Origin of the sequence: Clostridium sp., assembly GCF_016650035.1 — a bacterium.
GTDB lineage: Bacteria > Bacillota > Clostridia > Clostridiales > Clostridiaceae > Clostridium_AD.
In genome coordinates this window covers 1-53,351 of record NZ_JAENWM010000016.1, presented here as the reverse complement: position 1 = coordinate 53,351, position 53,351 = coordinate 1, and the positions used below count along the sequence as shown (strand labels likewise).

The window sequence follows — 53,351 nt, the reverse complement described above, 5'->3', positions numbered from 1 at the left end:
TATAGGAATTACTTTGGAACAGATGGAAAAACAACATATAACTGAAGTTATTAAAGAAGTTAAAGGTAATATGAGCCTTGCTGCTAAAATATTAGATATTGCAAGAAGTTCCCTGTATAGAAAAATAGAAAAGTATAATATTGATTGTCCCGAAACAGAACACTGTTCTAAAATGCAACAGTAGAAAGCTGACAAAGTGATCTATATTGGGACAATAACAAATCCGTTTTAAAATAATTTATTTAATGTGAGTTAAACGCACTAGAATGAACACTTTTAATAAATCACATTTAGTTTTAACTTGGCATCAATCTTGCTCTGTATATATACATGTAGTACAAAATGTATGGAGGAGGAATTATTATGTATGGTTATAATGGTAAAATATTAAGAATTAATTTAAAAGATAGAACGGTTAAGGTTGAAGCACTTGACTTAGAAATGGCTAAAAAATTTATTGGTGGTAGAGGACTCGGAACAAAAATATTTATGGATGAAGTAGATCCTATGGTTGATCCATTAAGTCCTGAAAATAAACTTATAATTATAACAGGACCGTTAACAGGTACTCCTGTACCAACTGGTGGAAGATATATGGTAGTTACAAAATCACCACAATCAGGAACAATTGCTTGTTCAAATTCAGGTGGCCACTGGGGAGCTGAATTTAAAGCTACAGGTTATGACATAATTATACTTGAAGGCAAAGCAGATTCACCAGTTTACTTAACAATAATTGACGATAAGGTAGAAATAAAGGATGCAAGCAGTCTTTGGGGAAAACTTGTTACAGAAACTACTGATCTTATAAAAAAAGAAATGCCAGATAAATCAAAAGTTATGACTATTGGACCAGCAGGTGAAAGGTTATCTAAAATGGGTTCCATAATGAATGAGTATGACAGAGCAGCAGGTCGTTCTGGCGTTGGAGCAGTTATGGGTTCAAAAAACCTCAAAGCTATTGCGGTTAAAGGAAGTTTAAAACCACAAATAGCAGATACTGAAAAGCTAAAAGAGGTTTCAAAAGTTTGGATGAAGAACATAAAAGAGAATGGGGTTACAGGGGCAGGTCTTCCAACATACGGAACTGCAGTCCTTGTAAATATACTAAATGAAAACGGTGTACACCCAACTAATAATTTCCAGCAGTCTTATTTTGAAAAAGCCGATGACATTAGTGGAGAGACAATGACTAAAGATATCTTAGTTAGAAAAAATCCTTGTTATAGATGTCCAATCGCTTGTGGTAGATATGTAAAAATACCAGATATGGGTATAGAAGTTGGAGGACCAGAATATGAAACGCTTTGGTCTTTTGGTTCGGATTGTGGAATAGCTGATATGAATGCAATATGCAAGGCAAACTACTTCTGTAATGAATATGGTATGGATACAATTTCTGTAGGCGCAACCATTGCGGCTGGAATGGAACTTTACCAAAAGGGATATATTAAAGAAGAAGAACTTGAAGGGACTCCACTAGAATTTGGGAATGTACAGGGAATGCTAGATTGGACAATAAAAATAGGAAAATCAGAAGGACTCGGAGCAAAAATGGCGGAGGGTTCATACAGACTTTGTGATTCATATGGCGCTGCGGAACTTTCAATGACAGTTAAGAAACTTGAAATTCCTGCTTATGATCCAAGAGGTATACAGGGTCAAGGGCTTTCATACGCAACATCCAACAGGGGTGGGTGCCATGTAAGAGGATATATGATATCTCCAGAAATATTAGGACTTCCACAAAAATTAGATAGATTTTCACTTGAGGGAAAGGCTACTTGGACTAAGATTTTCCAAGATTTAACTGCAACTATAGATTCTCTTGGATTATGTTTGTTTACATCATTTGCTATGGGAGCTCCTGATTATGCTGATTTGTATAATGCAGTATGTGGTACAGATCACACCGCGGACTCCATACTTGAAGCGGGAGACAGAATTTGGAATATTGAAAGACAATTTAATTTAGCTGCTGGAATAGATGCATCTCAGGATACATTGCCAAAAAGATTACTCGAGGAGCCAATTCCAGAAGGACCTTCTAAAGGTAATGTACACAGATTAGCGGAACTTCTTCCAGAGTATTATCTGGAGCGAGGCTGGGATGAAAGTGGTAATCCAACTAAGGAAAAATTAGAAGCATTGGGATTATAATACCAAAGCTCTGATTGAGAGGTGAGAATGTGAAAATTACAGTGAAATTATTTGCTACCTTTAGAGAGGGTAGAGATAAAATTCAGGTTTTGGAACTGGATTCGGGTAAAACTCCAGAAGATGTTATTGCTATTTTAAGGATAGAAAAGTCCGAGGTTGCTATTTTACTTGTAAATGGTCGCGATGGGCAATTTGACAAGCCACTTATAGAGTCTGATCTAATAGCACTGTTCCCACCAGTTGGTGGTGGCTAATTTGGAGTATGTTGAGAAGACCTTAGAGATGAGAGGCATGAAAAGGATAGAGATAGTAGATTATTTTATTAGTATTGGTGGCGAAGCTGTTGATGGTGAAAAATTCACTTCACAAGGGTGGCAGGCTGAAATATCTAAGGAAAAGTTAGTTATATTAGGCTCGCTTAAAATTCCAGCTACAATAGTTATATTGCGATGTAGAAAAGATATTTCAGAGCAAATGCTGGCTGCCTTTCGTTTGAAGTTTTTAACAGCTGGTGGGTAAAAGAATATTATTTCAGAGAAAAATAAGGGAATCAGCGTTAAATTAGCTGGTTCCCTTATTTTTATTAGTTTCACAGGAATTATCATATTCAGTAAGTGTAGTTATGGTTGGGTGACTGCCACATAAATCGCAGTTTGTGGACTTCATGCGGCGTGGAACTGGACTCAAGGGAATGTTTTTGGCTTTGAGGTAAGTGGACAAGAGGTAGCATCAGGTAGCTTAATGAATTTAAAGTTAACAGGTGCAGAATGGTTTACAGGGAGAGCATTTGGGTCTGAAGCTGGCATGGCAGCAGCCATAGTTCTTTCTATAGGAATTATTGTTGTATATTTTATTTTAAATTAAATGAATTAAATTTATGTTTATGACTTAAACTACATTCGAAAGCAATTCAATAAAAAGGAGAGGAATAATTGAAAAATAAATTAAAATATCTTTTATACTTTGTAGCTGCATTTTTTATTGTTTTAGCCTATAAAGAAAATGTTATGGGTATTGAAATACAAAATTCTACGAGGGCAATTAAAGACTTTAATACATCTATAAAAGATGTTAATCAGGAAAAGAAAGTAATCTATTTAACTTTTGATGACGGTCCTAGCATACTTACAGATAAAGTTTTGGACATCTTAAAAGAAAATGATGTTAAAGCCACTTTTTTTATTATTGGGAATCAAATTAATGGTTTTGAGGAAGTGATAAAGAGAACTCATAATGATGGACATAGTATTGGCTTGCATACCTATACGCATAAATTTAAACGTATTTATTCGAGTAGAGATATGTTTATTAAGGAAATGCTAGATTGTCGTAATGAAATATATAGATTAACTGGAATTTCACCTAATATAATTAGGTTTCCTGGAGGAAGTAGCAAGCGCCTGACTAATTCTTATCTGAATACATTGCATAGTTATAATTTTAAAATATATGATTGGAATATGGTAACTTCAGATGGAATAAATTCAAATACATCTCCAAATCGAATATATAGAGATGCTACAGAAGGCAATGAAAAACTATCCCCAATTATATTACTTTTACATTGTGACTATATGCATAAAAATTCATGCAAAGCATTGCCTAATATAATCAAATATTATAAAGAAAAAGGTTATGAATTCAAAATTATTTCTGAGGATACACCAGAACTTTACTTTCCAATAAAAAAATAAAAAAAGGAGTTATAACTATGAATATAATTATAGAGAAAAAACTACCATCAATTTTTTTTTAATATCAATAATAATATTTAAAAGCATTTAGGTATTTCTTTATAAAATCTACATAAAAGTATGGTATTATAAAGCTATAGAAAAAAATATCAACAAATCTATATTTTTTAAATTGACCCCTCCCCCCTATAGGGATGGGTATAAAACTTATATATTATAGAAAACATACAAAAGGAGGGATTAAATTGAATAAAGATCAAGAACAAGCAATGAGGTCTCTTAAGACATCTAAGGGACAAATTGATGGGATAATCAAGATGATGGAAGACGGTAGATATTGTATTGATGTATCGAATCAAATAATTGCAGCACAATCTCTACTTAAAAAAGCAAATATGTTAATTTTGAAACAGCATCTTAATCATTGCGTAAAAGATGCATTTATTAATAATACAGGTGAGGATAAAGTTGATGAGATAATTGATTTGCTTGCTAAATTAATTGGCAATAAATAATTGGAGGAATGTATTATGGGAAATAAAACACTTAAAATAGAAGGAATGACATGTGCAGCATGTGCTAAGGCTATAGAAAGAGTTTCAAAAAAGCTGCCAGGAGTTGAGGAAGCAAACGTAAATTTTGCTACCGAAAAATTAAATATAAATTATGATGAATCAAAAATTAAATTAGAAGATATACAAAGTGCAGTTGAAAAAGCTGGGTACAAAATATTAGTCCCAACAACCACTAAAACATTAAAACTAGAGGGAATGACTTGTGCGGCATGTGCAAAGAATATAGAAAGAGTAACTAAAAAACTACCCGGAGTAGTAGAATCAAATGTAAATTTTGCCACTGAAAAATTAACTATATCTTTTGAATCAGCATTAGTTCGAACGGCAGATATAAAGAAGGTAATTGAGAAATCAGGATATAAGGCTGTAGAGGATGTTAGTAATGTAGACCTTGATAAAGTAAAAAAAGAAAAAGATATAAAGGCTCTATGGAATAGGTTTTTAATATCTGCAATTTTTGGAGTCCCACTTTTACTAGTTGCTATGATACCTATGATTATTAGTTTGCCTGAAGCTATTAACCCAATGATGCATATGAAGGTTTATGCTCTTCTACAATTAGCACTTGTTCTACCGATATTGTATACAGGGAGAAAATATTATATAGTTGGATTTAAATCATTATTTAGATTAAGTCCCAATATGGATTCATTAATATCAATTGGAACATCAGCAGCATTTCTGTATAGTTTATTTGCTGTAACTAAAATCCTTGCAGGTGAAAATGGTTATGAAATGTATTTTGAGTCTGCAGGTGTAATACTTACACTTATAACGCTTGGTAAATATTTGGAATCAGTAACTAAAGGAAAAACATCTGAGGCAATCAAAAAACTTATGGGTCTTGCTCCAAAAACAGCTAGAATAACTCGCGATAATATAGAAATAGAGATTCCAATAGATGAAGTAGAAGTTGGAGATATAGTAGTAGTGAGGCCAGGCGAGAAAATGCCAGTAGATGGTGAAGTTGTAGATGGAACTACATCCGTAGATGAGTCAATGCTAACAGGTGAGAGTATGCCAGTGGAAAAAAGTATTGGACATAATATAATTGGCGCAAGTATAAATAAAAATGGATCTATCAAGTATAAAGTAACTAAAGTTGGAAAAGATACGGCACTGTCACAAATAATAACTTTAGTTGAAAATGCTCAAGGTTCAAAAGCTCCGATAGCTGCAATGGCGGATATTATATCAAGTTATTTTGTACCAGTGGTTATAGGTCTTGCCTTAGTTTCCTCATTAGCTTGGTTTATATCTGGAGAAACGGGAGTGTTTTCGTTAACAATATTCATTTCTGTACTTGTAATAGCCTGCCCTTGTGCTCTAGGACTTGCTACACCTACAGCAATAATGGTGGGAACAGGAAAAGGTGCGGAATATGGAGTACTTATAAAAAGTGGTGTAGCACTTGAAACTGCACATAAAATTCAAACTATAGTATTTGATAAGACGGGAACGCTCACTGAAGGAAAACCAAAGGTAACTGATATAGTTACTGCAGAAGGCATTACTGATTCATTTTTACTTCAAGTAGCAGCCTCAGCTGAAAAAGGATCTGAACATCCATTAGGTGAAGCTATAGTTAAGGATGCAGAAGAAAAATCAATAGAATTTAAGAAGGTAGATAAATTTAAAGCTATACCTGGTTATGGAATAGAAGTTAGTATAGAAGGTAATAAAATATTACTTGGTAATAAAAAACTTATGATAGAAAGAGAAATCTCTTTAGATAATTTAGAGGAAGTTTCAAACAGACTTGCAGAAGAAGGTAAAACTCCAATGTATATCGCTATAGAAAATAAGTTAAGCGGAATAATTGCAGTTGCAGACACGGTTAAAGAAAATAGTAAAAAGGCTATAGAAAGACTTCATAGTATGGGAATAGAAGTTGCCATGATAACTGGTGATAACAAGAGGACAGCAACAGCTATTGCAGAGCAGGTTGGCATTGATAGAATACTAGCTGAAGTTTTGCCTGAGGACAAGGCAAATGAGGTTAAAAAACTTCAAGCGGAAGGTAAAAAAGTTGCAATGGTTGGAGATGGAATTAATGATGCACCTGCACTAGCGCAAGCTGATATAGGTATAGCTATAGGATCAGGTACAGACGTTGCAATGGAATCTGCAGATATAGTTCTTATGAGAAGCGATTTAATGGATGTACCTACAGCGCTACAATTAAGTAAGAAAACTATAACAAATATAAAGCAAAATTTGTTTTGGGCATTTGGATACAATGCACTGGGAATACCAGTTGCAATGGGAGTACTACATTTATTTGGAGGACCACTTCTAAATCCAATTATTGCAGCTCTTGCAATGAGTTTTAGTTCTGTTTCTGTTTTAACAAATGCATTGAGATTAAAGGGGTTTAAGCCGGTAAAGTAGAACGTTTTTAATGAAAATCTAAGAAGCTCAAGTATTATTTGAAAATAGTACTTGGGCTTTTATGTGGTTTATTTGGATAAAAAGTAATCGTAGGCTTTGTTTAGTAATTCAAATGTGTTATAATAAAAAAGCAATTAAATACATGGAGAGATGTCCGAGTGGCCGAAGGTACCTGCCTCGAAAACAGGCGAACGGGTTATTCCGTTCCGGGAGTTCGAATCTCCCTCTCTCCGCCAAAGTTAAAGAACTCGCTGTGAGGTGAGTTCTTTATTACGTTAATTTATAAGGGGGATTTGAACCCGTGAGGGCGCATGGCGTTAAGAAAATGTGATGTTATCACATTTTTAGCTATACGCACAGAGACAGGACCCGGACCGGGTGTCGACGTAATTGATGCGTAGCAGCAATCGAATCCCCCTCTCTCCGCCAATATTAAGGGCTCTAGCAAAACTGCTAGAGCCCTTTTAATATGTAAAAAATATGATATTTCGTTGAATGATAACATTAATTTTTTTATAGTAATTATGTCTGTAAAATTGTTTGATTTAGTCTATATTGTTGGTTATCAAAAGCTTCTTTAAACATATTTCGATTAATTCTGTATTCTTAGGGATTAAGTTATATAGTTGATATAAAAAAGCAAAAAATTATAAGTAAACTTTTGCTTTTAGTTTAACATATTTCATACATAGAAGAGAAAATATCTAAATAGTATTTATATTATCACAAAGCAATTTAATATCATGATCAATAGCATATTTATTGCCCCATTTGCACATTTCTTCAAGCGTACTTTGCAAACCCCTTCCATATTCCGTTATAGAATATTCAACTTTTGGCGGCACTACTGGATATACTTTCCTTGTTAGCAAATTGTCACGTTCCATCTCTCGGAGTTGAGTTGTAAGCATTTTTGGGGTAATATCAGGAATCAATTTTTTAAGTTCAGAATATCTTTTAGTACCCATATTTAAATACCAAAGAATTCTAATTTTCCATTTACCACCGATTAAATCCATAGTTAGTTCCATTGAACAACTGTATTTATCATTCAAAACTGACATTTTATAACCTCCATATTTTCAAAATTACATGGTATCCTTTTGTATACTATATGATAAAAAAGTGCGTACTTGTGATTTATGATTGTTGTAGTATAATCATATCATACAACATGTAAAAAAACAATATCACTTAATGGGTAATAAAGATTTCAAATTAAGATTTGGGTTATACTAAACAAGAGAAAAATAAAATTTGTTTTATAAGGAGATAATATAAATGGAAGCGATTTTTAACAGAAGAAGCATAAGAAAATATGAGGATAAGCCAGTTGAAAAGGAAAAGATTGAAAAACTTTTAAGAGCGGCAATGCAGGCACCATCAGCAGCAAACCAACAGCCTTGGGAATTTATAGTCGTTGAGGATAAGGAGAAGTTGAAAAAACTATCTGATGCAAGTCCGTATTCAAAAATGGTTGCAAATTCAGCAGTTACAATTGTGCTTTTATCAAGAAAAGAAGGAGTGACGTTCGCTCCTTGCATACCACAAGATATGGGAGCTGCTGCAGAAAATCTTCTTTTAGAAGCAGTGAATTTAGAACTCGGGGCAGTTTGGCTTGGAATTGCACCTGTCCAAGAAAGGATGAATTATATAAAGGAAATGTTTGGGTTGCCTGAAGGTATTGAAGCTTTTGCATTAATTCCGGTAGGATATCCGGATGGTCAGAAAAATGAATTTGTAGATAGATTTGATGCAACAAGAGTTCATTATGAAAATTGGAAATAAATTATAAATTGAGGAGTGGAATTTTATGATAAAGGTTATAGCGAAAAACTTTGCTAAAGAAAATAAAATTGAGAAAGTTTTAGAGTTAGCAAAGGTATTAGTGGAAACAACAGTAAAAGAGGACGGATGTATAAAGTATGAAATGTATCAGGATGAGAAAAATCCAAATATTTTAATCATGATAGAAGAGTGGGAAACAATTGAAGCCGCGAATAAACATATGTCTTCAGAGCATTTTAAAAAAATAGTTCCACAAATGAGTGAATGTATGGATCAAAAGCCTGAACTGAATATTTGCAAAAAGGTGATTTAAGATCCTATGAATCTTTGAGACAAAACAAGATTTGATTCAATTTAAATATTAATGAAGGAGTGGACAGGAATGGAAAATGAGGTGCTTAAATCAATAAAAAATAGAAGAAGCACAAGGAAGTATAAAGAGGAACAAATCAGTGAAGAAGAATTACAAACATTATTAGAGGCAGGTATACAAGCCCCCAGTGCAAACAACTCACAATCGTGGCATTTTACAGTAATACAAGATAGAGATATGATCAGCTTTATTAGTGATAAGTCAAAAGAAGTGATGCTCCAAAGCGATAATGAGAGCATAGTAAATATTGGTAGAAATCCAGTGAATCTATTATATAATGCTCCTACTGTCATTATTGTTTCGGGCAAAAAAGAGGTTGGTTCGTCTTTGGTTGATTGTTCAGCAGCAATTGAAAATATGCTGATAGCCGCCGAAAGTATAGGATTAGGAACTGTATGGGTAGGGCTCGTTAAGTTTTTCTTTACACTTAATGACGATGTTAAAAAATTAAAATTACCGGATGGATATGAGCCATTTTATGCTGTAGCAGTCGGTTATAAAGAAAATGATGGTGTTTTAGGGTCATCAAAACGAAATAGAGAAGTTATCAACTATATAAGATAATATATGTGTTTAATTCATAAGGAGCGATAATCATGCTGAATTTTAATTATTCAATACCAACCGAAATATTTTTTGGACGAGATAAAATAGATGTACTTGCAGAAAAGGTAAAGGGTTATGGGTCTAAAGTGCTGCTTGTTTACGGTGGAGGAAGCATAAAGAAAAATGGATTATATGATAAGATTACCGGTATTTTAAACACAAACGGTATCAGTTTTTGGGAACTAGCAGGCGTTGAACCTAACCCAAGAATATCAAGCGTAAGAAAAGGAATTGAAATATGCAGAGATAATAAAATAGAACTTATACTTGCTGTAGGCGGTGGAAGCTCAATTGACTGCGCAAAGGTTATAGGCGCAGGCTGTTACTATGATGGAGATGCATGGGACATTGTTGTTGATCCAAGAAAAATAGATAAAGTGCTTCCAATTGCAAGTATATTAACACTAGCTGCTACTGGTTCTGAAATGGATGCTGGGGCAGTTGTTACAAATTTAGATACTAGTGAAAAGCTAGCCACAGGACATAAAGACATGGCACCAAAGTTTTCAATACTTGATCCTTCTTATACATTTTCAGTACCTAAGAATCAAACAGCAGCAGGTACAGCAGATATAATGAGTCATGTTTTCGAAGTCTACTTTAGCAACACAAAAGAAGCATATTTACAGAATAGAATGGCAGAAGCACTTCTTAAAACCTGTATAAATTATGGTTCAAAAGCTATAGATGAACCTGAAAATTATGAAGCTAGGGCAAATTTAATGTGGTCTTCCAGCATTGCTATTAATGGCCTTTTAAGCTATGGAAAAGAAACCGAGTGGAGTGTTCATGCAATGGAACATGAATTAAGTGCATTCTATGATATTACTCATGGAGTTGGTCTTGCAATTTTAACACCACATTGGATGGAATACGCCTTAAATGATAATACAGTAAACAAATTTGTTGAATATGGAGCTAATGTTTGGGGACTTGATCCTATTGGTGATGGATATGAAATTGCTTATAATGCTATCAAAAAGACAAAAGAATATTTTGTATCCTTAGGAATTCCTTCTTCATTAAGAGAAGTTGGAATTGAGAAAGAGAAATTAGAAGAAATGGCAAAGCAAGCTACTGCACGTGGAAAGCTTGGAAGTTTCAAGCCTTTAGATGCACAGGATGTGTTAAATATATATAGAGCTGCGCTATAATGGAGGCAATATGAAAAGATTATTTGATAATACTATTTTAAGCAATATGAATCTAAAAAACAGATTTTTTAGATCAGCTACATGGGAAGACATGGCGGATAACCAAGGCCATATGACAGAAAAGCTATATAATGTATATGAAAATCTTGCGAAAGGCGGAGTAGGGACAATCATAACAGGCTATGCTTTTGTTACAGAAGATGAACAGCCCAATCCCGGAATGATGGGGATTTATAATGATTCATTTATTGAAGAATACAAAGGATTTACAGATAAAATCCATAAGTTTGATACAAACATAGTATTGCAAATTGCATATGGTGGTTCTCAAACTAACTTTAATGTAGGTGAGAGAATCATATTAGGACCGTCAGCCGTAGCTCATAGTATATATGGTGTTACTCCTAAGGAAGCTACAAAGGAAGAGATAAGATCTCTTATTGAAAGTTTTGCAGATGCTTCTCTCAGAGCTAAAAAATCAGGATTTGATGGAGTACAATTTCATGCTGCCCATGGATATATTTACAGTCAGTTTTTAAGCCCTCATTACAATAAAAGAACTGATGAGTATGGTGGAAATATTGAAAATAGAGCAAGAATTATTTTTGAAACTCTAGTAGCCGTACGAGAAAAAGTCGGGAATGATTTTCCTGTGCTAATTAAAATTAATTGCTCTGATTTTATAGAAGATGGTTTTTCTTTTGAAGACTGTAAATATGTATGCAAGAGATTAGAAGACCTTGGAATTGATGCTATAGAAATCAGTGGGGTTGTAGGAGCTAAAACAGAAGATAGAACCGTAAGAGAAAAAGGACTTAAATATTTAGAAAATGAATCATATTTTAGAAAGTATGCTGCAGAGATAGCGGAAGAAGTAAATGTGCCTGTCATTTTAGTTGGTGGTAATAGATCACTTAACTTAATGCAGGATATACTGGATAATACTAAAATTTCATATTTCTCACTATCTAGACCATTTTTGAGTGAATCCGATTTAATAAATAGATGGGCTGGAGAAGATAATACCAAGTCAAAATGTATTTCTTGTGGTAAATGCAGAGATATTCAGGGGAATTCATGTATATTTAACAGGAATAAGTGAATGGTTAAATTATAAAAGCATTAAGTTAAGCCGCACAATTTTGTGCGGCTTTTATTTATTAGGGAAAGTGACATCGTCTACATTTACAGTGCTTATAAAAAATACTATTCATGAATAACGTATGTTAATCATATATTTTAATAGATTAATATATACTGGAGGTTAATATGGTAATTACACCTGATACTCCTAATTTACCTTGTTTTGTAAAAAATAATGTTAGATATTATGAACTAGTTGCTGAACCAGTGATGAAAGAAATTTTACCAGGAATTTTTATGAATGTTTGGGGTTATAATGGCTGTACCCCTGGACCAACTATATTTGCTTTCCCAGGCGAAGAAGTTTGTATTAGGGTTTATAATAGGCTGCCTCAGCCCACAAGTGTTCATTGGCATGGATTAGATGTACTCAATAATATGGACGGAGTTCCAGATATAGAACCATCGCCAAAAATTAATCCCGGATGTTATTTTGATTATAGATTTAAGATAGTTAATCCTCCAGGAACACATATGTATCATTCACACTTTCATACGATATTACAGGACCTAATGGGGCTTGAAGGAGGCTTTATTATTTTGGACCCCGATGAAAAAGACATACAAAAGGATTTTTTTATTATGTTGAGTGGGTATGCTATTGATATTCAACCGTTCTTATTAGAAAAAGGAGTTTATAATACAAAGCCCTTTTCTATGGAAGAGAATTTCTTTATGATGAATGGAAGATGTTTTCCTTATACGACGCCTTTAGAAATAAATGAAGGAGATAATGTTAGGATAAGATTTGGTAATATAGGTCTTGATAATCATCCTATTCATTTCCATGGCCACCAATTTTCAGAAGCTGCAACAGATGGAAATACTATCCCAAAAGCCATCAGACTTCTTAAAAATACTATATTAATTTCATCAGGAACTACAAGGGATATTATATTTAAAGCAAACAATCCTGGTTATTGGCCACTTCACTGTCATATTCCTCATCATGTAAGTAATAATAAAACACTTCCTCTTGGAGGTATGACTACAGCAATAGTTTATAAAGGGTTTGATGCTGCTAAATATATGAAGAAAGCTACATGTTAAATTTACACCTCCGAGGTCATACCCATCAATTGTATATGGAAAATGAAAAATTCACGTTACTATCATAATCAATAAAAAAACAAATGGATACAAAGGTATAGTTCAACAAATGGTCAATTTTGTTTTTCAGGAAAGATCTCCTTTTTTATTGTTTTTTAGCACCGTATTTTATTAAAATATTTTTAATTTTTTTATTTTCACAATAATCCAAGGGAGTTAATCCTGTAGTATTTTTTGAATTTATATCAAACCCTATATTAATGAGAGCTATTAAAAATTCTTCGAAACGTTCATCATAACAGTTAATATAATCATCGTGGAGAAGTGTATTTTTATATTTGTCCCTTATATTAATATCTGCTCCATATTTCACAAGGAGAGTAAGAAGCTCCACAGAGTAATTAAGGCTACAGTGAAATATGGGAGTCTTACCGGATATGTTGACGGCATTAGCTTTAGCTCCTTTTTTAAGTATCATAGTTATTACATCTATTTGAGGGTTTCCTCTTGCACAAAGTTTATGAAGAGGAGTTTCCAAGAATTCACTGTGATGACTATTAATATCAGCACCGTTATTTATTAAAAGCTCAATTGTTTTAAAATAGTTATTTTCACTATTATTAATGGCATAATGAAGTATACTTTCAAGTTCAAAGTCAGAATTTAAATTCTTAGGTCCATTCAAATAATCCTTTATTTCATCTATCTTACCTTCTTCAATATACCTATAAATTGTGTTAGGTTCTGTAAAGAATATCTTACTGAATATTTTCATGTTGTTTACCTCCAGTTATTTAAAAATTTTTTATGCTTAAACATAAAAAAAACTAGCCGCTGATGTTAGATTTTTATCTTTATAATCAGTTTATCATATCATGGTTAAAATGTAACCTAAGTTCATACTTTATAGAATTCATAATATTTTAGAATACTTATGAAAAGGTGTTTTATGTGCAAAGATTTTAATCGTATTTTGATTTTATAAAAGCCCCTCCAAACTAAAAATGGAGGGGCTTTGCTATTAGTGGTATGGAATTAGCTATTGAAATTTACGGTAATTTTATTTATTTGTCTTGACATATAGTTTCCAGTGTTATATAGTTAGTTACATAAGCAACTAACCAATTGACAAAGTAATTATACTATATAATAATATTATGAATATGAAGGTGGTGTTTAAATGCAACTTAATACGAGTGGTGAAAAGCCCATTTTCCTGCAATTTGCGGAAGAACTTGAAAATAATATACTCAAAGGTATATTTGAAGAAGAGACGCAAATTCCATCTACTACTGAGGTAGCGATTAAGTTTAAAATAAATCCAGCCACTGCAAACCGCGGTGTAAACCTGCTCGTGGATGAGGACATCATATACAAAAAGCGTGGTATTGGAATGTTTGTGAGTACTGGAGCCAGGGATAAAATAATAACCAAACGAAAAAACGTTTTTTATGAAAGTTATATATTATCTCTTTTAGAGGAAGCTAAAAACTTAGACATCAGCAAAGGTGAAATTATTGCCTTAATAGAAAGGGGTTGCCATAATGAGCAGGATTGAAATTAAAAATATATCAAAACATTTCAACAAAACAATAGCATTAAAAAATGTCTCTTTGACTCTTGAGCCCAATAAAATATATGGACTTATGGGAAGGAACGGTGCTGGTAAAACTACACTTTTAAACATTATAACTAATAAAATTTTTCCGAGTTCTGGTCAGGTTCTAATTGATGGTGAAACCGCATTGGAAAATGATATTGCACAAGGGAAGATCTTCTGCATGAATGAAAAAAACATTTATCCAGAGTATATGAAGGTTAAGGAAGGTTTTAAATGGACAAAGGAATTTTATACGAGCTTTGATATGACATATGCTTATGAGCTTACTGCTAAGTTTAAGCTTGACGTAAATAAAAAAATTAAAAGTCTTTCAACTGGTTATAATTCAATTTTTAAATTGATACTTGCACTAGCTTCAGAAGCTTCTGTTATTTTATTCGATGAACCAGTATTAGGACTTGATGCAAACAACAGAGAGCTTTTTTACAGGGAGCTCATCAAAAATTATAGTGAGCAACCTAAAACTATTGTTGTATCTACACACTTGATTGACGAAATCGCGGACATTTTGGAAGAGATAATTATTATTAAGGATGGTGAAATCGCACTTGCAGAGCCCGTAGACAAAGTTTTGAAACTAGGATATACAGTATCCGGTGATGCCAAAAATGTTGAAGTGTACACAAAGGGCAAAAATATTATCAAGGAAGAAACAATGGGAAATTTTAAAACGACTACCATATATCAAAATCGCGATAGCAAAGATAATGAGGTTACTAAAGAATTAGGTCTTAAAATAGCATCTGTAGGGCTACAAGAGTTAATTATCGGTCTAACCAATTCTTAAGGAGGTACAATTATGAGTAATATTTTTAGAGCTACAAAGTATCAGCTAATGACGTTTAAAACAGCAAGTTTTATATGTCTTTCAGTTATAGCTTTTAATATTTTAATATCAATTACTGTCACCTATTTATTTCCAGGATCTGGTGTCCTTGCAGGAAGTAGTGACTTGGTAGCTTTTATATTCATATTCATTATTGGAATTGTTGCTTTCATGGCTAGTTTCAAATTTATGCTGGCAAATGCTGTCTCACGAAAGAGCTTATTTTGGGCCAATATTCTTTCTATGGCAATTGCATCTATAGCTTGGGCAGTAATAATTACACTAATACTTTCTATAATAAGCAGAATGAATATAAAGATTTTTGTCCTTTATACAATATTTTATAATAATTATAGCGTTATGGCTAGCGTTGTTTGGTTTATTACTGTATTTTACCTACTTATAGTAAGCGGTTGGTTTATAAGTATGGCTTATTATCGAAGCAGCAAACGAATGTCTTTTCTAATTTCCTTTGCACCTTTTGTTCTTTCAGGTCTACTTACAATTATAAATCAATCAACCAACGGAAAACTCTTTGAATCTATTATAAAATTCATTGTAGCAGCCATGGGATTTTCGGGAAGTATTCCCAATCCATATATTGCTTCATTTAGCATGTTGCTCTGTACTGTGATTATCTGTGGTTTTAATTATCTACTTATCCGAAAAGCGGAGATAAAGGCATAATTAATGTAGCTTTATTACCATCTCCCCGCCAATATGAAGGGCTCTAGCAGTTTATGCTAGAGTCCTTTAAGTAGAATTTCTTAATGGAAATGGATGATAATTATTTTTCGTATTGAAAACATCCAAGTTCTGTTCTTATAACATTCACATCATCAATTAGTGGTTGACCCTGTGCTTGCGTAAGGTTTGATGATTGAATAAATGCTTGCACTTGATTAGCAAAAGCCTTTAGTTTACCGCATGCAGGTGGTACATTTGGAGGAGTCTTGCTAAGGTCAGCTATAGCACCATCTAATTTAACAGTTAATGAGTTTTGTTCACCGTTATTTAATGGTAAACCTGGAATTAGAGTTTTAAGATCTTCAATTAATTGTATAATTATAGGCATTTTTACTCTCCTTTCAATAGAAAACATATTTATATAAATAAATTATTTTGATACTAGCTAGTATATGAAATAATAACAACAAGGTGAATTAAATTATTTTTTTAAGTAAGTTTCTAAAAGGAGTATCATACATGCAACATTTCGCCAGTAGTATGGTGTTTTCATCTAATATCTTTTCCATAAAAGGATATAAATGCTTAATATTTGAAAATACATAAATCTTTCCCACGAGTCCTTTCAGTTCAGCTTCTTTTGCAATTTCTTTAGCGGTTGGGCCAACAGTAATAAGTATATCCACCCCTTCTTTTGCAATCATAGCACCTACAAGACGAGCTGATGGAAATGTATAACTTCCCAGACCATTTATTTGACCAATGAGAGCAACTCTTTTTTTTTCATTGGCAATAGCATTCAGTGTTTGAAATGCAGCTTCTAATGAAGTAGGATTTGAATGCCAAGTATCGTCAAGAATTAAGCAACCATTTATTCCTGCTACTAATTGATGATGATGGGGAAGATTTTCATGATTTAGTAGCCCTTTTGCTGCTTCGTCTATATCCACACCTATCTGGTGGACAGCAGCAATAGCCCCTAAAGCATTATAAACTTGATGTTCACCATAGCCTGGTACAAATATTGGATACTTATTTTTGCCAAAGGATAAAATAAAATGCATACCATTTTTACCATATTTAATATTTGATGCTCGGAAATCTGAAGCATGGTAAATTCCAAAATATATTATAGTGCCTTTGAATTTTGTTAAATCTATTTTTTGAATTATTTGGTCATCACCATTAAGAATTAGGATTCCATTATCATAAAGTTCAGTGACCATTTCTAGTTTTGCTTGGATGTAGGCTTCTAATGTTTTACACCTATGAAGATGAGCTATTCCTATATTCATAATAACACCAATTTTAGGTCTGAAATATCTAAATGCATAGGTGAGATCTCCAGGGTCACCTACTGCAGTTTCAAATACCCCAACTTCAGTAGACTCGTCCATTGAAAGAAGATATCCCAAATGTGCTGTACGCCCATTAGCTGTGCTTATAGTTCCCTTAACATTAAAGCGTTGCGATAAAATACACTTAATCATGTCTTTTGTTGTTGTTTTTCCACAGGTACCAGTTACAGCAATAACAGGAATGTTAAATAGATTTCGATAATACTCAACAAAGTCCCAGTAAGCCACATTAATATCTTTAACTAAAATAATTGTACAATGAGTTTTAGACTTTATTTCCTCACTAATGGTATCTGTAATAATTGCCATGGAAATATTATCATGAATATAGTCAAAATTTATAAGAGATTTATTTTTAAAAAATATAAGAGTATTTGGCTGGGCCTCCCCTTTGAGGTAATAAATCACTTTGTTAATTAACAAGTTGTCAGATCCTTGAATTAATTCACCTTTTATAAATTTTCTTATTTCACTTATTTGGAAAGTTTTCAAGTATTCACCTCTTTTATAACTTCACTCTTAGCTCTAAGGATTTCAACATAAGAACCAATAAATGGCCTGTCTGTAATGTACCTTTTATTGGAAATAGCACCTGTGGGTTGTGCTAAAATTTAAAATTAAATTATTTATATACTATATATATAGTATATAAATGAGCTATACAAAACGTTACTACTAATAGGTTATTAAATCATTCTCTGCCATGTTGCAAAAAAAATAAAACTTCAGAAGGAGATTCAGACTCCTACTGAAGTTTTATTTGCATTATTAATTTTTATAACTTGCCAGGCGCCAATCGGGTGCAACCTACATAGGTTACTGTATACGACGTGCTGTTACATATCTCTTTTGATAATAATCTCTTTGCAGGGAACGTTCTACAACACCTGTTGATGTTCCTGCATTGATAATCACATTGCCATTACCGGAATATATTCCTACTAGTGAAATCCTTTCTGAACCGGGAATTCTAGAAAAGAACACTAAATCACCTATTTGTAATTGTTCCTTAGAAACTAAACTTCCTAATTTAGCCTGTTCACTTGCATCTTTTGTTTTTAGGTCAATTTCATTTTTATTATAGATATAATACATAAATCCTGCACTGTTAAAGGTAAGTGTACTTTCATTATAAGAACTACCATAATTTACCTTTCCAATTAAACCCTCTGCCATAGTAGCAATTTTATTTCCTTCATTGACTGTAGGTGTAGAGCTTGATATTACACGGCGTGCTGTTACATAATTATTTTCATAAAAATATGTTGACATATAACGTTTTACAACACCAATTGAAGAGCTTGCATTGATAATAACATTGTTGTTGCCAGCATAAATTCCAACTAGCCTAATTTCTCCGTTACTTGAATCGTTTGAAAAGAAAACAAGATCACCCTTTTGTAATTGATCTTTAGGAACATACTGCCCTAAATTAGCCTGCTGGCTTAAACTTTGAGTTCCTAAATCAATACCAGTCTTCTTGTAAACATAGTAATCAAATCCAGTATTATTAAAAGTTAGTGTATTTTCATTGTAAGTACCATACTGTACTTTTCCAATTAAACTTTCTGCTACATTAACGATTTCTTCCCCTGGAGAAGGATTAGCTGAAGGCATATAACTTGGAATTAGGCGGCGAGACATTTTATAATAATCACGATAGTATGCTTTACTATCTAAGTCTGAAATCACCACATTGTTTATACTATCAGCCATGTGAATGATTTTATTATCCCCGATATATATCCCGTCATGTGTAACTGGGTATGCATCATCAGGGCTTGAATCGAAAAATACTAAATCTCCTTTTTGCAACTGATCTTTAGGTACATATTCCCCGAGGTCAGCTTGAAACTGAGTATTTCTGGTATTCATATCTATACCATTCTGTAGGAATACATAATAAATAAAACCACTACATCCAAATTCATAAGGGGCGGTAGGTTTATACTCGTAGTGATTATAGGTAGCTTGTCCTATTAGACTCATGGCAGTATTCACAATATCATCTGCCTTTTGATCAATAGCAACTTGATTTTCGTTAACAGGTGTAGTGATTGCAGCCTGTGCTGTAGTATACCAAGCAGGGTTAATGTTGATGTAAGTAATTAGCATTAGTGCAATCACCAAAACAGAAATTTTTTTCATAAATAACCTCCAAATATTATTTAGACGTAATTAAAGTGATTTTCAATTACATCTGTATAAAAATTGTAACATGGGATAAACCCTTATTCAATTCATAATTATTGGTAATAATGAGAAATATTGAAATGAAACTGTTTCCCAGTATTTCACTAGTTTCCGTAATCTTTCTAAGAACCATAAAAAAAATGTATTTTATCTTTATCAAAATTATGTATCACTGCATATAATGTACTAGGTTCATGGGGGTATTGTATTCTATACCCTGGAAAGAACCTAAGGGGTGATGTTTTTGATTTTGATAGGAATGCTGCACCATCGTAAAGATCCTCGAACTGTACAAAAATCCTATGCTTACGCAGCAGTTGCAATGGCAGAAGGAGCAGAACTCTTATATTTTTCTCCAAGATCAGTAAACTTTGATGAGAGGAAAATTAGTGGTTACATTTATAAAGATGGTATTTGGCAAGAAACTGAAAGTTCTTTTCCGGATGTAATATATAATACAGGAAGTCCAGAAAAGTTAGCAAAATCTAGCGAAATAATAAATGCATTAAGAAAAGAAATTCCTTTTACTACAAATTCAATAGGAAATAAGATGAGGGTTCAACGAAGACTAGAGAAATATGATGAATTCACTAAGTATCTCATTCCTTCTGAATATATCCACTCTACAAAAGCTTTTTTTAGGATTTTAAGGATATACGGCAAAATTATATTTAAACCAGTAAATGGCCATAAAGGTCAGGGAGTAAACTTCATAGAAACGGTTAACGAAAAATATCATGTATTAATTGGACCTGAAAAGCGCATTTTCAGCTTTGAGCAAATGCGGGATTTTGTTTTGGACAGAATACGAGAAGATCTGTATCTAGCTCAACCCTATATTAATTGCAAAACTAAGGATGGAATTTCCTATGACCTTAGACTTCATGTTCAAAAAAATGGAGAGGGTAAATGGGTAATTACTGCTACCTATCCGCGTTTTGGTTGCAGTGGAAGTGTTGTATCAAATATAAATAGCGGAGGTTCCACCAACTATCTTGTACCTTTTTTACAACAAGAATTTGGTGAAGAGTATTATGATATTAAGCGATATTTAGAAGTTTTTTCCCTACAACTTTCAGAACACATGGATAAGATTCAGCAGGAAACATTTTCAGAAACTATTGACGAATTAGGAATTGATGTGGGGCTTGATGACATGCGTAAAATATGGCTTTACGAAATTAATTGGCGACCAGGATGTCCACCTACCTTTTATTTGGAATTAGATGTAGTTATAAATACAATAAGGTATGCCATGTTTTTGGTAAAGGAAAAAGAAAATAAACAATTGTTAGAAAATCTCAAATCTGAATAGAGGTGAAACACATGCTATTAAATGGTGAAAAACCCATTATTGCAATTACAGGCAGTGCTGGCAAAACTACAGTTAAGACTCTTTTAGCTGCTATATTAAGAGAGAACTGGGTTGTATTTGAATCTAATACCTATAATAATACAACTGAAAAAACCAAAGAACATGCAAAGAGAATTAGTTTCATACATCGAGCTGCTGTGCTTGAATACGGTATGGCATACCCAGGAGTTATTACAGAACATTGTAACATTCTGCGCCCAAATATAGGAATTATCACGGGCATTGGCCTTGCTCATATTGGTAATTTTGAGGGCAGTATCGAAAAACTTGCTGCTGCTAAATCTGAACTTTTAAAAGGTGTGCATCCTTCCGGCTTATTTTTTATTAATGCTGATGATGAAAATTCTAAACTTATTCCTATTAATACTTTTACCGGAAAGCTCTTCACTGTTGGAATTGACGTGGATTCAGATTATCGTGGAACAAACGTAGAATATACCCTTGATGGAATGACTTTTAATGTGAATTTAGATGGGGAAGTTCATTCATTTGTTTGTCCTATGCTAGGAAAACACAATGTGTATAATTCTCTATTTGCTATAGGTGTAGCACATCAACTAGGATTTTCTCTAATTGATATGCAAAATGGACTTAAAAATGCTAAAATTCCGGAGCATAGATTAAATATTCATAGATTGCAAAATGGAATAACTGTTATCGACGATACTGTTCATGCTCATCCACCTGCTATGAAAGCTGCATTAGATGTGTTAGCAGCCATAGGAAAGAAAAAGAAAATAGCTATTCTAGGGAGCATGCCTGAATTAGGTGATAAAATTGATGAATATCACAAAGAACTTGGGATGTATGTTGCAACTAAAGGTATTGACTTCCTTTATACCTATGGGAATATTTCTATAAATATAGGAATTGGAGCAGTAGCATCAGGTTTTTCAGCAGATAAACTTAGTCATAAGACTCCATTATATAGAAAAGTAATGCATCGTGAGTTAGTAAATATGATAGAACCCGGAACAACAATTCTAGTAAAAGGTGCTAGTCGTTTGAATATGTATGAAACCGTATGTTTTCTATGTGACTATTACAAAATATACTAATGAATAACTATATATATGTAAAGGAGTTATTTATATGAAGACAATTGTATTTATAGGAACTCAAAAATCAGGATCTAGTCGTGAGGCAATTAAGGCAGCAGATGAACTAGGATACTATACTGTACTTCTAACCGATAAGAAAAACCTCCTTAAGCAACGTACGGAGTTCCCAGATGTACACCTCATGCTTCTATGCGATTTAGATAATATTGAAGAAATTAGAAAAGCTATAAGAAGTCTGGTTGTAAAAGCACTTGATCTTTTGGCAATTGCTAGTTTTGTAGATGTTCATTGTTACACTGCAGCTTTACTGTCTGAAGAATTTGGACTAAATCATTTTACTACAGATGCTATTAGAACAATGCTGAATAAAATTTCTTCTAGAGAGGTTCTTTCTGGTACTACTTATGCTCCTGCTTTTGTGATGTTATCTGAAGGATTAATACCTTCTAAAATTGAAGTTAGAAAATATCTACCATTCATTATGAAATCGCCTAAATCCACAGGTTCAAAAGATGTTTTAAAAATCACTAGTTATAAAGAATTCAATCACAACAGTAAGAAGATGTTTGGAAAATATCCAGAAGAACCAATATTAATTGAAGAATATTTAGATGGGCCTCAATATTTAGTGGAAACTATTGTTAATGAGGAGAATCTTAACATTATAGCAATTTTCAAACAAGAAATTACCTTTGGTGAAAGATTTATCATTACAGGATATGAACTTTTAATGCATCCAGAAGATGATTTTTATAATAAGCTAAAGAGTGCAGTGGAAACTATTATAAGTAAACATGGACTAAAATATGGACCTTGTCACTTAGAAATGCGACTGGTAAACCACACTTGGAAGCTTGTTGAAATCAACCCTAGAATCTCCGGTGGTGGAATGAATGATTTAATTAAAGCAGGTCTTGGAATAAACTTAGTAAAAGAAACCCTGAAAATGCTGATTGGACAGAAACCTAATTTTAAACCTAAATATACAAGTAATGTGTTTGCTCAATATGTGACTGTATCAGAATCAGGAATACTTGAAAGAGTTACTGGTAGAAATAAAGCTTTTAAATCCCCAGGAGTGAAAAAAGTTTATATAAAGCCAAGAAAAGGAGGTCTTCTTACACCTCCGCTATCCATGGGAAACAGATATGCATATGTTATAGCAATAGGTAATACTGCTGAAGAAGCGAAAGTCAATGCAAAATTTGCAGCTTCACAAATTTCTTTTAAACTTATATCAAATAATGAAAAGAAAGCAGTAGAAGATTTGATTGCCTTGCCACAGATGGAGGAAAAATAATTAAAAAATTAATTAAGGGTTACAGCAATGATTTATTCGTTGCTGTAACCCTTAATGATTTTAGATATAAAGAAAGCTAGCCAGTATCACTGAGAAAGTAGATAGCCTAACTCGAAAACAGGCGAACGGGTTATTTGTTCATAAATTATTCATAATAATCAACTATAATAAAAACATAGATAAATAATAAAACACTAAGAATATGTAGTGTTTTATTTACCTCGTGATATCCCTTGGGAATGGCAAAGGAAAAGGAAAAGGAGTTGTAATTTATGAATATAATTATTGAGAAAAATACTGCTGATTTTATTAGAAAACACTCTAAAGATAACTCAGTAACACTTTTTGTGAAGTCCGCAAGTGGGGGATGATGCGCGGTACAGAGCCCTACAGTTCAGTTGGGCAAACCTCCAATAGCAGATAATTATGATATGTATAAAGCTTACGATATAAGTGTATTCGTCAGGAAAGATACACGAATTAAGAACAAAAAGTTGCATATATTCCTGAGAAAATTTCTCTGGATGAAGGAACTGGAAGTGGATGGCATACAGATTAGCTTTTAGGTGTATTTATTCCATGAATTTGGCTTAAGCATTTCAAAGTATCCTTATAAATTTAGCAAGTATTGTTTAGCTGTTAGTTTTAAAATTTAAAACAAGGTCACAGTTTGTTAAATCACTGTTAGTAACAAATAACCGCAGTACCGGCATCATTGTTATGAAATTTCTGCATCTTATTTTACACAATATTCATATGGAAAGATTCGCTAAAATATTATATAATAGAGTGAATTAGTATGTTGTTTTCACATCTGACAAATTTAAAATAATATAGTAAAATAAATATAAAACAGAAAACTTGAAGTGATTTGTTTGCAAAGGAAGTATACAATGGGAAAAAATATAAAAAAACGATATCCTAGTTATTTTAAAGAATTTAAGTGTATAGCTGGAAAGTGTGAAGATAGCTGTTGTATTGGATGGGATATAGATATTGATAAGATAACCTTCAGACAGTATTATAAAGTTCAAGATAAAGAAATGAAAAAAATGTTTCAAAAAAATGTCCATAATAATGATAATTATCTAAATAGTGATGTAGATTATGGAAAAGTAAAATTAACAAGAGAAAAAAGGTGTGCTTTTTTAGATGAAGAAAATTATTGTGTTATTTATTCTAAGCTTGGGGAAGAATATCTTTCAAATGTTTGCACATCTTTTCCTAGAATAATCAATATAGTAGATGGAGTTTATGAAATGTCTCTTGACGTAGCATGTCCAGAAGCAGCAAGAATTATCTTACTAAAAGAAGAAGGAATTGAATTTGAAGAAGGTACTGAAAAACTGGAAAAACATATAGTATCAAGTGATATTGATACTAAATCTAAAAAATTCAATAATTCGCTGGTAAAATATTTTAAAGAAATTAGAGATATGAGTATTAAAATAATAAAAAATAGAAAACTTGACTTAAGTCAAAGATTTTATATATTAGGTGAATTTTTAAATACATTAGAAAAAAAATCTAAACAAAATTATAATAATGTACCTAAATTTATTAAAGAGTATAATATAAATTCAGTTAGTGTTACTTATGAAAAAAATCAAACAAATTATATTGCTCAGATGGATTTTTTTAAAAAGATGTTGGGGTTCTTAAATGTGTCTAAGGAGGTGGACAGTCTTTCTTTTAAGGAATATACTAGGCAAATTATAGTTGCATTCAAGCTTGAGGAAGAAGAGGAAATAAATGCAAAATTGTATATAAAAACATTTGAAGATTACACCGAGAAATTTATAAATAATAATAGCTATATTTTTGAAAATTACTTGGTGAATTTTATTTATAACAATATGTTTCCATTTTCTGAAACAGAATCTATATTTGATGGATATATTATGCTTTTGACAAGATACTCATTTATTAAATTTTATTTGGTTGGGAAATATCTATATAATAACGAGGATTCTAAAGAAGATATAGTTGGATTTATCCAAATTTTCTCAAAGATTATAGGACATCACAAAACTTATACAGTTGATGTACTAAATTATATTAAAGTAAATAAGTTAGATAATATGCAATTTGCTAAAATTCTTTTACCTAAATTCTAAAGGTATTTGACAATTATAATGGGGGTGATTATAATGAGTGATAATATATTCATAATAGGTGTATCTTGATAGTGAACTATTTGGAATTGAATGGAGGGTATTAAATGAGTTTTAAAATAAGTGATACTGTGACATGGGTCGGTAAAATTGATTGGGAGTTAAGATCATTCCATGGTGAAGAATACTCTACACATAAAGGTTCTTCATATAATTCATATTTAATTGAAGATGAGAAAACAGTACTAATGGATACTGTTTGGAGCCCGTTTTCTAAAGAATTTATAGCTAATCTAAAAAATGAAATTGATTTAAACAAAATTGATTATATAATAATGAATCATTCTGAAAGTGACCATAGTGGTGCACTTACAGATTTAATGAAGGAAATACCTAACACCCCAATTTATTGTACAAAAAGTGGTGTTAAAATAATAAAGGGTCATTATCATAAGGATTGGAATTTTGTAGAGGTGAAAACTGGAGATACGTTAGATTTAGGTAAGAATAAATTGACATTCATAGAGGCAAAAATGCTTCATTGGCCAGATACCATGTTTACATATATGTCAGGAGAAAATATTCTGTTTAGTAATGATGGTTTTGGTCAGCATTATGCCTCAGAGTTTATGTATAATGATAAAGTTGATCAGGCTGAATTATATCAAGAGGCAATAAAATATTATGCAAATATTTTAACTCCGTTTAGTAAATTCGCCGTACGGAAAATAGAGGAGATATTAAGTTTTAATTTACCAGTTGATATGATTTGTCCTAGTCATGGAATAATATGGAGGGATAATCCATTGCAAATAGTAAATAAATATATGGAATGGGCAAAAAATTATCAGGAAAATCAAATCACAATAATTTATGATACTATGTGGAATGGCACAAGAAGGATGGCTGAAGCCATATCAGAAGGTGTAAAGAGTTCAAATAGTGATATTAAAATAAAGATTTTTAATTCATCTAGAAGTGATAAAAATGATATTATTACAGAAGTTTTTAAATCAAAGATTGTTCTTGTTGGTTCATCAACAATAAATAAAGGAATATTATCTTCAACAGCTTCAATATTAGAAATGATTAAAGGACTTGAATTTAAAGGAAAGAGTGCAGCGGCCTTTGGTAGTTATGGATGGAGTGGGGAGTCTACAAAATTAATTACTGAAGAATTAAATAAAGCTGGTTTTGAAGTGGTAAATGAAGGAATAAGAGAAATGTGGAATCCAGATGAAGATGCGTTAAACAGATGTAGGGATTTTGGAAGAAATATTATAGAAAAGATCTAATTTTATCTTAAGGAGGTTTATTATGGGAAAATATGTGTGTACAGTATGTGGTTATATTTATGATCCAGCAGAAGGAGATAGTGATAGTGGAGTGGCTCCTGGAACAAAGTTCCAGGATATTGCTGAAGACTGGGTTTGTCCGCTATGTGGAGTTCCAAAATCAGATTTTGAAAAAGTAGAAGAATAATATATTAATAGAGGAGGTTAATTTTTATGAAAGGTTTTGTTGATAAGGATACATGTATAGGATGTGGAGTGTGTGCTGCTGTATGTCCTGAAATTTTTGAGATGAATGATGATGGATTGGCAGAAGCATCGGAAAATGAAATTGAAGAGAAGCTAATGGAAAGTGCCAAAGATGCTGAGCAGCAATGTCCTGTGAGTGCCATAACAATTAAGTAATCATTAGTATGCAACATGTCATAAGCTATAAATAGTGTAACCTTTTAAAACTGCCTATCGAGGTGATTAAAACATCTTGATAGGCAGTTTTATATTTATCCCATTGTAATTTTACCTATAGTATTTGTATGATATGGAATTATTTTAATGTAAAGTATTACTATATTTATATAATTGTGGTATTATGCATTTAAGGTAAATAAATTTCGGGAAGGGAGTAAGTTAATGGTTAAACATTCAAAAAAGAAAAAACTAAAGGCTAAATATCTAATAAGAAGGATAATGTGTGTTTTAGTATTAATAGTTTTATTAATGATAACAAGTTCTTTTATGAATAGGGAAAACAAATTTAATCAACTAGTGTTAAGCAAAACAGAAAATGGAACTATTGACTTTGAAGAAAACGAATTTTATAAAAAATATACTATAGATTGCACTGAAGCTATAACAAATTTCAAACCTAAAGAAGATATAGAGAAATTCCAAATTACATTAGATAAGTCTAAAATATCAAATATTGATATTAAAAATGGAACTAAAGTTAATTTAAGTGAAATTAACTTTGAAGAAGATAAAAATTTATTTATACTTGATTTTGTAAAGTTAACTGAGGATGAAAACTATGTACATTTAGCTTATGGAAATGATAAGAAGATATTGATTTTTATAAAAAAGAAACAAAATCCTTTTAAATATAAGGTTGTAGTAGACCCCGGACATGGAGGGGTTGATGTTGGTGCAAAATATGGTGATTTATTCGAGAAGGATCTAAATTTAAAAATTTCTGAATATATGGTGGATAATTTAAGATATAATGGTTGCAGAGTCATATTTACAAGAAATACAGATGTTGAATTGGACAAGCTAGTAACAAAAGATTTAAATAAAAGAGCTGATTTAGCAAATAACGAAAATGCGGATGTATTTGTTTCTGTGCATATTAATTCGAATACATCTAATGAGTATAAAGGCGTTTCAACTTATTACTATGATGATGTTAATTATAAGCAAAAGGATAAGGGTAAATTTGCAGGTGTTATTCAAGAGGAATTATTAAAGAGTGGTACATGGACTGATATGGGAATACATGGAGGGGGATTAGCAGTTTTAAGACTTACCAAAATGCCTAGTATACTTGTGGAATGTGGGTTCATCACTAATTATGAGGATAGAGGCAAGCTTTCTAGTGATAATACCTTAGTTGGTTTTGGCTTAAATATTTCTAATGGGATAATGAAATATTTAAGTGAAACGGATTAATCGAATTTCAGCCAAATCCGAATATAAAGTATTTTTATATTTTAGATCCAAATGGGTTGAAAATTCAGCTTGTGGAAGAGGAAGTAAATTTACAGTTACGCTTCCCGCAAGAAATGTATTAAATGAAAATAATCTATATGACAGGAAAGTGGGAAATAAAAAACAGTGTATACAAGTGGAACTTTCGGATGTTAATTTGTAATTCGAATTTATTAGTAGTAGAATTGGTTTCAGGAGAAAAAACGCAGGCTGCTAAGCCATGGTATATAAGTTGTGTAATACAATATTGTATATGGGGAGTGGGAAAGTTGAAAATAGGAATAGCATTAGGTGGGGGAGGAGCTAGAGGGTTTGTACATTTAGGGGTACTAACGGCTTTAGAAGAAAAAGGTATTATTCCGGATATTGTTTCTGGTGTTAGTGCTGGCGCCATTATTGGTGCATTTATTGCTTCAGGAAAGAAACCCAGTGAAATAATGGAGTTAATTAAAGATAATAAATTCATTGATTATGCTAAGTTAAGGTTGCCAACTACCGGTCTTTTCAGTTTAGATAATTTCCAAAAAAATATAGAAAGAGATTTACCAGCTAGGAGTTTTTCTGATTTAAAGCTCCCATTTTACGTTGCTGTGACTAACTTGTATAGTGGTAAGGTAGAATATTTAGATGAAGGCCCTTTAATTCCTGAAATACAGGCTTCATGCTCAATCCCAATGCTATTTTTGCCTGTTGAAATAAATGGGAATCTATATATAGATGGAGGATTATTAGATAATCTACCTTGTAAACCACTAATAGGTAAATGTGATAAGATAATTGCAATTAATATTTTAGCTTGTGGTAAAATAGATAAAATAGGAAATTTAAAAGAAATAGCTGTGCGAACATTTGAACTCAGTATAAGTATAAATAGAGAATTAGCGCAAAAGGAATGTGATATATTAATTGAACCTACTGGTCTAGAAAATTTCAATATATTGGATAATAGTAATTGTAAAGAAATGTTTAGAATAGGTTATGATTATTGCAGTAAAATAAGTGATTTAGAAAAACTACTAAGGGATTAGTTCTAAATGTATTATACTATAAATACGAAAGAGGTAACTTATGATTGATGAAAAGAATATTAAAACTTTAGGAACACATAGTGGTAAATTTCATGCAGACGATGTTATGGCTACCGCTATACTCAGATTACTATTAGGAGATATAAAGGTAACAAGAACAAGAGAAGAGGATATGCTTAAGAAGCTAGATTTTGTTTATGACATAGGTCTTGGAGAATTTGACCATCACCAATTAAATAAAGAAATAAGAGAAAATAATATTCCCTATGCTGCTTGTGGTTTAGTTTGGAGAGAGTTTGGGCCGCGTGTAATACAACAGTTTAATTCTGAGTTTGATGAAGATGATATAACGTCAATCTTTGATCATGTTGATAAAAATATATTGCAGGGAATTGATGCTACCGATAATGGCATAGATATAAACTCAGAAATTAGAGTAACAACAATAAGCGATATTATCCAAAGTTTTAATCCATCGTGGGATTCTACCTTTTCCAAAGATGAGGCATTTGAAGAAGCTGTTAGATATGCAACTGAGCTTATAAAAAGAATAATAGGTAGGCAGGTTTCTGTTATAAAAGCAAGGGTAATAGTAAATGAAGCTTTTGAAAATAGAGATATTAAAGAAATAATGGTTTTGAAAAACGGTTGTCCTTGGCTTCAACAGTTACTTAAAATAGATATAAATACTGAGGTGTTATTCGTTATTTCACCAGATGACAATAATACAGAGTATAAGATTCAAACTGTTAAAAAAACCCCGGACACTTTTGAAGCAAGAAAAGATATATTAGAATCCATTAGAGGAAAATCAAGTGAAGAAATAAATTCTATAATTAAAATAGATGACGCTATATTTTGTCACAAAGCAGGGTTTATAGCATCGGTTAAAAGTATGGAGAGTGCTCTAAAAATAGCGAAATTATCAATTTGAGCCATTAGAACAGCGTATTGTGATATTTAAATAATTCAAAGCAAAATTAAGGGCTCTAGTAAAACTGCTAGAGTCCTTTTATAATGGCTAATATGGAAATCTTAAATATAAATATTAACAAATGTTTATACTTTGTTAATAAAAAGTATAGAAATGTAATTTAAAATAGAATTATTAGTAACAATAAATTTAAAATCTTTTGGAGGTTAAAATGCTTAAATTATTTTTTATAATGGTTTCTATGGTAACAATAACTGCATTAGTTTTTTGGGTCATAGGTATAAGATATCTTAAAAATGATAAATATAATAAAAAAGGTATTAAATATATACTTGGGAGCACAAGTGTTACAGGAATATGTGTCATTTTAAGTGCTATACTTTTTATACCAATTTTCTTCCCAGTATAAAAAAAATCAAGTTCTTTAAAATAAAATAATTTTAATGAAGTGGGATTAAACACATCTGTTAATATAGATAAAACTCTGAGGGATGCCTTAGAGTTTTATCTTTATCAAATTCCAAAAGAAAGGCATTATTATTGTATCTTAAAGCAAGATATGCTAAAATTTAAATAACTAAATTTACTTTCAGATATATGTTGATAAAGCTACATGGAGACTAGTGCGTTATGTAAAGAATTTGGGAAGGAGTACTTTTAATGAATAAGAATATAAATGAAGAGCTTTCAAATATGTTTGTGATTTTTGGTGGAACTGGTGATCTTACAAAAAGAAAACTAATTCCAGCTATTTATAGTTTAATGTATGAGGAAAAATTACCTGAAAATTTTACAATAGTATCCATAGGAAGACGAGAAAAAACAAATGAGGAATATAGACTAGAAATGTATGAATATGCGAATAGATTCTCTAGGTTTCATTTGAATGATGAATTATGGCTTAAATTCAGTAAGAGAATTTTTTATAAAAAATTTGATTTCACTTCATATAATGATGAGTATAAGGAGTTAGATTCATATTTAGAATCAATGGAGACTAAATATTCAACTGGAAGCAAAAGATTATATTATTTAGCAGTTGCACCAGAATTTTTTGAAGGAATAATTAGAAAATTAAAAAACAATGGTATGGTTTGTAAAGCTAATGGTTGGCAAAGGATAATGATAGAAAAACCCTTTGGATCAAGTTTAGAAACAGCTAGAATTTTAAATCAGAATATATCTAAGCTTATACCTGAAAAAGATATATTTAGAATAGACCACTATCTAGGAAAAGAAATGATTCAAAATATATTAGCGATTAGATTTGGTAATTCATTATTTGAACCATTATGGAATGCAAATTATATTGATAATATTCAAATTACCGCTAGTGAACTTTTAGGTGTAGAGAACAGGGGTGCATATTATGAAAAGTCTGGTATTCTAAAAGATATGCTTCAAAATCATATATTACAAATATTAACTATGATTGCAATGGAACCACCAGTGGATTTTGAATCTGAATCTATTAGAGATGAAAAAGTTAAGGTGTTACGTTCATTAAGACATTTTACCACTGAATCTTTTAAGAAAAACATTGTCCGGGGTCAATACGGAAAAGGCGTGGTTAATGGAAAACAAGTGTTAGGATATAGGAGTGAAGAAAGAGTTTCAGAGGAGTCCAATACAGATACTTTTATAGCTTTAAAGACTTGTATTGATAATTTCCGTTTTGGAGGAGTACCTATATATATAAGAGCAGGAAAAAGAATGAATACTAAAAGTACTGAGATAGTTATTCAGTTTAAAAAGCTCCCTGGAATTAATTATTATAAGGAGTTTAATGGTATTTCTAAAAATCTTTTAGTTATAAAGATTCAGCCAGATGAGGGCTTTTTCTTCCAGATAAATGCTAAAAAACCTGGTAGTGATTTTAAAATGGAAAAAGTTGAATTAGATTATTGTCAAAGTTGTAGGAATTTAAATGATTCACCTGAGGCTTATGAGAGGCTAATACTTGAAGCAATTAGAAATAACTCATCACTATTTACTAGATGGGACGAAATCGAATATTCTTGGAAATTCATTAAAAGCATTGAAAATGAATTTGAGAATAACACACCTGATTATCCTAATTATTCAGCAGGGACCCAGGGGCCTAGCGGTGCAATAGATTTAATAGAGAAAGATGGTAGGCAGTGGTGGAATACTGCAGCTGATTAAGGAGGGGTAACATGATTATTTATGACATATCTATGACTATTAAAAAAAATATGGGAGTGTACAAGAATATAGAGGGAAAAAGACCAGTAATTAAATTTGATAGGAGAATTCCAAAGGATAGCATTAATGAATCTAGTATGTGTATGAACTTACATACAGGAACCCATATTGATGCACCATATCACGTAGATGATTTGGGTGATACAATAGATGCTGTTGATTTAACTAAACTTATTACAAAGTGTAGGGTCTTAGATTTAACAAAGATAGTAGATGGGATAACTAAAGAAGATTTTGTGGATAAAAATATTAAACAAGGTGAATTTTTATTGCTTAAAACTAGAAATTCATTCACGGAAGAATTTAAATCTGATTTTGTTTATGTTGAAAAAAGTGGCGCTGAGTATCTGGCTCAAAAGGCAATAATAGGTGTGGCAATAGATGCTTTTGGAATAGAGAGGGGTCAGCCAGAACATGAAACTCATAAAATTCTTTTTAATAAGGGGATAATTATTATAGAAGGGGTTAGACTAAAAGAAATTGGAGAAGGCGAATATTTCATGTGTGCACTACCACTTAAAATTAAAGGAGTAGATGGTGCGCCTGCTAGGATAGTTTTAATTAAAGACTTAATATAAGTATAAAAAGTATGGAACTCAAACCATACTTTTATCTTCGCTTATCGAAAATTAAAAACCTGGGGTAGTTATTTTAAAGCATGTAAAAAATTGCAATAATTAAAAAAATAGAGTATTATCAACCTAGTGAGTTGTTCTAAATTAAACATGTTAATAATCTTTACTAATGTAAAAAAAGTGTGAAAAGGTTGGTGTCTAAATGCCGGAATTAAACGACATTACTGTGACTAAATCATCAAGTATAGAGCGTAAAGTATATGCAAAGTCTTCGCTCATGGCTATAAGTCACAGTCTTGAAGATATGATTGTTGAGTTAAAACTAAAGTCAGAGCTTTTTGTAACGCTTCAAGAATTTCAATCTTTCATGGTGGATTTTGAAAGATATAAAATTCTTGATTCTTTATGCGAAAAAGTTTATATATTTGCCCGAAATATAAATAGAGATAGTATAAAAAATTTTAAAAATACAGTATTTATTGAACTTGATGAAGGAGACCCATTGGCGAATGACTGGGATATTATTATTAATCATCATGAACATCCCGCTATTTTTTTAACTAAGGAGATATTTTATTCTGAACCCGTGAAAGAAGATCAATATAGAAAATTTAGTGGTTTTTTGAGTTTCTCAGATGATGTATTGGTAGAAACATTAAAAGTAATGAAGAAAAAATTAAGTAGATATGGTATTAATTATAATTCGCTAGATATGGAGCATAAAAATAAAGATATATAATTAATGTGGAAATGATATAATTTACAATTTAAGGGGTGAAAGTAATGAACCTAATGGAAAGAATTGAAGAGTTAAGAAACCTGATGAGAGAAAGAGGTATAGATGCATATATAGTACCTAGTTCAGATCCACATCAAAGTGAATATGTAGCTGAGCATTATACTGCTAGAGCTTTTATAACAGGATTTACAGGTTCAGCTGGTACTGCCATTATAACTTTAAAGGACGCTAATTTATGGACAGACGGAAGGTATTTCATACAAGCAGAAACTGAACTTAAAGATTCGGTTGTAACTCTATTTAGAATGGGTGATAGTGGAGTCCCAACTGTTGAGGTTTTTTTGAAAGAATCTCTTCATAAGGGAGCGAAAGTTGCTTTTGATGGCAAGGTTATTTCAGAAGAGTATTTTAGAGGGCTAAAGAAAGTCGTAGAAGGTAGTGAATTTACCTTTGAAGTTAATGAAGATTTAATAGATAAAGTTTGGAAGGGTAGACCAGAAAAACCTAGCAGTCAGGTAGTTCTACATGATGTAAAATATGCAGGAGAGTCAAGAGAGAAAAAACTTGCTGAAGTATCTCTTGTTATGAAGAGTATGGGAGCAGACTACTATGTTATATCAGGTCTTGATGACATAGCATGGCTATTAAACATTAGAGCAAGAGATGTTAAATGTAATCCACTAACAATAGCTTATTCAGTAATTTTCCAGGATAAATGTTGTTTATTCATCGATGATCTTAAAATTAGTTCAGAGGTTAGAACTGAGCTTGAAAAGGCTAATGTAGAAATATTGCCTTATGATAGCATAGGAAAATTCTTAGAAAATATCAAAGTAGGGACAATATTACTTGATGCAGCAAAAACCAGTACCTTCATATATAGTGCCATAAATATCAAAATTGTAGAGGCTATGAATATAACTACAAGACTTAAAGCTATAAAAAATGATATTGAGGTTCAAAATATTAGAAATGTAATGGTACGTGATGGTGTGGCTATGGTTAAATTTATTAGCTGGTTGAAGAAAACTATTAAAACACGTAATATTACCGAAATAGAAGCAGCAGATAAAATTGAGGGATTAAGAAGAGAAGGGGATAATTTCTATGATTTGAGCTTTGGGTCAATTTCAGCTTACGGAGGAAATGCTTCTATGCCTCATTATTCACCTACGGAGAAGAATCAAGCTACTATAGTGCAGAAGGGACTTTATTTATTAGATTCTGGTGCGCAATACTTAGATGGAACAACAGATATTACAAGGACACTAGCGGTTGGACCCTTAACTGACGAAGAAAGAATAGATTTTACACTAGTATTAAGAGGTATGATTGATTTAACAATGCAAAGATTTTTATATGGGACTACAGGTTCAAACCTAGATATTATAGCTAGAATTCCACTTTGGAATGCAGGCATGGATTATAAACATGGTACAGGACATGGAGTAGGTTTCTTCTTAAATGTTCACGAGGGACCACATAGGATAGCTATGGTGCCCAACACTGTTGTTCTAGAAAAAGGAATGGTAGTCTCTAATGAACCAGGAGTTTATAAAGCAGGAAAGCATGGTATTAGAATAGAAAACCTAGTTGTTGTGGGGGAAGAAGAGAAGACTGAGTATGGTGGACAATTTATGAAATTTGAAACTTTAACACTTTGTCCTATAGACGTGCAAGCTATGGATGTATCTTTACTTACATCTCAGGAAAAAGCATGGCTGAATAATTATCATAAAACTGTATTTGATAAACTTTCTACCTATTTAGAGGGAGAAGAACTAGAGTACTTAAAGAGGGCAACAGCAGCAATATAAGTAAATTAATAAGAGCTAAAGGTATGCAATATGCATACCTTTAGCTCTTTCACATTAGAGTGGGATTAATTTATAGTATTATTTAACTTTCAGCACAAATACATGAGGCGTAAGTCTGCCACTTTCAATTTTTATCTCTTGAAGAAGCTCAAGTTTATCGCTTTCCATTAAAATTTCTTTGAATAATTGTTTTTCTATGGTGTAAACAAATGCCATTCCATCTGGTTTTACAAGATTAGGAATTTTATTTACAAATTCACTATACAGGTCCGCGTACTTGTTATGGGTGGTGGATTTATTGTCAAAAGGCATATTTGTTATAATCTCATCAAAAAGTTCTGTGGTAGAGTATTCTAATATATCTTCATCTAATAATTCTATATTAACATTAGCTAATTTAGAATTTATTTCTGCGGCGGATATGGCTGTTCTAAATATATCAACTCCTGTTAAACTTTCAAACTCTTGTAATTTAGCTCTTTCAATAAGCATTGTCCCAGTGCCACAAAACGGGTCTATAACTCTAGCAGTAGGGGTTAGCCATTTTTCTATGGACTTCACTACAATAGCTGCAGTTACAGGATTTATTGATGTTGCTATATCGTTTTTTCTATAACTGAATCTATTATCTTTGAAGGAATATAGCTTAACATATACACTACAGAGATTATTATGTTCAATTATTCTAATTTCAACTTCATAGGAAGAAGGACTATTTTTTAAGTTCCCAGAAGATTTTTCATCCAGTTCTCTAGATAAGTTTTTTATAAACTCTGACCTATCCCTGTTATAATTCATAGTTCTAAATTCAACTCTGTACCAAAAGGGAGAATTAGAATCTTCATCATGACATTCCTTTAGAAAATCTACGATGTTTGCATTTATTATCTCATCAGCTATTATCTTATAATCCATCTCTAAGTCTTTGCACGCCTCTAGTGGGTACAAAAGCTCATAAAAAGTCCTACAGTTGTAGATCTTATCTAAATCTTTTTCGTGAATAATTATGCCATCATCTACAAGTCGACCTTCAATGGAGTTTTCGTCAAGCTCTCTTAAAGTGTGCTGATACTGGTAATTCATAACTGTAAGTAGCATAGGTACAGGGTTTTCAAGGCCTGTGAATTTATGGAGCACAGTAGGAGATAATTTATCTATGGCTCTTGTAAGGGCAAGTTTTTCCTCGTTAATATGCTTATTTGTTGTTACGAGAGTGCTATCTTCATTGCAAGCTTTTTCATTGGCTAATACATTTTCATACATGTTATTTAATTTCTCAGCGTCCACAAAGCTACCACAATTTCCGATTGCAAGTACATAGGAATATCTTACAAATAGCTTATCTTCAGAGTCATATGCGCTATATAGTGCTTCTAAATAATCAGGGTCTCCAAGTTCTCCAATAACACTACATACGTTCTTTCTTACTTTTGGGTCTGAATGCATAAGAAGAGCGCTAAGTTTATCTTTAGAGTTTCCAATAGTTCGTCTTAACATGCCCTTAGGTTTTTCCTTTTTCAGAATATCTCTCATAACAGAAAGAATTGCCCGTGGGTCCTCATCAGTTGTGATTCTTGACCATAATGTAGGAATTGAATTATTATAATCTAAGGAAAGTTTATTTACTATTGCAGATCGCTGTTTATCATCTGAAGTTTTTAGACTCTCTAAGAGTGCTTCGACTGTATCATTTATTTCTATCATTTGTTTCCCTCCTGTAGCTTTCGCTGGTGCACAAAACAATTATTAATTGTTTTGTCTCATATGTTTTAGTTTGTTAACTATAAGTATACCCTATATTTTGTGGTAATGGGGGGATATTAGTGTTTTATCTGTTTTTATTGTACTCTAGAAACATAAGTCCTAAATTCTTTAAAAATGGCATACCTTTTGAATAGTAATCATAAGTACCTTTGTTATTCACACATATAGTTGCTGTTAGCATAAATTCTTTGCCACTATGTTTATCTACTATATATGAATTATCTGTAAGCTGACCATAAGCAATTCCTATCTTATTATATATTTCTATGCCAGAAGGGATTTTAGAATTACCCCCACAAACCAAATATTTATAAGTTACATTACCTGTACCTTTCATATATTTTTTTAGGGAATTTGTATCATCTACAGTTAAATTGAACTGTCTATCTACATTCATATAGCTATTAAAAAATACAGTCTTAACCATGTCTTGTAGGTCTTCTATTGACATATAATTTTTATATGCGAAATTCTTAGAAGAATAACTGGTTTCACCTTTTCCTACAGAAATATTTGTTAGGCCATTGTTGTTATAGGAGGTGTTACTGTATATTAATGGTTGAGCATATAACTTTTTATTTCCAGAATAGAAGGCTATAGGGTTAGTATATTTATTATTTTCATAACTATTATTTCCAGATAACCTATGGATAATTTTGGAGTCTTTATACCCTTTTGATGATAATGTATCATTATAATATTTCTGTCCTAAAAATTCGTACAGTCTGCTAAATGAATCATTGTCACTGTATAAAAGAATTTTTTGTATATAGTTAGAAATAGTTTCTCCATTTCTAGGGGTTTGACCATTTCTTGCTGCACCTATATTCATAGTAGAGTATTTTGACAATCCGTTAATTTTTAAATTATTTATTTTATCTAATGACAATATACAAGAAGACAGTTTTACGCTACTTGCAGGATAAAAGTATTTTTTAGCATCTACATTATATTTATAAGAGGTAAATGTGGGGAGATTTGCATTGTCCCTATTAATTTCTGTATATAAAATCTGTAAATTGTATTTGTTGGGATTATTTATAATATCAAAGTCGAACATGCTTTTATTTTCAAATAAAAGATCCTTTATAAGCGCTTCTTCTTCTGCATAAGCTAGATTGGAAAAACTTAAAGTAACCAATAATACAATAACTAAATTAGATATAAATTTTTTCATTGTTGCAGCTCCTTTTTATAAAAAATGTTGACACACTTTATATTATGTGGAATAATTAATTTTTTAGTTAAAATAATTTATCTAAAGCCTTAAGAAACTGAGAATTTTTTGTTGAAAATTAATTATAACAATGGTATTCTTGTAAAAAAGAATATATTAATAAATTGGAGGATTTTAAAATGAATGAAACATTAAAAAATATAAGAAATAGAAGAAGCACAAGGGCGTTTTTACCAGAACAACTTGTAGACAAGGATATGCAAAAGATAATAGAGGCAGGTATTTATGCGCCAAGTGCTACAAATAAGCAACCATGGCATTTTATAGTAATACAAAGCAAGGACATGATAGATAGATTAAGTGTTGCTTTTAAAGGAATTGCAAGTAAATCTGATAATGAATATATTAGAAGATTTGCGGATAATGAAAAATTTCATGTCTTTTATAATGCTCCAACAGTGGTATTAGTATCGGGAGACAAAAAAAATGACTATGCCTCAGTTGATTGCGCAGCAGCAGTAGAAAATATGCTTATAGCAGCTGAATCCTTAAAAATTGGATCTTGCTGGATAGGGCTTATAGCTCATCTATTAAATAGCGAAGAAGGTGCAGAATTTGTTAAGGAGCTTGGAATACCAGAAGGTTTCAAACAAATCCATGCAACCTGCCTTGGATATAAAAAAATCATTATAACTACTGCACCAGCAAGAAAAGAAAACACGGTTAATTATATAAAATAATATTATAATCACATAAGGTGGCATTTATAATGTACGATAATAAGTGCGTCGCCAACTATTGGTAATTTCTATAGGTATTTACAAATACACAAAAGTGGTATATACTAAAGAAGTTATCTAATGTGCTTCATTAGCTCAGTTGGCTAGAGTACCTGACTCTTAATCAGGGTGCCCAGGGTTCGAATCCCTGATGTAGCACCAACATAAAAACAGATACCTCAATGGATTGAGGTATCTGTTTTTTTTTATTATATTGTGGCACCGCCAATATAGTTTTGTATGGCAAGAAAAGCTTTAATATCTATTTTTTCATTAGAGTTAATAAGATTCATAGCTTCCGGCCTTGATAAAAGCATAATTTCAATATCTTCATCATCTTCTAAATATTCTTTTGAAATTTTGCCACTACAAGTACAATAAACTAAGGCTACTGATTCATCTGTCATGCCTGTTGAAACATATACTTTAGGTTTGGTCTTATTGTAATCAATTTCAATTAAATCAAGTCCTGTTTCTTCCTTTAGTTCGCGCTTTGCAGTGGTTTCTAGGTCTTCGCCAGGATCTATAAGTCCGGCAGGAATTTCATAAACATAATCATTAAGAGGAATTCTAAATTGCTTTATAACAACTATTTTATCTTCATCCATATGAGTTGCTACTACTATAACAGCATCTATATTTTCATCTGCGCCATTAAAATAATTATTTCTTAATGTAGTTAAATCTTTTCTAGAAGCTATGGACCAATTTTTAAGTCCACCTTTTTTGTTGGTATACTCTGCATTATAAAGTTTTAAATACTTTGTATCTGCTAGTAATGTAATATTATTTACTGACATTTTTTCTCCAATCATACTCTATTTTATAATTATACTATTTACTCGAAATCTTCTATAATTCCCATTTCGTGCAACATATATATGTTATATAATAACACTTTGAAAGGTAAAAAACAAATAATGACATAATATTAATTAGCTAAGAAATATAAAATTACTATAATTCCTAGAATGATTCTATACCATCCGAATAATGTGAAATCGTGCTTTTTTATATAACCCATTAAAAATTTAATTGCCAATATAGACACTACAAAAGCAACGGACATTCCTACAAATAAAGTAATAACCTCAGCATTTGTAAAAACAAAACCGAATTTAACAAGTTTTAGAAGGCTTGCTCCGAACATAATAGGAATAGCTAGGAAAAATGTGAATTCTGCTGCAACAGTTCTAGATGTTCCGATTAGTATTGCACCAATTATAGTAGTTCCCGAACGAGATGTGCCAGGAATTAGTGCTAGTATTTGGAATATGCCTATAATAATTGCAGTTTTATAGGTGATTTGCTTTAGTTCATTGATCTTAGGTTTAAGATTTTTGTGTTTAGCCTCAATAACAATAAACAAAATACCATAGATAATTAGAGTAACTGCAACAGTTTGATAGTTATAGAACATTGCCTCAAGGGTATCATCATATAAAAAACCAATAATCCCTGCTGGAATACAGGCTACAACAATTTTAAGCCAAAGTGAAATAGTATCGTCTTTTATAGTTAACTTATCATTAACGAACAAAAAAGGATTTAGTTTCTTGAAGTACAAAACTACAACTGCCATAATTGCTCCAAGCTGGATAACTACTAAAAACATTTCTTTAAATGCTGCGCTCATATTGAGTTGTAAAAGCTCATCAACTAAAATCATATGGCCTGTACTACTGATGGGTATCCACTCCGTTAAACCTTCAACAATGCCAAGAATAACTGCCTTGATTATTTCAATAAATTCCATGTGTTAATCACTCCCATTAATAGCTTATTTATAAAATCAAGTATTTATGTAAAAAACAATGCATTTATAGTATACAACATATTATAATTAATTCTACAACTTTACAATGATTTCACGATATAACACGATAAAAATATATGAATTTGAGGCTTATTTGGAAAGAATTTAAATAATAGTTAAAGTCTTTACATTATGGGTTTAAAAATCAATGGGAAAGTAGAATAAAATTTGTTATACTACATATGAATTTAATATTAGAAAGAAATAAAAAAAGATAATTAAACGTGACATTTGTGAGGGGGAGAAAATGTTTTACTTTGTGAAAGATATAGAAGACGATGTGATGAATGTGAATTGCTTAAAGCAAGTTCCATTTTTGGAAGAGGCCATATATAATATGTCATTAGAAAAAATAACTAATGAATATGAAAATATAAAAAAATGGTTTATGTTTAATAAAATGGCTAACAATTTTCAGCTTAAAGGGGTAGCAGGAGAAGAGTTGAACTTTTTTATTATAGAGGATATTCCTTATGAGGATTTAGATTATACTCATGATATTTTACATAATAGAATTAAACAAAAAATGGGACCTCAATTTGAAAAATATAACTACAATTTAAGATTAAGATTGAGTAGGACATGCTCTAGAATATTATTTGATACTAAGATAAAATACATAATGGGTGCCACCAAGATATAATTGGTGCCACCCATTATATTTTGTTTTTTTAAAAAACATATGTTGTTTAAAGTGTCTCACTAGATGCAGATTTTTTCGTTAAAACGTCATTTATGCCAGATACTTTATTCTCATCTGTAAGCACTAATAAATAATCGCCAGAGAAAATAACAGTATCTCCTTGTGGAAGTATTTCTACTTCTCCTCGCCTAACTGCAACTAGTAGACAACTATTTGGCCATTTAATTTCTTTAACTTGTTTTCCATCTAATTCACAGCCCATACAAACAGAAAATTCTAATAGATGCTTATGTTTCTTATTACCAAAGGATATTTTTTCACCTGCATTGTGTAAAAATTTTTCTAGCAATGATTCATAAATAGGCTTTGAAGCTAAAATGTCTGCAACTATATATGCAACTATTGATACAATAGCTAGTGAAAGCAAATGGGTAAAGTTACCTGTCATTTCAGTAATTAGAATAGTTCCAGTTATGGGTGCTCTAACCACAGCTGTAAAATATCCTGCCATTGCAAGTATTATAAAGTTATTGACATACATGCTATCAAAATTTAAAAAATTTACAAGTACTACTCCATACAGATTTCCTATTAATGCTCCAATAGCAAGTAGCGGAAGAAATATACCCCCAGGTGCACCTGATCCATAACTTGCCATAGTGAATAAAAATTTAACTAAAAGTAGAATAACTAAAATAGTTAGTGGAAAATTTGTTGAAACTAGTGAGGTTATAAGATCATGTCCTCCACCTAAAGCTAGAGGTAGTACTATTCCAAGTACAACTGAAATTAGTAAGGGTATAATTATTCTCATTTCTTTTGGAAGCCACTTTTGACTTGAGTATAAGTCCTGAGTCTTTAAAAGAAATTTATTAAAGACTACTCCTAAAACACCTATTATAATTCCGAGTAAAATTATGTAAAAATAATATTTAAGTGGTAATATGGCTAGATTTTCAAAAGTGAAAACTGGTTTTAAGCCGAAGAAACTACTAGCAACCAAAACAGCGGATAACGATGCAGATAGAGCTGAGAGTAAAACTAATGGCGAAAAATTTTTATGAACCTCTTCTAAGGCAAACATAACTGCTGCCAGAGGAGCATTAAAGGCAGCGGCAAGTCCTGCAGAAGCACCACTTGTGATAAGATATTTTTCTTCTATTTTCACTCTTTTAAATACTTTGCTAAAGCCTTGACCAACTGCTGCACCGAGCTGTACAGATGGACCTTCACGTCCAAGAGAAAGACCTGAACCTATTGAAAGAACTCCGCCAATAAATTTGCCAAGTATAACTCTCCACCATGTCATATCAATTTTTCTAAGTAAAACTCCTTCTACCTGAGGGATTCCACTCCCACTTATCATAGGCTGATTTTTAACCATAAGTCCTACGATATATCCAATAATTATTATAGCCACAATCCATGGAAGTATAAGTATGGGTTTTATAGATAAAGTTTTGTAAACCCCAGTTAATAAAACTCCAGCTATTGACAATAAATAACGATACAGTACAATTAATAAACCTGTAATAATACCTACACCAATGCCTTCTAAAATAAGCTTTAATCTAAAACTATGCCAATGAAAAAGTGTATTGTAGGTATTGTTTTTGTTTTTTGATCTCATTTTTTATGCCTCCATTAGTATAATAAATATTTAGTATCTTTTATATATTTTAATACATGTAATTAATAACTTTATATATGATATATGTTACCATATATATATATCATACCATACACAAGCCCACATGTGTGATATAACTAAAATGAATAAATGGTGTAATTAATGGAAAACACTCTTATTAATACAGTAATACCATTAATTATAAATATATTATTTACTCATTTAAATGTTGATAAGTGGTAATTTAAATGGTAAGATATATAAATGATACCTTGAAGTATTCATCTGCTTACATTTAACTGTAAATGTAAAATTTGAATGTGCAATTCAGGTGTGAAATGGAGGATATAAAATGAAAAACAGTAATTTAAATAAAGAAAATATAAAAACCATAAAAATAAAAAAAATCATCTATTATATCTTAGGGATTCTAGAAGTCCTATTTGGATTTAGACTTGTTTTTAAGATTCTTGGAGCAAATCCTGGAAGTGCTTTTGTATCGAGCATCTATTCTATTACAAAATTATTTCTGACTCCTTTTAGCGGTATATTTAAAGTAGTTGTATCAAAGGGCAGTGAAATACAGTCGGTCCTAGAACCGCCTCTTATTATTGCTATGATCGTTTATGCACTATTAGCCTGGGGTATTGCTAAGTTAATTGATATAATTAGTAATCAAAAGGACACTGAAACTTTATAAATGAATTTATAGATCAAAAATTTATATAAAACGGGTGATAATTATGACTTTATCTGCAAATGCAATTAATAATATACTATTAAAGCAATATACAGCTGAAATAAAAAATAATAATGCCACCTCTAATACAGGCACAGTGAATCTTCAGAATGAAAAAGAAATGCAGGAAGCTGCGTTTCAAACAATACTTATGCAGATGACAGATAGCTCAGGTAATTCAATGATGGCAGAGCTTATGTCTGAAGCTTTATCAAAGCAAGGGTCTTTTAGTTTAGATGATTCATTGGGGGCTATAAGTAATTTTAATTCAACCATTAGAGGTGCATCCCGGGAAATATTTAATGATTACACACAGGGAGATAATGAAGTGGATGGGTTAGGGCTCACAGCTTCTAAATATGAATCCAATGTTAATCCAGGAACTATAAGCAATACACCAGGAGATTATGGTGGTAAATCTTATGGAGCGTGGCAATTTTCATCTAAAACAGGATCTTTAGATTCCTTTATAAACTCACTTAAAGGAAATAATAATGAGTTATATGAAAAATTATCAGGAGCAAAAGCTAAAGATGATAACAAATTTGATGTAAACTTTGACTCTGAATGGACAAGCATTGCCTCATCTAATAAAGAAGAATTTTTAAAGCTTCAGCATGATTGTATAAAGCAAGATTATTATGATAGTGCAGCGCAAGATTTGAAATTAAAATATGGGTTTGATATAAGTCAAAAGAGTGATGCTTTAAAAGAAAGCTTATTCTCCACAGTAGTTCAACATGGTGTAGGTGGAACTTCATCCTTGTTCTCGAAAATTAATTTGAATAATAGCGATAGTAATATCATAAATGATTTATATAACGAACGTCAAAAGGTTAATATTTATTTTAAAAGTAGTTCAGCGCAAGTAAAACAAAGTGTATATAATAGGTTTACAAAAGAAAAACAAGATATGTTAAGCATGTTAAATGGAAAAATTGTTTAATTGAAAATTAACGTTAAGAAGTCCAGTAGAATAATTATTCTACTGGACTTCTTTTGCTTTATGGATTTAATCAATATAAAAATGATTAATGTATGGAATATTAAAAATAAAACATACTAAATATAGCATGAAAAAAATATGTTAAAAAATATATTTGATCGGGGGAATAAGATGAAGAAACTTACTAAAATAACGTCTATTATACTAGCGGTGGGATTATTTATTAATACTTTCACAGGAGTTGCACAAGGTACCCAGCTTCAATTGGGGAATGCTTCTGCTGCTATAAGTGGTGTAAAAGAAATTAAAACAGGGAAAAATATTTATGGATTTAAGCTGGAATCTAAAAAATGGATACAGGATATACAATCTACTGCAATGATATTTAGACATATTAAAAGCGGAGCTAAACTTATTTATTTACAGAATGAGGATGAAAACAAGGTTTTTTCTATAAGTTTCCGTACCCCAGTAAATGATAATACTGGAGTGAATCATATTATTGAACATTCAGTACTTTGTGGTTCAAAGAAATATCCTGTTAAAGACCCATTTTTAATTATGACGAAGCAATCATTGAATACATTTATAAATGCTTTTACAGGTCCGGATTTTACAATGTACCCAGTAGCCAGTAAAAATGAAAAAGATTTTCACAATCTAATGGGTGTGTATTTGGATGCAGTGTTTTATCCTAATTTATCTGAAGATCCTAGAATACTTCAGCAAGAAGGTTGGCATTATGAAGTTAATAGCGAAACAGGTGAGTTGTATTATAATGGAATAGTATACAATGAAATGAAAGGAAATTATTCTTCACCTCAAATGTTACTAAGGAATATTATTAACAAGTCACTTTTTAAAGATAATTCATATGCTTTTGAATCAGGTGGCAATCCAGATAATATACCTGACTTAACCTACAAAAAATTCATACAAACATATAAAAAATATTATGTTCCATCAAATAGTTCTATCTATTTATATGGTAAATTAGATATTGAAAATACCTTAAAATTTATGAATGATAATTATTTGTCCAAACTCAAAAAAACTAGTGTGGATAGTGTAATTAAATTAGAGTGTTCACCTGAAGCAAAGTCTGAAAAAATAGCATTTTATCCAGTAGCTAAAGGCGCAAGTACAGAGAATATGACTTATTTATCATCTAATTATTTGATAAATAATGGAACAGATGTAGAGAGTGTTTTAGCTTTCCAAATTTTAGAATCAATCCTTTTAAATACTAAAGCGTCACCTCTAAGGAAAGCTTTAGGGGATAGCCATATTGGAGCTAATGCTTATGCGAATTTTAATTCTTCAATGGTTCAACCAACCTTTAGCATTGTTATCACCAATACAAATGAGTCGGAAAAAGATAAATTTGAAAAAGTTGTTGAGGATGCACTAAAGAAAATAGTAAAAGAAGGTTTTGATGAAGAATTAGTAAATTCTGTATTTGATGCTGCTGAATTTAGTTTGCGTACTGAACATTCAGATGCGAATAGAGGCATGAATTATATGTCCACTGCTATGAATTCGTGGAATTATGATATGAGTCCTACAGAATATCTAGAGGTAACTCCTGCACTTAACAAAATAAAATCTAAATTATCTACTGGATATTTTGAAAAGCTAATACAAAAATATTTGTTAGACAACAAACATAATTCAATAGTTGTATTAAAACCATCTAATGGTTTAAATGAAAGTAAAGAAGAAATATTAAAAGTGAAACTTGCATCCTTTAAATCATCCTTATCAGCGATAGAACTAGATAAAATTATAAAAGACACAGAAAACTTAAAAAAATGGCAAGATAATGTGGATTCCAAAGAAAACTTATCCGAAATACCAACACTAACACTGGGAGATATAAATGTATTAGCGGAACAAATTCCAACAATAGAAAAATTAGAAGGTGATATAAAAGTATTATATCATCCAATGTTTACTGATGGAATTACTTATTGCAATTTTTATTTTGACAGTTCAAAAGTACCTCAAAATGAAATATTATACTTGAAATTTATGTCTAATATACTAGGAAATATTAACACTGAAAAATATGACCACATGCAGTTATCAAATAAAATAATGAAGGATACTGGAGGGATTAGTTTTACTTCAACAGCATTTAAAAAAAATACTGATAGTACTGAGTACCATCCTAAAATGAGTATTTCGGTTAAAATGCTTAATAATACCTTACCAAATGCCTTGGAAATATTAGATGAAATAATAAATCATAGTATGTTTAATGATAAGAATCGTATTAAAGAATTAATTAAAATGTCAAGAATAAATTATGAGTCTATGTTTGCAAGTGGAGGTAATATCCTTGCCATGAAACGTGCGTTATCATATATATCGGACAGTGGTAAATATAACGGTTTGGATTATTTACCTTATTATGATTTTATTTGTAATTTAGATGATAACTTTGATACAGAATTTGATGGAATTGTAAAAAAATTAAACCATGTTAAAAATATTGTTTTTAACAAAGAAAAATTAGTGGTAAGTTATACCGGGGATGAAAAATTTTATTCTGAATTTTCTTTTAGCCTTAAGAAGTTGGAAGAAAAAATAACGGATGAAAAATTTCCAAAACAGGAATATAAGTTTGATTTTTCAACTAAGAATGAGGCTTTTGTCATTCCATCACAAGTACAATACGTGGTGAAGGCTGGAAGTTTTAAAGAAGCAGGATATAACTATAATGGAAGTATGAAGGTTCTTGAAAATATTTTAAATAGTGATTATTTATGGCAAAAACTTAGAATAAAAGGTGGTGCATACGGTGGGTCTATGAGTTTTACAAGTGAAGAAGTCTTATTCTATTCTTACCGTGATCCTAATTTAAAAGAAACATTGAATACTTTCGATGAGGCTGTAAATTTTTTGAAAAATTTTAAAGCCGATGATAGTGAAATGGCTAATTATATAATAGGAACTATAGGAAATATGGATTCACTAACATCCCCACAATATAAAGGTGTGATAGGGGACAATATGTATTTTAAAGGCATAACGCAGGAGGATGTTCAAAAACAGCGAGATGAGGTATTAGCTACTACTGCAGAAGATATAAGAAACTATGCAGCACTAATAGAAGATGTGGTAAAACAAAATTTTTATTGTGTTGCTGGTGGAGAAACTAAAGTAAATGAAAATAAGAAACTATTTCATAGAATTATTGTTCCTATTAAGAACTCTAAACAATAATAACTAGAATATAAGTATAAAAAGCCAGTAGAATCCACTGGCTTATTATGCTTTTAACTACAGTATTTGCTAGTCATATGTTATAATGTAAATAAATAGTATATACAATTAAGGAAGTGTTTAAGCAATGGATTTGATTAACAATAGATATAGGGTAATTGCAAATCTAAGTCAAGATAGGATTAAGTCATCCTATCTTGTTTCTGATGTTATAAACAATCACGATGAAATACAACTTAATATTATTAATTCTGAATTTGCATCACCTAGCCTCATAGACTTTTATGTAGCTGAGTTTAAAACATTAGAAACTGTAAATCATGCAAATATATGTAAGGTTTTTGATTTTGGAATGGTTCACACTATTGATAATCAAAAGGTTAATAATGGTGATTACTTTTATACAAATGAATATATTAAAAATGTTTTGAAGTTACATGAAGTAATCATAAATATAAAGAAAGACAATATTTTGGATATATTTGTTAAATTGTGTATGGTAGTGAATTATTTGCATCTTAGAGGATTTATTTATGGAGAACTTAATACTAACAACATAATGATTTCTCATGAAAATAACAAATATAATGTTATTATTAAGGATTTACTTACAATAGAAATTGAAAAACAAGATCACGATAGGGACAAGGCAGGGGAACTTAATTTTAAGGCGCCAGAGTATATTCTAGATAATGAAAGAACTATCGCATCGGATATATACTCAATGGGAATAGTTCTACTGGCTTTATGCAATATAGATGTATATTCGAATTTTAATATTGATGAGGATATTGAGAATTTGCAGAATAAGTTTAAATGTAAGGGAAATGTAAGCAGCGAAACCGTAGTATTTTATAATAATCTAATAAAAATTATAAAAAAAATGACACAGCAAAATTTAATAAATCGCTATAATAATATAAATGAAGTTGTGGAAGACATTAATGTAGCTTTTAATAAGAAGTATAGGTCGTTTATAACTGATGAAATTGAGAAATTAAATTTTAACACAAAAATAGTAGGTAGAGATGTTGAAATCGCTAAAATAATGAATGATTATGATAATTTAGTACAAGGTAATCCATCAAACAGAATTATCCTTGTTCAAGGTGAACAAGGTATTGGAAAAACAAGATTCTTAAAAGAAATTGGATATTTACTTTATATGAAAAGAGCTAATGTATATTCTAGTTTTAACATAGAAAATTCAAAGATAAAGGGGAATAAGGCAGTTGTACATATTTTAAAGGAAATAGTGGCTACATCTGAAGATGAAATAGTAAAAAGGTATCAAAGTGAACTTATAAAATTCATTCCTGAACTTGGACTTGGAAGTAACATTGTGGCTTCGGAAAGTTTAACAGTAGAAAAAGAAAAATACAGACTTATTAGTAGAATATATAGCTTTATCAAAGATTCTATTGTAAATAAGCCTACTATTTTTATTATAGATAATGCTAGTTTTTTAGATGACTTCTCATTAGAACTTTTAGAATACGTGAATGTTCAAAATTATGATGACCAAAATATAATGATTATTCTATCTTATAATAAAAGTGCTTATGATTTAAGTAATAATTTTCAGCAAGTATTAAATAAAAATTCTACAAATTACAATGTATCTTTAAAAAAATTAGATGATGAACAAACTGCTATTATGCTTCAACAAATACTTAATATGCCCAAAGTACCTAGTAAATTCGGAAAAAGTGTTTATAAAAAAACAGATGGTAATCCACTATTTATTGAAGAAACGTTAAAAGATTTTGTGGCTAAAAAAGCAATTTATATAAGCGAGAAGAATGGTAAATGGTATACCACTTTTGATTATGATGATATGCCAATTGCTTCAACAATGGAGCAGGCATTACTTAATCAAATAATGGAAATTAATGAGGCCAGTTACGAGATTTTAAGTGTTATAGCGATATTTAATACTGCTGTATCAATTGAAGTTATAGAGAAGTTTTTTGTTGGAACAGAAAGTAAGACAGAAATAAACATTGATGAGTTATGCTCTAAAGGGGTACTGTGTAAAAAAATTGAGGATATGGGTTTTGTATTTGATTTCTACAATAAGGTTCTTAAAACTTTAATATATAACAGACTAAGTGAAGAAGAACGAAAAGTAAGACATGAGTTTGCGGCGTCTGTTTTAGAAACTATTTTTGAAGATGAAGGAAGAGAAAATAAAGAAGAACTTATATATCATTTAGAAAAGGCTAATGATAAAGATAGGATTGTGAAGTATTGCGTAGAGCTTGCAGAAAAAATGGATTCTTTTAGATTAAAGGAAGAGGCTATCGCTAAGTATGAAAAGGCATTATCTATGTTATCTGATGATGAGGATGGAAATAAAAAAGTGGAAATTCTTCTTAAGGTAGGCGACATATACTTAGGTATTGGAAACCTATCAGGGTCACTAGAAACTTATAAAAAAATATATAGACTTACTATGAATTTAGTTGAGAAAAAACTTCAAGTTGATTGTGCAAATAAAATAGCATATATATATTTGAAAAAAAATGAAGTGAAAAAGGCACTTAAATATATAATGAAAAGTGCTGGTATATTACTTAATTTTGAATACATGGAAGGGCATCTAGAAAATAAAATAAATCTTGCAAATGTATATATCATAAAGCAGGAGTACAATAAAAGCTTTGATATATGTACTAATTGCATAAAAAAATGTGGGAATGATTATATAGAGTATAAAGGACTTATTTACAATATTCTTGGTATTATGTATACGGAAACTTCTAGAATAACACAGGCGTTAGATAGCTTTAAAATAGGACTAAGGTATTTTGAAGAAATTAATAACACTGAAGGTATGAGCCGTTGTTTAAATAATATTGGAGTGATTTATGGGGATCATTATCAAGATAATGAAACTGCTATTATTTATTATAATAAAAATTTAGTACTCTGTGAAGAAAATAATATAAGACATTCAGAGTTAATAGTATTAACTAACATAGCAACTAGTTATTGGGATAATTTTGATTATAATGCAGCATTAAAATATTTTAAAGATGTATTAGAAAAATCTAAAAATATGGAATTAGAAGGTAATATATTTTACATCTACAACTATCTTTCCAATGTTTGTTTAAAAATTGGAAATAACAAGGGTGCATATGAAAATTATCTGCTAGTACAAAAGGAATTAGAAGAGTTTCCAATTCAAGGTAAAGAGATTTCACTATATTACCAAATGGGAGCAGAACTTCATTGTAGTCTGGGAGATAATGATATAGCTTACGATTTAATTGGAAAAGCTCTAGGGATATATAATAACGATGGGACAATTCAGGATAATAATAGTAAGTTGTTATTGTTTATTTTAGAAATACATCGGGCAGAAAAAATAGGGGATATAAAGGGAATTATTCAGAATGTGGAGATATTACTAAATGGATATAAGAATAAAACAAATAACATCAATGCGGTATATGAGATTTGTATAACACTGTATGAAAATGGATATGTGCAGGAGGCTACTGATTTATTTGAAAGCCATCCTTTTAGTAATCAAAATAGTTTAGCTGATATGGTTAATATCAAAAGGTTATATTTAGAAGGTATCATAAAGGATGACCCAAATAACATACTGAGTTTAATGGTAGCATTGAATTTATCTAAGAAGGCAAAAAATAAACTCTTCCAATGGAAAATATGTAATGCTATAGGTGACAATTATTCGTCTAAGATGGATTATTTCTATGCAGTAAATTATTATTTTGAAGCCTGCGAGGTAATTAAAGACTGTACTATGCAACTTCCTAAGCACCTAAGAATCAATTATATTAATGCTCATAATAGGATGAAACCCTTTAATATGATTAAAGTGATAAGTAAGACGGATGAAAATACTAAATTGGGAAATTTAGAAGAAATTACTATTTCAAGTGTTGAAGATTTAGCAATTCTCTTTAATTATGATGCATTTGCTGAAATATTAAACAATAAAAAATTTGTTGAATCAGCACAAAAGATATATAGTTTCATTCTTCCAAAAGGGATTAATAATATAAATGATGTAATTACTAATATGAGTGAGGATCCACTTGAAACATTGGATGTGATTACAAAACTTATTTCGAGTATGGTTTTATCTTCTAGGAGCTTAATTATATCTGAAGGAAATGATAATGAGTACTTAGTTGTTGCGTCTAGTGATGGTAATTATGATATCACAGATATAAAATTAATTTTACAAAGGGTAAGGGAAACTAAAAACTCTATATTGCTAAGTGAACAATTTAATAATACAAAAAATGTTAAATTAAGATTCATGCCAGTTGGTATGAAATCCATAATGTGTATTCCAATTATAAGTAAAAAATATGTTTTTGAAGAATTATCTAAGGGTGAAATTAAAAGGGTTAATGAGCCGTCTAATCTAGAACATATAAAGGGCTATTTATATATGGAGTCTCAAAGAGTGCTAAATAATTTCAATGAGGATAGTTTGAGTAAATGTTTAGACTTAACTTCAATTATACGTTGTATTATGGGAAACTATTTGTTGAAAATAAGTTCTTCTATTGACAAACTAACAGGAACACTCACAAGGCGATTTTTAGAGGAAGAACTATTAGGACAAGTTGAAAAAGCAGAGGTTGCTAAGGGAGTATTCTCAATAATTATGTTCGATTTGGATAATTTTAAAGGAGTTAACGACAGATTTGGCCATCAAATGTTGAACGTCAAATTATAACTAATTGAAAAGTCATTTTATTTCTATTATTAGTAGGTGATTTACGTCAGATTACCTCTAAGAAATCAATTTATAAATAAGAAAACATCATTTTATTAGTATAATTTGTTTTAGCCAGC

The 53,351-nt window shown here is 31.1% G+C and carries 49 protein-coding genes, 2 tRNA genes and 1 pseudogene; 42 read left to right on the top strand and 10 right to left on the bottom strand.

The window, feature by feature from the left end:
- From JJD95_RS05885 to JJD95_RS05845, 9 genes are all read left to right on the top strand, one after another.
- The coding region (locus tag JJD95_RS05885) for a helix-turn-helix domain-containing protein (RefSeq protein ID WP_291641303.1) at positions 1–184 on the top strand (184 nt) is incomplete at its 5' end.
- A 179-nt stretch (positions 185–363) separates the two neighbouring features.
- Positions 364–2,160 (top strand): aldehyde ferredoxin oxidoreductase family protein, encoded by a 1,797-nt coding sequence (locus JJD95_RS05880; protein ID WP_291641301.1) that lies wholly within the window; start codon positions 364–366, stop codon positions 2,158–2,160.
- Positions 2,161–2,189: 29 nt separating this feature from the next.
- On the top strand, positions 2,190–2,414 hold the full coding sequence (locus JJD95_RS05875; RefSeq protein ID WP_291641299.1) for a MoaD/ThiS family protein: 225 nt from the start codon (positions 2,190–2,192) through the stop codon (positions 2,412–2,414).
- A 1-nt stretch (position 2,415) separates the two neighbouring features.
- Positions 2,416–2,679 (top strand): hypothetical protein, encoded by a 264-nt coding sequence (locus JJD95_RS05870; protein WP_291641298.1) that lies wholly within the window; start codon positions 2,416–2,418, stop codon positions 2,677–2,679.
- Positions 2,680–2,901: 222 nt separating this feature from the next.
- Entirely contained in the window at positions 2,902–3,024 is a 123-nt protein-coding gene (locus tag JJD95_RS05865; RefSeq protein ID WP_291641296.1) for a hypothetical protein, read from the top strand.
- 68 nt (positions 3,025–3,092) lie between these two features.
- On the top strand, positions 3,093–3,854 hold the full coding sequence (locus JJD95_RS05860) for a polysaccharide deacetylase family protein (RefSeq protein ID WP_291641294.1): 762 nt from the start codon (positions 3,093–3,095) through the stop codon (positions 3,852–3,854).
- Positions 3,855–4,099: 245 nt separating this feature from the next.
- Entirely contained in the window at positions 4,100–4,369 is a 270-nt protein-coding gene (locus JJD95_RS05855; RefSeq protein ID WP_291641292.1) for a metal-sensing transcriptional repressor, read from the top strand.
- Between the two features lie 15 nt (positions 4,370–4,384).
- On the top strand, positions 4,385–6,820 hold the full coding sequence (locus JJD95_RS05850) for a heavy metal translocating P-type ATPase (RefSeq protein WP_291641290.1): 2,436 nt from the start codon (positions 4,385–4,387) through the stop codon (positions 6,818–6,820).
- Between the two features lie 144 nt (positions 6,821–6,964).
- Positions 6,965–7,056: transfer RNA gene (locus JJD95_RS05845), tRNA-Ser, on the top strand.
- Positions 7,057–7,524: 468 nt separating this feature from the next.
- Here JJD95_RS05845 and JJD95_RS05840 read toward each other — a convergent pair.
- On the bottom strand, positions 7,525–7,884 hold the full coding sequence (locus JJD95_RS05840) for a helix-turn-helix domain-containing protein (protein WP_291641288.1): 360 nt from the start codon (positions 7,882–7,884) through the stop codon (positions 7,525–7,527).
- 217 nt (positions 7,885–8,101) lie between these two features.
- On the opposite strand from JJD95_RS05840, the gene JJD95_RS05835 reads away from it, so the two are divergent.
- The 6 genes from JJD95_RS05835 (at position 8,102) to JJD95_RS05810 (ending at position 12,934) form a co-directional block, all read left to right on the top strand.
- Complete coding sequence (locus JJD95_RS05835) at positions 8,102–8,608, top strand: nitroreductase family protein (RefSeq protein WP_291641286.1); 507 nt, start codon at positions 8,102–8,104, stop codon at positions 8,606–8,608.
- A 25-nt stretch (positions 8,609–8,633) separates the two neighbouring features.
- Complete coding sequence (locus tag JJD95_RS05830; protein ID WP_291641284.1) at positions 8,634–8,921, top strand: putative quinol monooxygenase; 288 nt, start codon at positions 8,634–8,636, stop codon at positions 8,919–8,921.
- A 69-nt stretch (positions 8,922–8,990) separates the two neighbouring features.
- Complete coding sequence (locus tag JJD95_RS05825; RefSeq protein WP_291641282.1) at positions 8,991–9,545, top strand: nitroreductase family protein; 555 nt, start codon at positions 8,991–8,993, stop codon at positions 9,543–9,545.
- Positions 9,546–9,577: 32 nt separating this feature from the next.
- Positions 9,578–10,741, top strand: coding sequence for an iron-containing alcohol dehydrogenase (locus JJD95_RS05820; protein ID WP_291641280.1), 1,164 nt, complete (start codon positions 9,578–9,580; stop codon positions 10,739–10,741).
- A gap of 10 nt (positions 10,742–10,751) precedes the next feature.
- A complete protein-coding gene (locus JJD95_RS05815; protein ID WP_291641278.1) occupies positions 10,752–11,843 on the top strand; it encodes an NADH:flavin oxidoreductase in 1,092 nt (363 codons plus the stop codon).
- Between the two features lie 167 nt (positions 11,844–12,010).
- Positions 12,011–12,934 (top strand): multicopper oxidase domain-containing protein, encoded by a 924-nt coding sequence (locus tag JJD95_RS05810; RefSeq protein WP_291641276.1) that lies wholly within the window; start codon positions 12,011–12,013, stop codon positions 12,932–12,934.
- A 145-nt stretch (positions 12,935–13,079) separates the two neighbouring features.
- On the opposite strand, the gene JJD95_RS05805 is transcribed toward JJD95_RS05810, so the two are convergent.
- Positions 13,080–13,709, bottom strand: a complete 630-nt coding sequence (locus JJD95_RS05805; RefSeq protein WP_291641274.1) for an ankyrin repeat domain-containing protein — start codon at positions 13,707–13,709, stop codon at positions 13,080–13,082.
- 405 nt (positions 13,710–14,114) lie between these two features.
- Here JJD95_RS05805 and JJD95_RS05800 point away from each other — a divergent pair, with 405 nt between their 5' ends.
- The 3 genes from JJD95_RS05800 to JJD95_RS05790 are packed head-to-tail and all read left to right on the top strand — an operon-like array spanning position 14,115 to position 16,068.
- Positions 14,115–14,492, top strand: a complete 378-nt coding sequence (locus tag JJD95_RS05800; protein WP_291641272.1) for a GntR family transcriptional regulator — start codon at positions 14,115–14,117, stop codon at positions 14,490–14,492.
- On the top strand, positions 14,479–15,342 hold the full coding sequence (locus JJD95_RS05795) for an ATP-binding cassette domain-containing protein (RefSeq protein WP_291641270.1): 864 nt from the start codon (positions 14,479–14,481) through the stop codon (positions 15,340–15,342). The genes JJD95_RS05800 and JJD95_RS05795 overlap by 14 nt, the downstream gene beginning before the upstream one ends.
- A gap of 12 nt (positions 15,343–15,354) precedes the next feature.
- Complete coding sequence (locus tag JJD95_RS05790; protein WP_291641268.1) at positions 15,355–16,068, top strand: hypothetical protein; 714 nt, start codon at positions 15,355–15,357, stop codon at positions 16,066–16,068.
- Positions 16,069–16,168: 100 nt separating this feature from the next.
- On the opposite strand, the gene JJD95_RS05785 is transcribed toward JJD95_RS05790, so the two are convergent.
- The 3 genes from JJD95_RS05785 to JJD95_RS05775 all read right to left on the bottom strand — a co-directional run bounded on the left by JJD95_RS05785 (position 16,169) and on the right by JJD95_RS05775 (position 19,541).
- On the bottom strand, positions 16,169–16,456 hold the full coding sequence (locus JJD95_RS05785) for a hypothetical protein (protein WP_291641266.1): 288 nt from the start codon (positions 16,454–16,456) through the stop codon (positions 16,169–16,171).
- Positions 16,457–16,544: 88 nt separating this feature from the next.
- Positions 16,545–17,918, bottom strand: coding sequence for a Mur ligase family protein (locus JJD95_RS05780; RefSeq protein WP_291641264.1), 1,374 nt, complete (start codon positions 17,916–17,918; stop codon positions 16,545–16,547).
- Positions 17,919–18,242: 324 nt separating this feature from the next.
- Complete coding sequence (locus tag JJD95_RS05775; protein ID WP_291641262.1) at positions 18,243–19,541, bottom strand: NlpC/P60 family protein; 1,299 nt, start codon at positions 19,539–19,541, stop codon at positions 18,243–18,245.
- A 322-nt stretch (positions 19,542–19,863) separates the two neighbouring features.
- On the opposite strand from JJD95_RS05775, the gene JJD95_RS05770 reads away from it, so the two are divergent.
- The 17 genes and pseudogenes from JJD95_RS05770 (at position 19,864) to JJD95_RS05690 (ending at position 35,784) form a co-directional block, all read left to right on the top strand.
- Positions 19,864–20,934 carry a YheC/YheD family protein gene (locus tag JJD95_RS05770; protein ID WP_291641260.1) on the top strand — a complete coding sequence of 357 codons (1,071 nt, stop codon included), beginning with the start codon at positions 19,864–19,866 and terminating at the stop codon, positions 20,932–20,934.
- Positions 20,935–20,945: 11 nt separating this feature from the next.
- Positions 20,946–22,052 carry a UDP-N-acetylmuramoyl-tripeptide--D-alanyl-D-alanine ligase gene (gene murF, locus JJD95_RS05765; protein ID WP_291641258.1) on the top strand — a complete coding sequence of 369 codons (1,107 nt, stop codon included), beginning with the start codon at positions 20,946–20,948 and terminating at the stop codon, positions 22,050–22,052.
- A gap of 34 nt (positions 22,053–22,086) precedes the next feature.
- Positions 22,087–23,355, top strand: a complete 1,269-nt coding sequence (locus JJD95_RS05760; protein ID WP_291641256.1) for an ATP-grasp domain-containing protein — start codon at positions 22,087–22,089, stop codon at positions 23,353–23,355.
- A 392-nt stretch (positions 23,356–23,747) separates the two neighbouring features.
- Positions 23,748–23,921, top strand: a pseudogene (locus JJD95_RS05755) (CC/Se motif family (seleno)protein); the annotation flags it as partial.
- A gap of 327 nt (positions 23,922–24,248) precedes the next feature.
- Positions 24,249–25,472, top strand: coding sequence for a flagellin lysine-N-methylase (gene fliB, locus JJD95_RS05750; RefSeq protein ID WP_291641255.1), 1,224 nt, complete (start codon positions 24,249–24,251; stop codon positions 25,470–25,472).
- A gap of 104 nt (positions 25,473–25,576) precedes the next feature.
- The gene (locus JJD95_RS05745) at positions 25,577–26,764 is read left to right on the top strand and encodes an anaerobic nitric oxide reductase flavorubredoxin (RefSeq protein ID WP_291641253.1); all 1,188 of its coding nucleotides are present in this window, start codon (positions 25,577–25,579) and stop codon (positions 26,762–26,764) included.
- Positions 26,765–26,786: 22 nt separating this feature from the next.
- On the top strand, positions 26,787–26,951 hold the full coding sequence (gene rd, locus JJD95_RS05740) for a rubredoxin (RefSeq protein ID WP_291641251.1): 165 nt from the start codon (positions 26,787–26,789) through the stop codon (positions 26,949–26,951).
- 26 nt (positions 26,952–26,977) lie between these two features.
- Positions 26,978–27,166 (top strand): ferredoxin, encoded by a 189-nt coding sequence (locus tag JJD95_RS05735; protein WP_291641249.1) that lies wholly within the window; start codon positions 26,978–26,980, stop codon positions 27,164–27,166.
- 225 nt (positions 27,167–27,391) lie between these two features.
- On the top strand, positions 27,392–28,426 hold the full coding sequence (locus tag JJD95_RS05730; protein WP_291641247.1) for an N-acetylmuramoyl-L-alanine amidase: 1,035 nt from the start codon (positions 27,392–27,394) through the stop codon (positions 28,424–28,426).
- A complete protein-coding gene (locus JJD95_RS05725) occupies positions 28,413–28,628 on the top strand; it encodes a hypothetical protein (RefSeq protein WP_291641245.1) in 216 nt (71 codons plus the stop codon). Before JJD95_RS05730 ends, JJD95_RS05725 begins: the two co-directional genes overlap by 14 nt.
- On the top strand, positions 28,615–29,493 hold the full coding sequence (locus tag JJD95_RS05720; protein ID WP_291641243.1) for a patatin-like phospholipase family protein: 879 nt from the start codon (positions 28,615–28,617) through the stop codon (positions 29,491–29,493). The genes JJD95_RS05725 and JJD95_RS05720 overlap by 14 nt, the downstream gene beginning before the upstream one ends.
- Before the next feature lie 40 nt (positions 29,494–29,533).
- Complete coding sequence (locus JJD95_RS05715; RefSeq protein ID WP_291641241.1) at positions 29,534–30,427, top strand: MYG1 family protein; 894 nt, start codon at positions 29,534–29,536, stop codon at positions 30,425–30,427.
- Between the two features lie 211 nt (positions 30,428–30,638).
- On the top strand, positions 30,639–30,836 hold the full coding sequence (locus JJD95_RS05710) for a hypothetical protein (protein WP_291641239.1): 198 nt from the start codon (positions 30,639–30,641) through the stop codon (positions 30,834–30,836).
- Positions 30,837–31,087: 251 nt separating this feature from the next.
- On the top strand, positions 31,088–32,593 hold the full coding sequence (gene zwf / locus JJD95_RS05705; RefSeq protein ID WP_291641238.1) for a glucose-6-phosphate dehydrogenase: 1,506 nt from the start codon (positions 31,088–31,090) through the stop codon (positions 32,591–32,593).
- A gap of 11 nt (positions 32,594–32,604) precedes the next feature.
- Positions 32,605–33,231 carry a cyclase family protein gene (locus tag JJD95_RS05700; protein WP_291641236.1) on the top strand — a complete coding sequence of 209 codons (627 nt, stop codon included), beginning with the start codon at positions 32,605–32,607 and terminating at the stop codon, positions 33,229–33,231.
- Positions 33,232–33,430: 199 nt separating this feature from the next.
- Positions 33,431–33,967 (top strand): DICT sensory domain-containing protein, encoded by a 537-nt coding sequence (locus tag JJD95_RS05695; RefSeq protein WP_291641235.1) that lies wholly within the window; start codon positions 33,431–33,433, stop codon positions 33,965–33,967.
- Between the two features lie 44 nt (positions 33,968–34,011).
- A complete protein-coding gene (locus JJD95_RS05690) occupies positions 34,012–35,784 on the top strand; it encodes an aminopeptidase P family protein (protein WP_291641233.1) in 1,773 nt (590 codons plus the stop codon).
- A gap of 78 nt (positions 35,785–35,862) precedes the next feature.
- Here JJD95_RS05690 and JJD95_RS05685 read toward each other — a convergent pair whose 3' ends face one another.
- Together JJD95_RS05685 and JJD95_RS05680 are read right to left on the bottom strand one after the other, a co-directional pair.
- Positions 35,863–37,488, bottom strand: a complete 1,626-nt coding sequence (locus JJD95_RS05685) for a methyltransferase domain-containing protein (RefSeq protein ID WP_291641231.1) — start codon at positions 37,486–37,488, stop codon at positions 35,863–35,865.
- A gap of 124 nt (positions 37,489–37,612) precedes the next feature.
- The gene (locus JJD95_RS05680) at positions 37,613–38,725 is read right to left on the bottom strand and encodes a serine hydrolase (protein ID WP_291641229.1); all 1,113 of its coding nucleotides are present in this window, start codon (positions 38,723–38,725) and stop codon (positions 37,613–37,615) included.
- Positions 38,726–38,904: 179 nt separating this feature from the next.
- On the opposite strand from JJD95_RS05680, the gene JJD95_RS05675 reads away from it, so the two are divergent.
- A complete protein-coding gene (locus JJD95_RS05675) occupies positions 38,905–39,465 on the top strand; it encodes a nitroreductase family protein (RefSeq protein ID WP_291641227.1) in 561 nt (186 codons plus the stop codon).
- 124 nt (positions 39,466–39,589) lie between these two features.
- Positions 39,590–39,666, top strand: a tRNA-Lys gene (locus tag JJD95_RS05670).
- Between the two features lie 47 nt (positions 39,667–39,713).
- Here JJD95_RS05670 and JJD95_RS05665 read toward each other — a convergent pair.
- The gene (locus tag JJD95_RS05665; RefSeq protein ID WP_291641225.1) at positions 39,714–40,319 is read right to left on the bottom strand and encodes an NUDIX hydrolase; all 606 of its coding nucleotides are present in this window, start codon (positions 40,317–40,319) and stop codon (positions 39,714–39,716) included.
- A gap of 116 nt (positions 40,320–40,435) precedes the next feature.
- Entirely contained in the window at positions 40,436–41,260 is an 825-nt protein-coding gene (locus JJD95_RS05660) for an undecaprenyl-diphosphate phosphatase (RefSeq protein WP_291641222.1), read from the bottom strand.
- Between the two features lie 307 nt (positions 41,261–41,567).
- Between JJD95_RS05660 and JJD95_RS05655 the strand changes: the two genes are divergently transcribed.
- Positions 41,568–41,963 (top strand): hypothetical protein, encoded by a 396-nt coding sequence (locus JJD95_RS05655; protein ID WP_291641220.1) that lies wholly within the window; start codon positions 41,568–41,570, stop codon positions 41,961–41,963.
- Between the two features lie 46 nt (positions 41,964–42,009).
- On the opposite strand, the gene JJD95_RS05650 is transcribed toward JJD95_RS05655, so the two are convergent.
- On the bottom strand, positions 42,010–43,593 hold the full coding sequence (locus JJD95_RS05650; RefSeq protein WP_291641218.1) for a ClC family H(+)/Cl(-) exchange transporter: 1,584 nt from the start codon (positions 43,591–43,593) through the stop codon (positions 42,010–42,012).
- A gap of 352 nt (positions 43,594–43,945) precedes the next feature.
- Here JJD95_RS05650 and JJD95_RS05645 point away from each other — a divergent pair, with 352 nt between their 5' ends.
- From JJD95_RS05645 to JJD95_RS05630, 4 genes are all read left to right on the top strand, one after another.
- Positions 43,946–44,293: a YggT family protein gene (locus JJD95_RS05645; RefSeq protein ID WP_291641216.1), complete on the top strand. Its 348-nt coding sequence runs from the start codon at positions 43,946–43,948 to the stop codon at positions 44,291–44,293.
- A 43-nt stretch (positions 44,294–44,336) separates the two neighbouring features.
- Positions 44,337–45,278, top strand: a complete 942-nt coding sequence (locus tag JJD95_RS05640; RefSeq protein ID WP_291641214.1) for a vgrg protein — start codon at positions 44,337–44,339, stop codon at positions 45,276–45,278.
- Between the two features lie 171 nt (positions 45,279–45,449).
- Complete coding sequence (locus tag JJD95_RS05635; protein WP_291641212.1) at positions 45,450–48,506, top strand: insulinase family protein; 3,057 nt, start codon at positions 45,450–45,452, stop codon at positions 48,504–48,506.
- A 127-nt stretch (positions 48,507–48,633) separates the two neighbouring features.
- Positions 48,634–53,232, top strand: coding sequence for a diguanylate cyclase (locus JJD95_RS05630; protein WP_291641210.1), 4,599 nt, complete (start codon positions 48,634–48,636; stop codon positions 53,230–53,232).
- Positions 53,233–53,351: the final 119 nt, after the last annotated feature.

Bases quoted from the DNA above. Each gene is read 5' to 3' on its own strand.
- JJD95_RS05880 (WP_291641301.1), top strand. From the start codon at position 364: ATGTATGGTTATAATGGTAAAATATTAAGAATTAATTTAAAAGATAGA.
- JJD95_RS05865 (WP_291641296.1), top strand. From the start codon at position 2,902: ATGAATTTAAAGTTAACAGGTGCAGAATGGTTTACAGGGAGAGCATTT.
- JJD95_RS05850 (WP_291641290.1), top strand. From the start codon at position 4,385: ATGGGAAATAAAACACTTAAAATAGAAGGAATGACATGTGCAGCATGT.
- JJD95_RS05840 (WP_291641288.1), bottom strand. From the start codon at position 7,884: ATGTCAGTTTTGAATGATAAATACAGTTGTTCAATGGAACTAACTATG.
- JJD95_RS05835 (WP_291641286.1), top strand. From the start codon at position 8,102: ATGGAAGCGATTTTTAACAGAAGAAGCATAAGAAAATATGAGGATAAG.
- JJD95_RS05830 (WP_291641284.1), top strand. From the start codon at position 8,634: ATGATAAAGGTTATAGCGAAAAACTTTGCTAAAGAAAATAAAATTGAG.
- JJD95_RS05825 (WP_291641282.1), top strand. From the start codon at position 8,991: ATGGAAAATGAGGTGCTTAAATCAATAAAAAATAGAAGAAGCACAAGG.
- JJD95_RS05820 (WP_291641280.1), top strand. From the start codon at position 9,578: ATGCTGAATTTTAATTATTCAATACCAACCGAAATATTTTTTGGACGA.
- JJD95_RS05815 (WP_291641278.1), top strand. From the start codon at position 10,752: ATGAAAAGATTATTTGATAATACTATTTTAAGCAATATGAATCTAAAA.
- JJD95_RS05810 (WP_291641276.1), top strand. From the start codon at position 12,011: ATGGTAATTACACCTGATACTCCTAATTTACCTTGTTTTGTAAAAAAT.
- JJD95_RS05805 (WP_291641274.1), bottom strand. From the start codon at position 13,709: ATGAAAATATTCAGTAAGATATTCTTTACAGAACCTAACACAATTTAT.
- JJD95_RS05800 (WP_291641272.1), top strand. From the start codon at position 14,115: ATGCAACTTAATACGAGTGGTGAAAAGCCCATTTTCCTGCAATTTGCG.
- JJD95_RS05795 (WP_291641270.1), top strand. From the start codon at position 14,479: ATGAGCAGGATTGAAATTAAAAATATATCAAAACATTTCAACAAAACA.
- JJD95_RS05790 (WP_291641268.1), top strand. From the start codon at position 15,355: ATGAGTAATATTTTTAGAGCTACAAAGTATCAGCTAATGACGTTTAAA.
- JJD95_RS05785 (WP_291641266.1), bottom strand. From the start codon at position 16,456: ATGCCTATAATTATACAATTAATTGAAGATCTTAAAACTCTAATTCCA.
- JJD95_RS05775 (WP_291641262.1), bottom strand. From the start codon at position 19,541: ATGCTAATTACTTACATCAACATTAACCCTGCTTGGTATACTACAGCA.
- murF (WP_291641258.1), top strand. From the start codon at position 20,946: ATGCTATTAAATGGTGAAAAACCCATTATTGCAATTACAGGCAGTGCT.
- JJD95_RS05760 (WP_291641256.1), top strand. From the start codon at position 22,087: ATGAAGACAATTGTATTTATAGGAACTCAAAAATCAGGATCTAGTCGT.
- fliB (WP_291641255.1), top strand. From the start codon at position 24,249: ATGGGAAAAAATATAAAAAAACGATATCCTAGTTATTTTAAAGAATTT.
- JJD95_RS05745 (WP_291641253.1), top strand. From the start codon at position 25,577: ATGAGTTTTAAAATAAGTGATACTGTGACATGGGTCGGTAAAATTGAT.
- rd (WP_291641251.1), top strand. From the start codon at position 26,787: ATGGGAAAATATGTGTGTACAGTATGTGGTTATATTTATGATCCAGCA.
- JJD95_RS05735 (WP_291641249.1), top strand. From the start codon at position 26,978: ATGAAAGGTTTTGTTGATAAGGATACATGTATAGGATGTGGAGTGTGT.
- JJD95_RS05730 (WP_291641247.1), top strand. From the start codon at position 27,392: ATGGTTAAACATTCAAAAAAGAAAAAACTAAAGGCTAAATATCTAATA.
- JJD95_RS05720 (WP_291641243.1), top strand. From the start codon at position 28,615: ATGTTAATTTGTAATTCGAATTTATTAGTAGTAGAATTGGTTTCAGGA.
- JJD95_RS05715 (WP_291641241.1), top strand. From the start codon at position 29,534: ATGATTGATGAAAAGAATATTAAAACTTTAGGAACACATAGTGGTAAA.
- JJD95_RS05710 (WP_291641239.1), top strand. From the start codon at position 30,639: ATGCTTAAATTATTTTTTATAATGGTTTCTATGGTAACAATAACTGCA.
- zwf (WP_291641238.1), top strand. From the start codon at position 31,088: ATGAATAAGAATATAAATGAAGAGCTTTCAAATATGTTTGTGATTTTT.
- JJD95_RS05700 (WP_291641236.1), top strand. From the start codon at position 32,605: ATGATTATTTATGACATATCTATGACTATTAAAAAAAATATGGGAGTG.
- JJD95_RS05695 (WP_291641235.1), top strand. From the start codon at position 33,431: ATGCCGGAATTAAACGACATTACTGTGACTAAATCATCAAGTATAGAG.
- JJD95_RS05690 (WP_291641233.1), top strand. From the start codon at position 34,012: ATGAACCTAATGGAAAGAATTGAAGAGTTAAGAAACCTGATGAGAGAA.
- JJD95_RS05685 (WP_291641231.1), bottom strand. From the start codon at position 37,488: ATGATAGAAATAAATGATACAGTCGAAGCACTCTTAGAGAGTCTAAAA.
- JJD95_RS05680 (WP_291641229.1), bottom strand. From the start codon at position 38,725: ATGAAAAAATTTATATCTAATTTAGTTATTGTATTATTGGTTACTTTA.
- JJD95_RS05675 (WP_291641227.1), top strand. From the start codon at position 38,905: ATGAATGAAACATTAAAAAATATAAGAAATAGAAGAAGCACAAGGGCG.
- JJD95_RS05665 (WP_291641225.1), bottom strand. From the start codon at position 40,319: ATGATTGGAGAAAAAATGTCAGTAAATAATATTACATTACTAGCAGAT.
- JJD95_RS05660 (WP_291641222.1), bottom strand. From the start codon at position 41,260: ATGGAATTTATTGAAATAATCAAGGCAGTTATTCTTGGCATTGTTGAA.
- JJD95_RS05655 (WP_291641220.1), top strand. From the start codon at position 41,568: ATGTTTTACTTTGTGAAAGATATAGAAGACGATGTGATGAATGTGAAT.
- JJD95_RS05650 (WP_291641218.1), bottom strand. From the start codon at position 43,593: ATGAGATCAAAAAACAAAAACAATACCTACAATACACTTTTTCATTGG.
- JJD95_RS05645 (WP_291641216.1), top strand. From the start codon at position 43,946: ATGAAAAACAGTAATTTAAATAAAGAAAATATAAAAACCATAAAAATA.
- JJD95_RS05640 (WP_291641214.1), top strand. From the start codon at position 44,337: ATGACTTTATCTGCAAATGCAATTAATAATATACTATTAAAGCAATAT.
- JJD95_RS05635 (WP_291641212.1), top strand. From the start codon at position 45,450: ATGAAGAAACTTACTAAAATAACGTCTATTATACTAGCGGTGGGATTA.
- JJD95_RS05630 (WP_291641210.1), top strand. From the start codon at position 48,634: ATGGATTTGATTAACAATAGATATAGGGTAATTGCAAATCTAAGTCAA.